Genomic DNA, 57,671 nt, shown 5'->3' with positions numbered 1-57,671 from the left:
CAGCGGTCCGCCCCCAGGTTTATGGCTGCTTCCCCCAATTTCTCATTGATATTTGCCATCAGCGCAATGACAAAATAGATGATGAACGGAATCTCCTTCCACAGATATGCCAGTATGACCCCAACTCCCCTTGTATCATAAATAAGCATGGGAAACTGCTGCTGTTCCTGCAATAATCCAAGGGCATAACCAAGTCTGGCCACCACCCCGTTCTGCGAAAAAATATTGACCATAAAAATGGCCACCACCACATGGGGAACAATGATGGGAAGCTGTATTACCCGCATCATTGGACCCTTTGTCTTTTTGTGCATTACACACACAGCGCTTAAGCCCACGCCTGCCGCTGTGGCAATTCCTGCGGACAAAAATGCCACCCTGAGGCTGTACAGCACGGATTTAAGCATCTCCGGCCTGGATAATACTTCCCTGTAATATTTTAGTGTTGGTTCCCTTAGTCCAAAAGCTGGAATCACCCCCAGACTCTGGGTGATTCCAGTTGCCAATCCAATGATAAAAAGCAGGGACAGGATGATTTGGGGAACCAGAAGCAAATACGGTGTCACCATTTTTTTCATTCCATTTCCTCCCAATGTTTTCCTTCCAATCACGCACACGCCCCACCCACCACCCTCCCCAAAAAACCGTCAGCTTCCTTACCGCCAGTATCCTCCCCGTCAGTTTCCTTCCCATTATTTACCCACTACATCCTCCGCCCAAATTTCCTCGATGATGGGAACCAGCTGTGCAGGCATCTCAGGAAGGCGTTTTGAGAGGAGTTCATCCTGGGGGATTGTTCCCTTACCCAGGTCCACCTGGTCAAAGGCTTCCTTTTGTTCATCGGAAAGCTTTTCATTGTCCAGTACCGGGATAACCCTCAGCTTCTCATAGCGGTCCGCCTGGATTTCCGGTGACAGCATCTCATTGATTGCCACCATGGCACCGGCCTTATTGCCGGAATTGGCTGCAATTGCCATAAAATTGGTATTGCCGATGGTGCCCTTGTCAAACTGGAAGGTTTCCGTGGTCTGCGTGTATTTGCCGTCCTCAATATTCAGGACCACGTCATAGGCGCCGTACGTCATATTCATCACCAGCTCCCCGTCCGCAAACATATTGTCCACAGTAGTGGATGAATCCGGGAAGGTGGTTCCCTGGTTCCAAAGGTATGGATTCAGTTCCCTTAGGTACTCCATGGCCGGAGCCACTGCCGCTCTTACAGTCTCCTTGTCAGCCTCCATGTCCATAAACGGTTCATAGCCGCAGATTTCATAGATGATGTTTCTTACAAATGCGCTGCCTGTAAAATCAGGAAGCGCCGGATAGGTCACCCTGCCCGGATATTTCTGCACGAATTCCTTCAGGGCCTGGGCGCTCTCAGGCACATCCGGAGTCACCGCCAGGTCTGCCACCATGACCATCTGGGCCTTTCCGTAAGGCGCCTCATACCCCTCAATTGGATAAGCAAAGTCCATGGTCACATCTTCGCTGTCTCCATCCACATAATCATTAAAATTAGGAAGCTTGTCTGTAAAGGGTCCGTACAGCATGTTGTTTTCCTTTGCCGACTGGAAATTCTCCCCGTTAATCCAAATCATGTCAATGCTGCCGTCCCTCCCGCCTGCCTGTATCTCGCCTGTAAGCTGGCTTAAAACCTGGTCAATATCCATAGGAACGCGTTCCATTGTAATGTCATATTTTTCCTTCATGACAGGCGCAAATACATCGTCCAGCCATTGGTTCAGCTTATCATCCCCGCCCCAGCCGTAGAACGTGACCGTGGTTCCCTTTGCAGCCTCCTTCATCTCATCAAAGGACATGTTTTCAATGACCTGGCTGCCGGCATTCTCTTCATGACTGCTGCCGGCATCCTTTGTCCGGCCGGTGCCCGAACACCCTCCCAGAGTCAGCATCATTACGGCTGCCAATATCGCTGCTGTGATTCTTCTCTTCATATTCTCCTCCCTGCCATGAACACTTAGCGTCTGTTTTTCAGACGCCTGCGTGCGATGCATGTCACTGGCACCTGAAATCCATACTGTTTATAAAAAACAATAACCCTGTCTGGTGATGTTACGATTCCCCCTGCCGTAATTTTATGCAGTACGGCAGGGGGAAATCACATCACCGGAAGGGTTAACCTATTCTGTCACAAATGCAGCCTGGATATCCTTATCCTTTGCGCCATTTTCAATGATGAACAGATTGTCAACATCGAATCCCGCATCCTTCATGACAGAAATGCCGGTTTTTGCACACTTGTTGCCGCTGTAGCAAAGCAGGTATACAGGTTTGGACGGGTCCATCTCCTCTTTTGCCATCTTATACATGGCAGTCTGGGCATCCGGGTCCTCAATCTCCTTTAATGGGCACTGCAGGGAACCCTTTAAATGGCCTTCTGCATATGTATCATTGTCACGCACATCCAGAATCTGGACATTGTCTCCCCCAACTTCCTTTAATGCATCTGCTGCTGCAACAGTCTTCCAGTCAATGTTCTCGTCTGCGCGGTTGGTCGTAAAGGCGCCTTTCTCAGACCCCAGGGCTTTTGCTCCGCCCTCCACAGTATAAATCAGGGAGCCGTCAATGCCGGCCTCCTTAAGCACTCCGGTTGTCTTCTCAGCACCTTTCTTGCCGCTGTTGCAGATAATGTAAATTTTCTGTCCGTCGCTCAAGTTCTCCTTTGCATATGCGCTCATGGCATCTGCCAGCGAATCATCCTCCAGCGGGAAAATAGGGCACCAGATAGAATCAGCCACTCTTCCCTTTACATAATTATCCCACTCCCTTACATCCAGCACATGGGCGCTCTTATCCTTTGCTGCCGCCACTGCATCTGCAGGGGATACGTACTGATAGCTGCCATCTGACTGTGCAGCCGCTGTTGTCTCAGCACCTGCTGCCTCTGCTGCCGTGGTATCCGCTGCATCAGCCGCCGAAGTCTCTGCCGCTGCCTGGGCTGTTGTTTCATTTGCTGCTTTCTGACCGCATCCGGCCGCCGCTGTCACGGACAGCGCCATCATAATTCCCAATGCTACGATTTTCTTTTTCATTTCTTCCTCCTTGAATTATCTTGTTTTTCTATATATATTTTCCTTATCATGACAATCAAGGCAGATAAGGCAAATAATATCATTAATCCTGTGACAAAAAACCTGGCGCCCCCGGTCAGCATTCCGCCCACATAGGAGTACACGATGGTTGCCGGGAGCTGCCCAATACCCGTGGCTATGAAAAATGACAGAAATGGCATGGATGTCAGTCCTGCCGCATAGCTTACAATATCAAAGGACACCGCAGCAGCATAGCTTCCATAGGAAGCAACAAATTCCCTGACCACGGTAAAGTCCCCGGTTGCAAACATAGTCACAATTCTGTTAATCATGCCTTTCACGGATGGTATGCATATGTAGCTCAGGATTGAAGCAGCTATGCATGCAGCCACCACGATTTTCCCTATCCATTTACTTTGTTTTTTTCCATTCAAATTCCTTTCTTTTAAGGTAAATCCAATATCCGGCAGGCGCGCTCCAGGCCGTTATGACCGCAGCAGCCTGTCCATTTCTTCCAAAAATCCCATGTCCAGATACTGCCCCAGCTTTTGGAACGTGGACTGGTTAAACAGCAGCTTATCCGGCTGCTGGTACTGCACCCAGGCCATGGCGCACCAGGTAATGCCCCTCAGACAGGTGATGGGAATATAGGCAAAGGTACGCTCCCTCAGCCCCTTTGTGTCAAACCTGCCGTCCACCTTTTGGATGTACTGGTTTATGAAGTCTTCCATCTCCCTCCGGTCCAGAATCACGTCTGTCTTCCAGAATGTGGTGGTAGGCGCAAGAAAATGCCCCAAATCCTGCGCAGGCTCCCCGTAAACAGGCTTCTCCCAGTCCACCAGATAGTTGCCCTTTCCCTCTCCGTTGATTAGGAAATTGGTGGAATTAAGCTCTGTGTTGATGCAGCATTCATAGCCTTTGCAGCCCGCAGCCTCCTCACGGCGCTTCCACCCCAGGTCCAGCATTTCTCTTATCTTCATTTTGGTTCCATGGTTTCCCAAATCTGAATCCATGTAGGTACGGACCATCTCCTCGCATTCTGTCAGAATGGCCTCCAAAGGGTCCGCCGGATGAATCAGATGGCTGTCATCCCCCACCCTGACACTGTGGATATCAGCCAGGCACTCCGCTCCAAAGGGCAGTTCCGTCCTGTAATCCATTCCATGTCCCGGCAGGAATTCCATCACCATGATGCCATGAGGAATTTTTTTCAGGCTTCCATCTGCATAGAAGGGAGCCGGCGTCCTGCCCGACTGCAGCAGCAGCTTTAAGGTATCATATTCATACTGTATCTGATGGTCCAAATGCATCTGGCTGCCGCAGTTTACACGGAGCACCAGCTTTTTGCCGGTGACAGGGTGGGTGAACAGATAATTTCTGTTGTACTCGCCCTGGGCCAGGAGACTGTATTCCTCCGTCACCTCATCCGGCAGCCCCAGAGCGCTGCGGTACTGCTTACAGGTTACATATTCCCTTAACCCTGCTATCCGTTCCATTCATATCACCTCACATCCCGGTACATCCGGTCAATCTCTTCAATGGGCGCCTGGTCCCGGTACATCTTTCGCAGCCGGTTCATTTTCCACATCAGCTTGAGCTTGGGCAGGGTTCCTTTTGGAAACCGCCTGTCCGATGTGTAAATGCGGCGTCCTGTCATCCCCAGCTTTACCCTCCGTTCCTTAAGCGTCAGCGAAAACTGGTAGTCCTCCATCACAGGAATCTCCGGAAACATGCCTGCATCAAAGAACAGGCTTCGGTCCACAAAGATACCCTGGTCGCCAAACATGACCCTGCGGTCCTTAATCCGGTGGTTTGAAATCACACGGCAGGTAAACATGAAAAAGTTCCGCGAATGAAAGGCTATGCCGAAGCATCCTGCGCTGTGGTCCCTCATCACCCTGCGTATCTCAGCCAGCGGACGGGGAGGCAGCTCACTGTCGCAGTGGAGAAAAAACAGGATATCGCCGCGGCTTTTCACAGCTCCCGTATTCATCTGCTTTGCCCGCCCCTTTTCCGAATGTATGACTCTGACCCATGGGCGAAGCAATTCCAATGTTCTGTCTTTGCTTCCGCCGTCCACAAACAGGATTTCGCATTTTCCTCTCAACGGTTCCAGCTGGTCCTGCATACGGCCAATGGTCTTCTCCTCATTGTAGACAGGAATAATGATGGAAATGCGGCTGGTTTTTGCCAGAAACCGGCCTGTGGATGTCTTTTTCAGCCTCTTGTCCCCCCGCATTCTCCGGCGGTATGCCTGAAGGTCCTGGCAGGTATCCATGTCCTGCAGGGTTTCCGTAAATCCAACCGTGCATCCCGCGGTCTTAAGCCGCAACACGGTATCGCGGAGCACGGAGCCATGTCCATATCCCTCCATGTCAAACACCGCCCGCCGGGGTCTCTTCATGCCCACCAGATAATATCCCCCGTCCCTGGTAGGTCCCAGAACCACATCGTGATATTTCAGCAGGTCAAATGCACGTTCCAGATATGCTGCCTTTACCTCAGGCACATCGGTTCCCATGAGTATGCATGAGTCATATCCCCGGCCCAGCACCTCACGGACAGCCTGATACATCCGCTCTCCCAGACCGTTTCCCCTTTGGGGAATATAATGTTCATCCCTGCCGAAAACCGGATATAAAAGCTCCCTGCCATCATCCGGCGTGAAGCAGATAAAAAGCTCCCCTTTTACGTTCCCGCATTCCCTCTTTATATCCTCTAAAAAGCAGGTATGAAGACGGGCGCATTCCTCCGGGCCAAGAACAGGCATCATCCTGGTCTTTGTCTGTCCGGGAGCCGGAACCCTGGTAAAAATAATGATTGCACGATTCATTTATAAGATTCTCTCCCATATCTCTATTTATATCCTTGTCCAAACCATTACCAAAATTTTGTCATCATCCGGTTGACCATTGACTTCCTGATATCCGGCCCCTCGTCACATTCCAGAATCTCAGGCAGCAGATGCATGACCCCCTGGCAGCCGCTGCGTGTGAGGTTCCCTGCGCAGGAGGCGCAGTAAGTAAAAATATGTTCATGTCCCTGGGCGGCCATCCGGCCGGCCATATCTCCGGCCAGGTCCGGCTCCCTGACCCCGGCACAGCCTCCCAGGCCGCAGCACTGCACATCCCGCACTGTTTCCGGCGCATTCTTCAGAAATGGAGACAGCCATTCCACCCACTGTCTTCTCTCCCTGTCAGGACACGGAAGGAACAGGACCCCATTTTCTTCCACCTGCCGTCCGATTCCCAGCCGGGATAATTTCTCATAAATGCTGATGACCCGTACCTCCAGCTTATCCTTGAGGAAATCATAACAGTTGGGGCAAAGCATCACGGCCTCCAAAGCCCCTGCCCTGCGGAGATTTTCATTTATCCTCCGGACAATCTTATCCTCGTCCCTTTGAAGGCCAAGCTCTGCCACCGGTTTGCCGCAGCAGTCAAACAGGACTCCCATGCCCTCCTTTTCCTCCAGCAGGCTGATTAATTTCCTGGTGGTCTTTGGATAGAAGGAGGGAAAATTACAGCCTGGAAACAGGATGCTTCTGCCTGCAAGACGGCGTTTGTTCCGGTAAATATAATTCCGTTTTTCCGCAAGGAGCATGGAATATCCCTTTTCCGGACATTTCCCCTGGTTTTCCTCCACCCGTTCCCTCCGCATTTCCAGGATAACAGACCTGCCGTCAATTCCAACCGGACAAACCTGGGTACAGGTCCCGCACAGAAAGCAGTGATAGGCCAGTTTCTTAAGTTCTGACGTATCTCCGATATCAAGGCCGTACTTACTTAAGAAGGAGCAGTTTTTCCGGCAGATGCGGCAGTGTATGCATTTATCGCTGTCCTTCATCCTGAACATTCCGTCCATTCTCACCTATCCTTTCCTCAGTCTCCTGCAGTACATACCTTTTCTTAAAAAACATGCCCAGTCCAATGACAACAGCCGCCAGCACTGCTGTAATGGTAAAATAGAGAACCCGGTTCTATCCTCTGTTCCTTACACTGGGTTTCATCCAATTCCATGCCCGCTGTGCCTGCACACCATCATTCCAATCCATGTCTTCACAATCTGAATCAGGGACACGGCCCCCAGTATGGCACTGATAAAGTAGTAAGACCGAACCTCCTGCGCAGAATTCATCCATGTGAATCCACCATAAGCAGATGTCAGAGCTGTCATACCTGCATTCATAAGCCACGCTGTTTTTGGCAGGTTCCTTCTCTGTCTCAGGAAATAGAGAAGCAGCGCAGCGGCCAGGACCGCCATCAGAAGTGCAGCCCCATTTGCCAGCAGTTCCATGGGATATCTGGCTTCCCAGCCCCGGTTTTTATACACCACGTACCGTGCCATCCCCATTTTTCTGCGGGTAAAATACTGTACGGCCCATGCCCCGGCCAGGCACAGGATTTCCAGGATTGTAACAGAGATATATGCAGCCTTCTTCATAACCGTTTTTCCTTTTACATTGAATAAGCGTTGGACTTAATCAAGACGCAACGCTTATCTACATCATTCTTTATTTCTTTGCCTTGTCCGTGGACAGCTGTCCCACCGTGGTAAACCGGCAGCCGCTTTCTGACGGGTCCCCCACCTGTACCGGGAGGGAATCATCCATCTGCCACTGGTACCAGCCGCCGTCATACATGGTCATATTGGTCATTCCATTTTCATAGCAAATCAGGAAGGGGATGGCAGCTCTCCAGCCCGTGCCGCAGTAAAAGGACAGCTCATTGTCAAGGGAAGCCCCGGATTCCTCCAGATATCCCTTTAATACATCCAGGCCTGCGGCAGTCCCGTCCTCATTATTATAAGAGCCGTCATCCGTATCATGTCCCCAGACAGCGCCCTCAGGTTCGCCTGCCCTGTCAATGTACCCATATCCGCTGGTCCTGCCCAGGAATTCGTCCCTGCTGCGTATGCTGACCAGCTTAAAGTTATCGTCCCCTGCCAGCTTTTCCTTTACCTGGTCAATGGACAGGATGTATTCCGGATGGGCCGGAATTTCCGCGCCGAACTCCCTGTTGGAGGACTGAGGGGTGTTGATGGTTTTCTCAGTTCCGTAACCGCTCTCAAGCCAGGCCTCGTAGCCGCCGTCCAGACATTTTACATTCTCAACTCCGGCCCATAAAAGGGTGAACGCCACCCGGTCATCCGCTGAATTCGTCCCCTTGTCGCTGTAGCAGATAACGGTTGTATCTTTCGTGATTCCGTATTCGGCCATCAGGTCCTTTATTTCTTCCGGAGTCCGGATATTCCAGTACTCATCTGATTCAATATCATCTGTATTCATATGATATGCGCCCTTGATGTGGCCCTCCTTATAAGCGCCGGCATCCTGCAGGGTTCCCCAGGCACATTCCAGAATCATGTAATCCTCTGACTCCTCCTGGTTCCCGTCCAAAACACTCTGTACCCAGTCAGGCGACACATAGACCTTTTTCTTTTCAACCGGGTCCGCCTTTACAGCAGATGGCCCTTCTGTCACTTCACCTGATTCCGCCTTTGCTGCGGCTGTGCCCTTTGACGCATCCCCTGCTGAATCCGCACTTGCATCCGATGTCATGAGGGCTGCCGCGCCGCTGTCTGACCCGGCGGCTGTCTTTGAAGCATCTGTATTGGAAGAACACCCTGCTGCCAGTAATGCGGCAGCGCATAAAACAATTCCTAAATATCTGCTCTTCATAATTTTTTCCACTCCCGGTTTTATATTATCCCAGTATAAATAATGTAATGTTACCTTGATTATTATAAAAACACCTGCCTGTTTTGTCCAATCGGTGAAATATATGTGCCTTGCGTTATGTATAGTTTTTTTCTATAACGAAATCCCCTGGTCCGTGCTCTGGCCAGGGGATTTCGTTATCAAACTATGTATGACAGAATTATCATCATCTGAACGTCTGCCCGGAATCCGGCCCGGACCGGTCATCCCTCTGCATCCGCCTGAAAATACGCGCCAGCATGATGACCGATGCAATGGAAAGCACCAGCTCCGCCGCCATCTGGGCATAAGAAAGACCGTACAGAGGGAATAAACGGTTCAGCAGGTACAGGGCAGGGATTTCCAGCACAATTTTACGCAGTATGGCAAAGCTCAGCGCTGCTTTTCCCATGCCCACTGCCTGGAATACTCCCACTGCCAGGAAGTCCATACACAGAAAGGGAAGCCCCAGGCAGAACCCGCGCAGGAACCTTGTGCCATATGCGACAATGGCTTCATTGTCCATAAACGCCCTTGTCAGCATACCTGCTCCTGCATAATATCCAAGAGAAACCACCACCAGGAAAGGCAGCAGGGTCCTGATGGTGAAATATATGGTTTCCTTCATCCTCCTGTGATTTCCGCTGGCATAGTTGTAGCTGATGAGGGGCATGATTCCCTGGGAAAAGCCCATGGCCACCTGCAGGGGAACCATATTGATTTTCTGGGTAATACCCATGGCTGCAACTGCCTGGGCGCCGTAGGCAGATGTAAAATTGTTCAGTATGGTCATGCCTGTCACATTCAGAAGATTCTGGATTGCCGCCGGTACGCCCACGCCGCACACTCCCAGCACAATGTACCTCTGAAAGGAAAACTTCATCGGATGAATGCATACAAACGTGGTTTTCCTTCTGACCCGCAGCAGCACAAAAAAGTAAACACAGGCAGCACAGTTGGACAGGAACGTGGCAAGGCCGGCTCCTGCCGCCCCCATGTCAAGGCCCCATGGCAGGATAAAGATGGGGTCCAGAATAATATTAAGCAGACAGCCGCTCATGGTTCCGATGCTGGCGTGAAGGGATGAACCCTCGGAGCGCACCAAATACGCCATGACCACATTGAGGATGGCAGGGGCTGCTCCGAAGAGCACGGTCCATTTCAGGTATCCGGCCGTTGCATCCATTGTATTGGCATCCGCCCCCAGGAGAATCAGCAGGGGGTGCAGGCCAATCGTGCACAGAACAGAAAAAAGAACGCCGAAAAACAGCGCGCAATAAAATCCGAACGCGCTGCTGCGCCGGACCGCCTCATAGTCACGGCGTCCCAGTGCCCGGCTCATCATGCTGGAGCTTCCCACACCGAACAGATTATTCACAGCATTAAAGGCCAGAAGCACAGGCGCTGCCAGTGTCACCGCCGCATTCTGCACCGGATTGTTCATCATTCCTACAAAATATGTATCTGCCAGGTTGTAAATCACCATAACCAGCGAGCTCAGGATTGTGGGCACTGCCAGCTGCATAACAGCCCTTGGCACCGGCGTCTTTTCAAATAATATGGTTTTTCCGTCATCCATCATATGTACATTGCCTCCTTATCCTGCACAGGTAAACACTGTGCAGGCTTCTTTTGATTCTACCACGGCATGTATTACAATACAAGACATTCACCCTGCCCGGTTCCGCCATCTATCTCTTATCCGCCTTTAAATCAGTCTGGGCAGGATTGTCAATCAGACTGCCGTCTTCGGAAAACCGTGAGCCATGGCATGGACAGTCCCAGCTGTGTTCCTCCCTGTTCCAGGACAGCCTGCAGCCCATATGCGGACATCTGGGAGTCCCGAAGGCAGCAAGGCCGCGGACAGCGTGGTACCCTTCCTTAAAAAAGGAACCCGCAGATGCCCTGAAAGTCCGTCTCTGGGGAGAAAAAACCTGTTCCCACGGGCTCTCTATACCCATGACCAGATTCCTCAAAATCAGTGCCGAGACCATGGAGCCGGTCATTCCCCATTTCTGGAAACCGGATGCGATATACCAGTAGGGCCGCAGACGGGAATATCTTCCGATATAGGGAACAGCATCCAGCGTCATACAGTCCTGTGCCGCCCACTCTGAAACAATCCTCAAATCCGGCCACAGGGTTTTGGCCTGACCTCTCAGGTATTCAAAGGAAGAGCCGTCACACCCTTCTCCTGTGCGGTGTCCCCCGCCTCCCATCAGAATATAGGGGCCTGCCTTTCGAAAGGACAGCCCATCCTCATCAATGCCATAATACATACAGTCCAGATTAACCTCTTTCCCGCCAACAGCCTCCAGCGCCAGCACATAGCTGCGTTCCTGATGCATCCGGGCAAAATAAAATCCGGGCACATTCTGAAATGGATAATGGCAGGCAAAAATAATCTTCTCTGCCTCCATGATTCCCCGGTCCGTAACCAGACGATGCCCCTCCACCTTTTGCACCGCAGTGTGTTCATAGACAGGGATTCCCTCCCTGACAGCCTCAAGAAATTCCAGCGGATGAAACTGCGCCTGATTTTCAAATAAAAGCGCCTCTGCCACCGGAAAAGGAAGGCTGGTGTCAGATGTCAGGACAGCCGGAAGTCCAAGGCTTACAGCTGCCCTGTACTCCTTTTCCAGAAGTATCTTTCCTCTTTCTTCCTTTGTATAGAGACAGGCCGGAAGCCGGACAAAGCTGCATTCAATGTTCCTGGCCCGAATCATCCTCTCATACTCCTCAATAGCGCTTTGGCTGGCCCTCGCATACAGCAAAGCCCTGTCATGCCCCATTGTCCTGATTAATTTGTCATAAATAAGGCCGTGCTGGGATGTGATTTTTGCCGTGGTATTCTTTGTCTGACCATGGCCTGCCACCCTGGCCTCCAGAACCGCCACTTCTGCGCCCTGGTCCGCAAGCATGCGGGCGCAGAGCATTCCCGCCATTCCCGCGCCTATCACAGCCACCTCTGCCCTGGATGGAAGGTCTGTCCTGCTTTTGCGGTCCCTGTCCGCAGGACCCGGCTGCGCCGGATGCTCCGTATTCTCATGTATGTTTTTTAACCAGATAGATTCCATTTCATCACCTCCCATCAATGTGTACTGCTGGTTATTATTCCCCGGATAAGAAAAAATATCAAAGGTATTATGCTTGAAACATCTGTTCACAATAAAATAAGCGCAGGACCCGGCTCTCTCATCCCGGCTCTCACCGGTCCGCGCAAAAAGGCGGGCCCGGCCATTTGCGCCGGTACCCGCCCTCTTTCTTTATCTGTTGCAGGGATGCCAATTCCGTCTCCCGTCTTCAAATCCCACTCTGTATCCTTCGTTAAAGCCGGCGCGGAAAGCCCACCGTCTTTCACCTGCACACGGGTCCCATGCAGGCCACCAGTTATTATCCCAGTTGTTGTCCCAGTTATTCTGGTTGGAGCCCCACCATCTACAGCATCTGCAACACCTACAGCATCTACAGCAGCATCTATTACAACACATATCAAATCCTCCTTTAATAAATATGATTATGGTATATAGTATGGGACAGCTGGACAATGTGTGACTCATTTCCATGTGTTGTCCCCCTAAACTTAAAGTGGAAACATTTACAAACCGATTCCAATGGACTATACTTACCTTGGAACATCATGGGGAATGTTTTATGAAACGGGGGGGAAGGGGTCGTGTACGAAATCAAGGAAAAGTATTCTGTGGGGGAAGCTGCCAGATTGAGTAATGTAAGCACAAAAACACTGCGCTATTACGATGAGATTCAGCTTATCATACCTGATATTGACGAAAACAATAATTACCGTTATTATACAAAAGACCAGATTCAGGATATCATTACCACAAAAAAGTTAAAGAATGCCGGACTAAAATTAAACGAAATCCGGGATTACCTCCAGAAAAACCAGAGGCAGGATAAGGTTAAATTACTCAACTTCAAGATTGAGGAGTGCTCCAGGGAGCTAACGCGCCTCAAAAAAAGCATATTGCGTCTCAGCGACTTCCGTGACTGTCTGTCAGACCAGTTCTATGATAATCTGTCCTCCTATGCCGGACAGGTCCAGCGCGAAATCTATTCTCCAGGACTCATTGCCTTTTCCAATCATTACAGCAGCGCTTATGTGAGCAATCTCTTTCTGGAATACGAAATTGAACTGGTAAACTATATGGAAACACACCACCTGGAAATAGGCGGGAAGCTGACTGCATTCTTTTATGACCATTTCAGCCACCAGTTTTTTGATATTCCCACCCACTTCCAGATTTTCTATCCAATAAAAGAAACCCAGGTCAGGGACAGTCAAATCAAGGTTATGCCTGAGTACCACTGTCTCACCACCATCCACCTTGGCAGCTATAAGGAGATTATGGAGGCCTACCACCGGACCCTGGCCTATGCAAAGGAAAACGGAATTGTATTGACCGGCCAGTCCTTTGAAAGCTATTGCATCGCTCCCAACCTGATTAGAAATGCAGATGAGTTTGTCACAAAAATCCACATGGTCATCTGTCAGAATCCGTAGCGCCTGTTTTTTTCTATTTTCTGTAACCTTCCCCTTAAGAGGAAGGTTTTTCTTTTATCAGTTGATTTTCTCCCAAAATTTATCTTGACAATCCCTTATAGAGCATACCTTATAATGACATTAGTTGATTTTTAGCCATATTGTCAGAATACTATACCCAAAGAAAGGAGAATACTTAAATCATTTCATTAAGTACATAGATAGAATGAAAAAAATAGGATTCATTATAAATCCTGTGGCTGGTATCGGAGGTAAAGTCGGTTTAAAGGGGTCAGACGGAGTCCGGACCCTGCATAAGGCCCTGGAGCTGGGAGCTGTCCCGGAGGCAGGCGCAAAGGCCCTGGGTACCATGAAGCTTTTAGAACCAATGGCGCAGCAATTCAAAATCTATACCTGTCCCGGTGAAATGGGCGGGGACATATGCAAAAAAGCCGGATTGAATTATCAAATCGTCCAAGGGACAATATCCTCCCGGCTGTCCCCTGATTCTTCCCGGGGCACTACCCCGGAAGACACCATAAAAGCAGCCGGAATGCTATGTAAGGAAGGAGTAGACCTGATTCTCTTTGCCGGCGGAGACGGCACTGCCCGCAATATTCTGGACGCAGTGGGAACCTCGGTCCCGGTACTGGGCATACCGGCCGGATGTAAAATACATTCCGCTGTCTACGCCCGCACACCCAAGGCAGCCGGGGAACTGATGGTCCGGTATATGGAAGGCCGGGTTATGGAGTACAGGGAAGCAGAGGTCATGGATATTGACGAGGATTTGTTCCGGCAGGGTATCTGTGACGCCAGACTGTACGGATACCTGAAGGTGCCCAATGAAAAGAAATTTGTTCAGAACCTGAAAAGCGGCAGGGGATACTCAGAGGACGCCTCTATCCAGTCCATGTGCATGTATGTCAGCCAGCAGATTGAGCAGGAACCGGAATATCTCTACATTGTGGGAACCGGTTCTACCACGGCCCGGCTGATGAAATATATGGAAAAGCCAAACACCCTTTTAGGAGTGGACCTTCTCTACCAGGGTCAGGTCATACAGTCAGACTGCACGGAACAGGACATCCTGGCTGCCCTTAAGCAATATCCCAAGGCCAAAATCATTGTCACTGTAATTGGAGGACAGGGATATATATTCGGAAGGGGCAACCAGCAGATTTCCGCCGAAGTCATACGCAGGGTGGGGACTAAAAACATCATGGTCATTGCCTCCAGGGACAAAATCTTTTCCCTGGGCGGAAACCCGCTTCTGATTGACACCGGGGATGAGGAAATAAACCAGCAGCTCACCGGCTATATCCCGGTTACCACCGGGTACAAGGATGTAATCATGGCAAAAGTAATTTATTAATTAACCTATAAAATCATAAATCAGGAGGTAAGAAATGGACCGAAAAAAAACAGTATACCCCTACATCCCCAACTCTGCACCGGATGTACAGGCTGAGATGATGGCTGAGGTGGGAATCAGCGATGTAATGGAGCTTTACGAAGAAATCCCGGAAGCCATCCGCTACCAGGGTTCCCTGAATCTGCCGGAGGCCATTCCGGATGAGCAGGGAATCAAGCGTCATGTGGAGCGCATCCTGTCCAAAAACAGGAACTGCAATGAGTTTTCAAACTTCATGGGAGCCGGCTGTGCGCAGCACTACGTACCGGCTGTATGCGACGAAATCGCATCCAGGGGAGAACTGCTGACCACATACGGAGCCGAGACATGGGCTGACCATGGAAAATACCAGATATTTTTCGAATACCAGAGCCTGATGGCAGAGCTGTTAGACATGTCCTTCCTGACAGTTCCGTGCCACTGCGGCGGCCAGGCATCCGCTACCGGCCTTCGCATGGCCTGCCGTATCACCGGAAGGAGCAAGGTCCTTCTTCCCCAGACCATGAACCGCCAGAACCTGGCCCTGGTGCAAAATTACCTGAAAATGATAGACCCCAGCCAGGAAATCAAGATTGAGCTTGTGGGCTACCACAGCGACACCGGAATGCTGGACCTGGAAGACCTAAAGTCCAAACTGGACCAGGATACGGCTGCTGTGTATATTGAAAACCCGACCTTCCTGGGAATCATTGAAACCCAGGGCGAGGAAATCGGCAAACTGGCAAAGGCCGCAGGCGCTGAATTCGTTGTGTATGTGGACCCCATCTCCCTGGGCGTGCTGGAAGCCCCTGCCAATTACGGCGCCACCATCTCCGTAGGCGACCTTCACGGGCTGGGCCTTCATCTGAACTTCGGCGGCGGCCAGGCAGGATTTATTGCCAGCCATGACGATATGCGCTATATCACGGAATTCAAAGAGCTGGTGGATGGCATGGTGGAAACCACGGTGCCGGGTGAACAGGGCTATTCCGTTGTACTCATTGAGCGTACCCACTATGCCATGAGAGAAAACGGAAAGGAATTTACAGGAACCCAGAACAATCTGTGGACAGCGCCTGTGGCTGTCTACCTGTCCCTCATGGGTCCCAGGGGCATGGAGGAAATCGGCAGCACCATTATGACCAATGCAAAATATGCAGCAAAAAAACTGGCTGGGATTCCCGGTGTGTCACTCCGGTTCCCATCTGTCTTTTTCAAAGAGTTTGTGGTGAACTTTGACAAAACCGGCAGGACAGTGGAAGAAATCAACAAGCTGCTGCTCTCCCATCAGATTTTTGGCGGCGTGGACCTGTCCCGGGATTATCCTGAGCTTGGTCAGAGCGCTCTGTACTGTGTGACCGAGACCGCAGACAAAGAATCCATAGACCAGCTGGCTGCTGCATTACAGGCTATTTTAAATTAAGGGAGGACACTAGAATATGAAACGAGATTACAGCAAACATTTACGCAGGTTCCATGAAGCAAAATGGGATGAAGAGCTGATTTTTGATTTGTCCGTTCCCGGCCAAAGGGGCGTCAATGTGACAAAGCCAAGTCCCCAGGTAATAGAGGAAGTAGGCGATGGGGCTGATGACATTCCTCCCTGTATGAGAAGAAAAACCCCGCCGTTCCTTCCCGAAGTACATCAGGCCAGGGTCAACCGGCACTATCTGCGCCTGACCCAGGAAATCCTGGGCAACGACATCACCCCTGACCTGGGTGAAGGCACATGTACCATTAAGTACAGCCCCAAGGTACAGGAGCATATTGCGAATACACATCCAAACATCATAGACGTACACCCGTTGCAGGATGCGTCCACCATCCAGGGTATTCTGGAGATATACAAAAAAACAGAAGAAATGATTTGTGAGATTTCCGGCATGGACGCTGCCTGCTGCCACATGGGGGGCGGCGCTGCTGCCTGCTTTGCAGGCGCCAGTGTGATTCGGGCCTACCATGAAGCAAAGGGCAACACCCAGAAGGATGAAATCATCACCACCATATTTTCCCACCCCTGTGATGCAGGCGCTCCTGCCACTGCGGGTTACAAGGTTATCACCCTGATGAGCGACCCTGAGACAGGCATGCCATCCCTGGAAGCATTCCAGAGCGCGCTGTCTGAGCGCACAGCCGCCATCTTTATCACAAATCCGGAGGATACAGGCATCTTCAATCCCCAGATTAAGGAAATTGTGGATGCTGCCCATGCAGTTGGCGCTCTCTGCTACTATGACCAGGCCAATGTGAACGGCATCATGACCGTTACCCGTGCAAAGGAAATCGGGGCCGACTTAATCCACTACAACCTGCACAAAACCTTCTCCTCCCCTCACGGCGGCATGGGACCCGGAGTAGGAGCTCTCTGTGTCAGGGAACCGCTGAAAGCATTCCTGCCCGTGCCCCGCGTGGAGTATGACGGCAAACAGTATTATATGGATTGCAATTGTCCTGAAAGCATTGGAAAAGTCCGTATGTTTATGGGAAATGCCAATGTAATCCTCCGTGTCTACATGTGGATTCGCCAATTAGGAGCCGACGGACTGCGTGAGGCAGCTGTCTGCGCCGTCCTCAACAATCAGTATATGATGAAGAAGGTGGGACAGATTAAGGGCGTCAAGATATTCTATGCAGAGGGAAAACGCAGAATTGAACAGTGCCGTTACAGCTGGCAGCCCTTAAAGGAAGATACTGGATTTGGAACCGTGGATGTGACAAAACGTCTGGTGGACTTCGGCATGCAGCATTACTGGCAGTCCCACCATCCATGGATTGTGCCTGAGCCATTTACATTGGAGCCCACAGAGTCGTTTTCCAAGGATGACCTGGATGAATTCGCAGCCATCCTGAAAGAGATTTCCAGGGAATGCTACGAAGAACCGGAGACTGTGAAGAGCGCTCCCCATAACGCCCCTATCCACAATACCCTGCTGGATGAAGTAATGGATTTTGATAAAATAGCAGTTACATACAGACAGCTTCGCAAACGCATGGAAGCCGGCACAATCAGTAAGGATATTCTCGGCCAGTAGCAGGAAAAGCAAACAAGAGGAGGAATCAAGAATGGATCACAAAGATAACTATGACCGATTATTGCCCATGCCGGTAAAACTGGGATTTGGTATTGCAAACTTAGGCGACACAGTCATCACTGAGTTTGTAGGAGCATTTTTTATCTTCTTTCTTACAAATGTGGCAGGCGTACGGCCTGCCCTGGCCGGCACCATTGTCTTTCTGGGAGTTATGTGGGACGCCATCAGCGACCCCATCATAGGAACCATGTCAGACCGGTGTACACTGGAAGCCGGGCGCAGACGTCCATTCCTGCTGATATCCACCGTGCCATTGGTCCTGCTGACTACCATGATGTTTACAAAGGTAAACTTTTCAGCCAATTTAAAGTTTGTATATTTTGTTGTTGTGTCTGTATTTTACTGGACAGCTTACACCCTGTTCAATATTCCCTACCTGTCTCTGGGTTCCGAGCTGACAACCAACAACGACGAAAAGACCCGCGCCTCCTCCATCCGCCAGGTATTCGGCACCTGCGGCCTGTTCTTCGCCAATGCCCTGCCCATGATACTGGTCAGCCTGTTTAAAGGCCAGGGAATCAGCGAGGAGCGCGCCTGGACCTTTGCAGCCCTCACACTGGGCGCCATAGCAGGAACAGCCATTTTTATCACATGGCGGGCCACCAGGGGATGGGAAATCAAATATCCGCCCCAGAGCAAGGATGAGCCTATTTTCAAAAGTCTGGGCAAGGTGCTTACATATAAGCCTTACATTTTAGTCATTGTGGCCTCCTTCCTCTTCTATTTTGCATTTAACACCTGCAATGCCAGCGTTATTTACAATACCATCGTGGTCGTGGGCGCCACTGAGGCCGACACCGCCGTTGTATATCTGGCAGGCACCATTGTGGGAGTCATCCTCTCCGTACTCATCGGAAAGCTGGCTGTTGTGTTTGATAAAAAGTGGGTTTTTATCACTTTCATGGCCATTGCAGGATTTGCCCTGGTAATATTCAAGTTCGTTGGTTTCCACAGCATTACGGACCAGGTAATCCAGTTCTGTATGGCGCACTTTGCCATCATAGGCTTCCTGGTACTGAGCTATAACCTGCTCTACGACGTATGCGAGGTCTATGAATTTAAAACAGGCGAGATGCTGACCGGCGTCATGATTTCCTACTTTTCATTCTTTATCAAGCTTGGAAAGGCAACCGCACTCCAGGCAGTTGGAATCCTTCTGGACCTGGGCGGCTACGACGCATCACTTTCCATACAGCCGGACAGCGCCAAGGCAGCTGTTACCAATATGGCTTCCATCATTCCCGGCGGCCTGATGCTGCTGTGCGCACTGGTAGTGTGCTTCTATCCCATCAGCCGAAACCGCTTCCGCGCCATGCAGAACGCCAGAAAGCTCAGGGATGAGGGGAAAGCTTATTCAACCAGCGAGTTTGACAGCATTTTGTAGTACCGGACTTTGCAGAAACAACAGATTATTTCAGAAAAAATACAGTCAAAGGGGGCGGAAACATTCCGCCCCTTCCGTGTCTCATTTTTGGATTAAATCCTGCTCCTCTTCCAGCAGTCCGGCTGTTTCCCCGGCTGCCCTCTTCACCGCCTCTGCCACAGCCCTGGCCACACGCTCGTCAAAGGCCGACGGAATGATATACTCTTCCCCCAGTTCCTCTTCCCTGACTAAATCCGCAATGCCATACGCTGCTGCCAGCTTCATATCATAAGTGATATCCCTGGCCCGGCAGTCCAGGGCGCCCCGGAACAGTCCCGGAAATACCAGCACATTGTTAATCTGGTTTGGACAATCGCTTCGCCCGGTAGCCATGATGCGCGCGCCGGCTTCCTTTGCTTCCTCATACATGATTTCAGGCACAGGGTTTGCCATGGCAAAAACAATGGCGTCCTCCTGCATGGACCTGACCATCTCCTTTGATACCACCCCGGCTGCCGAAACGCCGATGAAAACATCTGCACCGGCAATTACCTCTTTAAGCGTCCCTTTTACCTTGCTGCTGTTGGTCTGCAGGGAAAGCTTTTCTTTATGCGCATCCATCTTCTCACGTCCGGGATACAGAGCGCCGTTCTCATCACAGACAATTAAATGTTTCACCCCGGCATGAAGCAGCATTTTCGTGATGGCCGTGCCGGCGCTTCCCGGCCCGTTTACAATGACTTTAATCCTGTCCATGTATTTTCCTGTCAGCTTCAGGGCATTAATCAGGGCAGCCGTGGCCACAATGGCGGTGCCGTGCTGGTCATCGTGAAAAACAGGGATATTTAACTCCCGCTCCAGCCTCTGTTCAATTTCAAAACAGCGGGGTGCGCTTATATCCTCAAGGTTGATGCCTCCGAATGCAGGGGCAATCCGTTTGACTGTTTCTATGATTTCTTCCGTGTCCTTGGTATCCAGACAGATGGGAACCGCATCCACGCCACCAAATTTCTTAAACAGGATAGCTTTCCCCTCCATGACCGGCATAGCGGCCTCCGGACCGATATCTCCCAGTCCCAGCACCGCGGTTCCGTCCGTCACCACAGCCACCAGATTGCCTTTTGCCGTATAAGTGTATGCCTCCCTCTTGTCCTCCTTGATTTTCAAACAAGGGGCAGCTACACCCGGTGTATATGCAGTACTCAGCTCATCCCTTGTTGTCAAAGGAATCTTGCTTGTTATCTCCAGTTTTCCATGATTGGCCCGGTGCATTTCCAAAGCAGCCTTTGCATAATCCATATCTCCATTCCTCCCCGGCTATTTCTCATCAAGGCTATTTTTCATCAGAAGCTCTTTTCCCGATATTCCAGGCTCCGTCATACGGACCGGGTCCAGGATATGGTCCAGCTCGGTTTCATCCAGTAAGCCCTCCTGAAGTATGATGCTCCTCACAGGCGTACCTGTCTGAAGAGCCTTCTTTGAAATGTCCGCAGCCTTCTCATATCCCACATGAGGAGAAAGGGCAGTAATGATTCCAATGCTGTTTTCCACCAGGGAACGGCACCGGTCCTCATTGGCCGTGATGCCGGATACACAGTTGTCCACAAAGGTTCTGACTGCATAGGCCAGGGTGTCAATGGACTGGAACATGCAGTAGAAAATAATGGGTTCAAAGGCATTCAGTTCCAGCTGGCCGGCCTCCGCCGCCATGGTGATGGTCAGGTCATTTCCAATGATGTTAAATGCAACCTGGTTCACCACTTCCGGAATCACGGGATTGACCTTGCCCGGCATGATGGAAGAACCATTCTGCTTTACAGGCAGGTTGATTTCATTGAAGCCCGCCTTGGGGCCGGAGGACATCAGCCTGAGGTCATTGGCAATCTTGGACAGGGTTACTGCACAGGCCTTGATTGCACCTGACACTGCCACAAAGGGGTCCAGGTTCTGGGTGGCGTCAATCAGGTCAAATGCCTGCACAAACTCCATATTTGACACCTCCGCCAGATTGGGGACAATTCTTCGCAGGTAGGCTTCATCGGCATTGATACCCGTTCCAATAGCAGTTCCGCCCATATTTAAGGTACACATCTCCTCCATGGCCTTATCCATACGGCGGATATCGCGCATGACAGCCACGGAGTAGGCCTTGAATTCCTGCCCCAGACGGATGGGCACCGCGTCCTGCATCTGGGTGCGCCCCATCTTGATTACATGGTCAAATTCCTCCGCCTTATGGTTAAACTCCCTGTGAAGGCGCATAAGCTCTGACTTCAGGTTCTTTAACAGACGCAGGGAGGTCATCTTCCCGGCAGTGGGAATTACGTCGTTGGTGGACTGTCCGCAGTTCACATGGTCATTGGGGCTGACAATGCAGTAATCACCCTTCTGTCCTCCCAGTATCTCAATGGCACGGTTGGCAATCACCTCGTTGGCATTCATGTTTAAGGACGTGCCCGCTCCTCCCTGAATGGGGTCAACAATAAAATCCTCATGGAACCTGCCCTCCAGTATCTCATCGCAGGCCTGCACAATGGCCTCCGCTATTTTCTTATCCAGCAGTCCGATTTCACAGTTGGTGATTGCAGCTGCCTTTTTTATGTAAGCAAGACTGTTGATGATTTCCGGATGCATATTCAGTCCGGTAATCTGGAAATTTTCAGCCGCCCGCATGGACTGTACCCCATAGTACACATCCTCCGGCACATCCTTTGCCCCCACTGAATCCATTTCCACCCTGTAATCTTTTCTTCCGTCCATTTTTAATGAAACCTCCCCTATTCAAATGATATAATATCAAGTTGATGTTATTATAAGGCCGCGGTATAATATAATCCAATACATATGGTTCTATATTAATTATAGCTTCAGTAATATACTTTTTGGAAAAATAAGGGGGATGCCATGTTTCAGGGAATGGAATATATCTACACGGTCTATCAGGAGAAAAGCTTTTCCAAAGCTGCCAGGAAACTGTTTATATCACAGCCCTCCTTAAGCGCCACCGTAAAAAGGATTGAAGAACACATAGGCTATCCCATCTTTGACCGGAGCACAAAGCCCCTGACTCTCACGGAATTCGGCAAACGGTATATCAGCTCTGTGGAGCAAATCATTTCCGTGGAGCATGAGTTCAGCAGTTTCATGAATGACTGGGGCGGATTAAAAACAGGGAAGCTGGTCCTGGGAGGCAGCAGCCTTTTTTCATCCTGGGTCCTTCCCCCGCTGATTGGCAGCTTTACCCGGCAGTTTCCCATGGTAAAGGTGGAACTGATTGAAGAAAATACATCCGAGTTAAAATCCCTGCTGCAAAATGGCGGCATTGACCTTATGATTGACAACTGCCAGTTGGATAAGACTGCCTTTGACAGCCGTATTTACCGGAAGGAATACCTGCTTCTGGCTGTACCGAAGGCCCTTGAAGTAAACAGGGAAACGGCCCAATACCAGATTCCGGCGGAAATGATTCATGACGGTTCCTTCCTGGACAGGGACATTGCGCCTGTTCCCCTGGAACCGTTCGGAAAGGAACCCTATATCATGCTCAAACCGGATAATGATACACGAAAACGGGCCATGAAAATCCTGGCCGGCCGTAATATTACCCCGGATATCCGGTTTGAACTGGACCAGCAGCTTACTTCCTATAACATCACCTGTTCCGGAATGGGCATTTCCTTTATCAGCGACACGCTGATTAAGCAGGTACCCATCCACCCCGGCGTGGTGTACTACAAGCTGGATGACGTCCTCTGCCAGCGGAATCTGTATTTTTACTGGAAAAACGGACGGTATTTCAGCCGGGCCATGGAGGAATTTCTTCTTATAGCAGAAGGGGATGCAAAACCCTTGTAACCGGTTCTGCATCCCTCTCTGGTATCTTAACCTTACCTCTCACTCCCCCTGCCCACAGACCCAAACAATCTCATCTTCTCCATCACAGACTGTTTCACCGCCTCTATCTCCGGCAGAATGATATCCGTAAGCCCCGCTCCTTCCCTGCAGCCAAGGGCCGCTGCCCTGGCGCCGGCCTGGTTGATATCCGTGAAAATATTGACCTTGCTGATTCCCCGCCCCACCGCTGTCCTGAAATCCGAATCCGACAGACCGGAGCCCCCGTGAAGGACCAGAGGCGTTGGAATGGTTTCCGCAATCTCAGCAATCCGGTTAAAATCCAGCCTGGGCGGAAGCCTGTAGGCGCCATGAGCCGTTCCCACGGCAATGGCCAGCGCATCTGCTCCGGTTCTCTCAATGAAATCCCGTGCCTGGGCCGAATCCGTATAAAATAAGGATGGGTCCTCTCCTCCGTTATCTCCCACATGACCCAGCTCCGCCTCAATGGACGCCCCGCAGGCATGGGCTGTTTCCGCCATTTTTTTTACACGTCCGATATTAGCCTCGTATTCCATGGTGGAACAGTCATACATAATGGAGCTGAATCCCAGGTTCAGGGCTTGTCTGCATGTCTCCTCCTTCAGGCCGTGGTCCAGATGCACCACCACAGGGACCGGCGACCGCTCCGCCATGGGAATCAGAAGATTTGCCAGGTCCTCAAGGGGCCCATAGGGCAGCAGTACCTCGGCTGTTCCGATGATAACAGGGGAGTCCAGTTCCTCGGCAGCCTCCATCACACCTCTGGCCAGTTCCAGATTGACCGTGTTAAACAGTCCCACCGCGTACTTTCCCCTCCTGGCGGGAATCAATACGTCATTTAAGTTTACCAGCATTGTTCTTACCTGTCCTTCTTACTTTGTCTTTAATGCATCGTCAAAGGCAATATCTGACGGCGAAAAATTAATCTTCTTCGTAAATGCACATGCCTCTGTTCCCCCGAAAATACGGTCCATGCCGCTGTCCTCCCATTCAATGGAGAGAGGCCCGTCATATCCCTTTACATTCAGTATCCGGATGATTTTGTCAAAATCCACGTCGCCATGGCCCGGCGATACAAAGTTCCAGCCCCGTCTTGGGTCGCCAAAGGTGATGTGAGAGCCCAGGATTCCATTTCTTCCGTTCAGGTTTACGGCCGCATCCTTGATATGTACGTGATACACCCTGTCGGCAAAATCATACAGGAACATGGCCGGGTCCATTCCCTGCCAAATCAGGTGGCTGGGGTCAAAATTAATGCCCAGAGTCTCACGGTATTCAAACACCTCCAGCAGTTTCCGGGTGCTGTAATAGTCAAATGCGATTTCTGTTGGATGGACCTCCAGGGCAAACTTTACGCCGCACTGGTCAAACACGTCGAAAATAGGGGTCCACAGCTCCTTAATCTGCTGAAACCCTGCCTCCACCATTTCCTCTGTGGTCTGAGGGAAGGAATACCACATCTTCCAGATGGGGGAACCCATAAAACCGGTCACCACCCCGACTCCCATGGCCTTTGCAGCCATGGCAGCGTACTTTAACTGCTGTATGCCCCATGCCCTGATTTCATCCGGCTTCCCTGCCAGTTCCGCCGGTGCGAACCCGTCCAGACGCGGGTCCCACACATCGCCCACGCACTGGCCCGGCAGATGGGCGCCAATGGCCCAGCATCCAAGTCCGTATTTTTCCAGGGTGGCTTTCAGGTCCCTTACATATTCCGGGTCCTCCGCTGCCTTCTGTAAATCAATCTGGCCCCAGGAGGCAATCTCCAGCCCCTCATATCCCATGTCTTTTGCTGTCCGGCACATTTCCTCCAAACCCAAATCAGCCCATTGTCCTGTAAAAATCGTTACCGGTCTTGCCATAATCATATCCTCCTTATTTACGCTCTAACTCCACCCATGTGTTTCCATTCTTATTGCTTTCCAGGCAGGCTTCCACAAACGCCAGCCCTTCAGCGCCCTGGCTCACCGCAGGATAATCCGCCATTTCCGGCCTGAAGGTTCCTTCCTGTTTGGCGCGGATGCATTCTGCAAAGCTGCGGTAGAGATTGCCCATGGCCTCAAACCAGCCTTCGGGATGTCCGGCCGGAAGCCTTCCATATCTGCCTGCCCTTTCCCCTATGGCTCCATATCCCCGGTGCACTTCCCGGATGGTGCCGTCTGCATCTATGACCGTAATCTTCTCAGGTGTTTCCTGGAACCACTGGATGGTGCCCTTGCTGCCGTAAATACGGATTCGCAGGCTGTTGTCATGCCCCACCGCCACCTGTGACGTCCAGTATATGCCGGTGGCTCCATTGTCATATTCCACCAGAATACTGTCGTTGTCATCCAGCACACGGCCGGGTACAATGACATCCATTTTAGCCAGGAGACGCTTAATCTTAAGGCCGGTCATGGCTGCCACTGCATTCTCCACATGGGTGCCCAAATCTCCCAGGCAGTTCACCCCGCCCGACTGCTGCGGGTCGCAGCGCCACTCTCCCTGCTTTCCTCCGAAATCACCCTCAAATGCAAGCCAGCCCTGGGGATATTCCGCCATGACCGTGCGCACCTTACCGATGGCGCCGGAAGCCACCAGCTCCCTGGCGTATTTTGCGGTCACATGGCCCATATAGGTATAAGTCACCATAAACAAAAGGCCCTTTTCCTCTGCCAGGGTTTCCAGTTCCTTTGCCTGTCCGTATGTGGTTGTCACCGGTTTATCGCAGGCCACGTGGATTCCCGCCTCCAAAAAGGCCCGGCAGATTTCATAATGGGACTGGTTGGGCGTGACCACCACCACAAAGTCAATCCCGTCCTCCCGCTCTCCCTCGGCCCTGGCCATTGCCCGGTAATCCTCATAGCACCGTTCCGGGGAAACGCCGAGTTCTTCCGCCATCTGTAAGGATTTCTCCCGGTTTCTTGAAAATACCCCTGCCCCAATGACTGCCGTTCCATCCAGCCCGATTGCCCGGCGGTGGGCATCGCCGATAAATGCATCCGGACCCCCGCCTACCATACCGTATGTCAGTGTCTTTGCCATCTCTCTTCTCCTTTCATGGTTGGTTCTGCCATTTTTCAGCTCTGTCTCATCATGGTCTGTATGCCCCTTTTCTCCATCCCCGCCTGATTCTCTCCTTCATTTCCTCCAGGGACTTTAAGCCGCTGAGGGCGTCGTAAGCAGCCACGCAGCAAGCGCCTGCCGCAGCCGCCATCTCCACGGCCTCTTTAAGGTCCGCTTCCCTCAGGACTGAGGCCAGGAACGCCGCAATGCTGGTATCCCCTGCACCAGTACCGGATACCACTGTATCCGGTTCAAAGCCTGGCTCAAAGCCCTCCTTGTCCTTCCAGGATTCCATGGAAAGATTCAGCTTCCTGCACAGGTCTTCTATCCGGTTTCCGGAGGCCGTGCGGTAATAGATGCCCGGAGCGCCGCATTTAATCAATACAGCCCCGGCCCCCATATCCAGGACCATCTGCCCCAGGGGCTTCACATCCTTGACCTGGATTACCTCTGTGATATCCCTGCCCTCCGCCCGTTTGGTCCATTCCCGGTAGCGTTCCCGGTCCAGCATAAAGCACAGCTCCTCTGCGCTTGGCACAAAGAAATCCACATAGGGCAGCGCCTTTTCCAAAATCCCTTTCCAGTCCGCCCCGGCTGCTTCCGAGGACGGGTCAATGGCTGCCATGTCCAGGGATATGGCGGTTCCCCCCTCTTTTATCCGCCTGAACATCCGGGCCATTTCTTCTCCCTGGTTCTGGTACATGTGCCGCATCAGGGTCGGATATCCGAAATGGAACAGGTGCGCCTCTTTGATTGCCTCAAAGTCCAGGTCGCTGCCGGAAAATGTCACATTGGCGCCTGGGTCATGCAGGAAAATACGGTCAATTCCCGGCATGGCCAGCACAACGGAATACGAAGTCTTTTCCTGGTCCGACAGAATCATTCCCTCTGCGGCCCCATGTCCCTCCAAACACTTAAGGATAAGGGTTCCCAGCTCATCCTTTCCTATCTTTCCCATCAGGCGCACATCCACCCCCAGCCGTTTCATGGCCAGGCCGGTATTTGCCACTGCCCCGCCGGGATGGATATCCACCCCATCCATCTGCACCAGACTGCCGGGCGCCAGAATTTTTCCCGCCTCTCCTGCGCTCCCCTTTGGAAACAGGGGAGTGATATCAATACAAATATGTCCTGCTGCCACTGCTCTCTTGTCTGCCACTGCACGCTTTTCTGCCACTGCTCTCTTGTCTGCCACCATTCTTTCCCCTTTTGGCGCTTGTTGCCATTCTTCGTACCTGTCCTTCGCATATTCCTTATGCAAGGCCCATGAGAAGATTCATCACATACATTTCAAGTCCCTCAAAATCCCGGTTTTTCACACATTCCTTCTGGTATTCATAGTCAAACCGGTCCACCTTTTCTTCCAATGCCCTGAATATATTCAGGCTGTTCTCCAGATGCTTATAGCTGTCCTCATCCCTGGTGGTCCTCATGGCCTTTACATCCAGGCCCACGTATTCCCCGTTCTCACCGTAACCATTTTCCTTCAGTACCTTGACCTGGTTAAAGGCAGCCCGCAGGTTTTCCACGCCGAAAGCCTTGTCCTGGTCATACTTGATTCCGTTCTGGTCATTGAGATGCACGGTCATCAGTTTTCCCATTGCCATGGCAAATCCGATTTCATGGGCCGGGTCAAGGCCGGCCAGAATGGCATGGGCGCTCTCCAGGTTTCCGCCCACCCTTCCGGGGTCAATGGTGGCTGCCGACACAGCCAGTACATGGCCCATGGTCCCGCAGATGCTTCTGTCAATGGGCTCGTTTGGCTTTGGCTCAATGCATATCCGGATATCCGAATCATATTCCAGCATTTTGTTGATGGCCTGAATCAGCATCTTTGTGGCCCACACAGGGGATTTGGACTCCGCGCAAAGGGTTCCCTCCCTTGCCAGCCACAGCACCACCATATTGCAGCCCAGCTCCTTTGCAATGTCGATGGAGCGGTAAGCCCTCCACATGGCGTATTCCCTGTCCTCCTGTGAGGTGCTCATAAATCCGCCGTCCGCGGTGCGTCCGTCCATCCAGAGCCTGGGAGCCACAAACTCAGCCGCCAGCCCGTATTTGTCCAGCATTTTTTTAAGTTCCCTGGCCTTTTCCTTTATCTCTTCCTCTGTATAATCATTAATATCCGGCACTGCGTCGTCATCATGGAACTGGATGGCGGAAAAACCCAGCTCCGCGAATTTCCTGATTTTCTCTTCAAAATCAATTTCATTTCTGGTAGCCGGCCCGTAGGAATCCGCTCCTGAATGCACATTCCATGGCCCCACGGAAAACTTGAATTTTGTCATATCCTTACCCTCCTGATTCATTGGTTGTCTGTGTATCATACTCATACTATAGCAAGTTTCCAGCCTGGAATCCCAAACAAATTTACGGTTCAAACCATGACAAGTTTGCTTTTTACTTTACAAGTACAGCCGGAAGGACGTATACTGTGGGAAAGGGGGTAAGGATTCAATGAGCCAGGAATTTGAAATCATATCGCACAGCCAAATGAACTTTAAACTGTTTCTCGTCAACATGCTTTACCGCACACCCCATATCCACAAGGATTTTGAGCTCTGCCTTCTGCTGGAGGGCAGTCTGAGCCTTCAGGCCCAGAATGAGAACCGCAGCCTGAAACCAGGGGATTTCTTTATTGTGAACCCATTTCAGAGCCATGAACTGAAGGCCGATTCACCTGCCCTCTTAGTTTCATTGCAGGTACACCCGTCCTTTTTTTCCTCCTATTACCCCCAGATTGCCAATCTGGAATTCACCTCCCTGATTCTCCAAAAGGATGGAATGGATGTCCACAAAAAGCTGTACGACATGATGATAGAGCTTGCCTGCCTTTACCTGAAAAAAACCGACAAATTTGAATTAAAGTGTGTTGGGCTCTTGAACCTGCTCTTTGCCTGCCTTCTGGACACCCTGCCCCACAGGCTTTTGTCTGATAAGGAAAAAAGCGCCTCCCAGAGCAAGGCTTCCCGCATGCGCAAAATCACCCACTATATTGACGAACATTATTCGGAAAAGCTTCTCCTGTCCGACCTTGCCCTGAAGGAGGATTTAAGTCTTACCTACCTGTCCCACTTTTTTAAAGATTACCTGGGAATCCCCTTTCAGGAATACCTGGCCAAAATCCGGTGCGAAAAAGCCCGCCAGCTTTTACTGCTGACGGACTTCCCATTGCTGGACATATGTATGTCCTGCGGTTTTTCTGATTCCAAATATTTTAACAGCGGCTTCAGGCGGCAGTATGGCTGTTCCCCCAAGGAATACCGCCGGAATTTCCGCCACGACGAGCTGAAACAGCAGCAAAAATCCATGCTCACCACCCAGGAATTCCTGTCCCCTGCCTCCAGCATTGTGCTTTTAGAGCGCTGTGTTCTTATGGTAAACCAACTGGTGGTATGACATGCTCTACCGACAGCTCCTTCATAACCAGGCGGTATTTTCCCGGGGGCAGTTCCCCATACATTTCCAGATGATTGAGCATACTCTGCCCGCCGCCGTCCGGCACATAAAAGCCCACGCAGTTAAAGCCCCAGTTGCCTGGCATGGCCGGAATCTCATACCATGTGCCGTCAATCTGAACCTGTAACTCGTAAAATTCGCCGCAGCTCCATTCCCCGCCGCTCTCATTGGTAATAGTCACCGCCGCCATATCCTTATCCCAGGAATCCAGCGTCATGGAAATGCCATCCGGTGGGTTTAAAGGAGCAGCCGGAACCAGGAACCGGGTATTCCACTTATCTTTTTCCTGGGTGAATATCCGGGCGCACGGAAAATTTGTAAAAGAGGGCAGTTCCCCTGCGCTCTCCCATTCCTTCCTGTGCGCCAGACCTTCAAAATCAAAATCGAATTTATATACAGACCCGTCCTGGGCAATCCATCTCCCATTGGTCCACGCGGCAAAAATACTCATTCCATCCTGCCTGCCAATCTCAATTCCGTACACAGGCAGGGATACGTCCTTTGCGGTCCAGCCATCCACTGGTTCTGCCTTTACAGCGCTCAGAGCATCCAGTATCCCCTGTTCCTTTTTGCTGTCAAACATATAGGACAGCCGCACAGACTTCCCATCGTATATAAACAGGGTCATGGCGCTGGTTTCAGGCGATGCCTGTTCCAGTAGGCCATGGGCTTCTGCTGCCGCGGACCGGGCTTCTCCCCTTAGAATGGGTGCTGACTGCATATTGGGAGCAGCCTGGCTTGATTCGGTCTGTGCTTCCGTTCCGGCCTGGGAGACTGGTTTTGATGATTCATTCTTTCCCTGTTCAGACACCTTTGTGCAGACATTTGCATCATCCCCTGCCGTCCATGCGCAGGCACATACGGACACCACGGCGGAAACCAAAATAGCCGTCAATGCTGTTACTCTTCTATGTTTCATGAAATCCCCTCCTGAATCAATACCAGAACCGTCGGCATTTTTGAATATTATAGCAGACAAACCCATAAAAACATAGTATATAAATCACATGATAGAATCCGCAAACAAATCCTGTCCATTTGCCCTGTCCCATGCTATAATTTTCTCATACAGATAAACCCCGCACACAGAACGGAGAAAATAGTATGAGCGAGCCCCTGCATTTTAAGACACGCGGCGAGTTCCGCATCTGGCTGGAGAATCACTGCACGGACAGCGGCGGCGTCTGGCTGCAGTTTGAAAAGTCAAAGCAAGTGGTCCGAAAAGAACAAGACCCTGGCTGAAGGCCTGGAAAAACGCAGACTGATGACTGATTTCGGAAGAGAGAAAATCCGGGAGGCCAGACAAAACGGCCAGTGGGACAAGCCTTCCGGCCCCCCGGCTGTCACAGCGGAACAAATCCAGGCAGTGGCCGGTCTTTTAAAAGAACATGAACAGGCATATCTGAATTTTCAGGGAATGTCTCCCTCTGTGCAAAAAACCTATACAAGGGCTTATTATGATGCCAGGACGGACGCAGGGCGCGCCAGGCGCTTTGCCTGGATGGTGGAACGTCTGGAGAAAAACCTGAAACCCATGTAAGAACGCACCCTGCAATGCTTCAAACACCCTCTAAAGGCGCTGCAAAATGAACCTTTCATCCGCAGCGCCCCCAGGCATATATGAACTATTTCTTCATGCCCGCTTTTCTAAACACCTTTTTCCCTTTTTGAAGGATGATTCCATCCTCCAGCATACACCGGCTCACGGCAAAGTCAATGGTCTCCACCCGTTTCTGGCTGACCTGGATTCCTCCCTGTGCAATCAGCCTTCTGGCCTCGCTTTTGGATGCTGCCAGACCGCACAGCACAAGGAGGTCCATGATACCTATGCTGTCCTGTATAAGGTTTTCTTCCCCAACCTCTGTAAACGGCATATTATCATCATCCATGGACCCTGCAAACAGGGAAACGGAGGTTTCCTTTGCCTTGCGGGCCTCCTCCTCCCCGTGCACCAGCGCAGTCAGGTCATAGGCCAGGATTTCTTTTGCCCTGTTTAACTGGGCTCCCTGCCAGCTGTCCATGGCATCAATCTCTTCCACCGGGATGAAGGTAAGCATACGGATGCATTTCATCACGTCCGCATCTGCAATATTTCTCCAGTACTGGTAGAACTCAAAGGGCGATGTCTTCTGCGGGTCCAGCCACACGGCTCCCCTTGCAGTCTTACCCATCTTATTTCCTTCCGAGTTCATGAGAAGGGTAATGGTCATGGCATAAGCGTCTTTCCCCAGTTTCCTTCGAATCAGCTCTGTTCCGCCCAGCATATTGGACCACTGGTCGTCCCCGCCAAACTGCATGTTGCAGCCAAGCTCCTTGTACAGATGGTAAAAATCATAGGACTGCATAATCATGTAGTTGAATTCCAGGAAGGACAGCCCTTTTTCCATCCTCTGCTTATAACACTCCGCGCGGAGCATATTATTCACGGAAAAGCAGGCGCCCACATCCCTGAGAAGCTCAATATAGTTCAGATTCAGAAGCCAGTCCGCATTGTTCACGACAATGGCTCCGTTTTCCCCGTCAAAATCAATAAAGCGTTCCATCTGCCGCTTAAAGCATTGGCAGTTATGGCGAATCACATCCGGTCCCATCATGGAGCGCATGTCCGTGCGGCCCGACGGGTCCCCGATGTATCCTGTTCCTCCTCCCAGCAGGACCACGGGACGGTTTCCCGCCATCTGCAGTCTCTTCATCAGGCACAGGGCCATGAAATGCCCCACGTGAAGGGAATCCGCCGTTGGGTCAAAGCCGATATAAAACTTTGCCTTTCCCCCGTTCACCAGCTCCCTAATCTCTGCTTCATCCGTTACCTGGGCAATCAGTCCCCTTGCTTCCAATTCTTCGTAAATTCCCATGTCTTCCTCCTTTTCAGACAAAAAAAGCCCCTGCAGCAGCTTGCTGCAGAGGGCAGGTTATGCGGTACCACCTCTGTACTTGAACATCCTTCACAGAACATTCCTCATCGAGTGTCAGTCAACACTCTCACGCTGTATCGGGCGTTCCCGTCAAACCCTACCTGAGTGCGGCAAACAACAATATTCAGACACACTCTGACCATTTCAGGCTGCTGCTCCGGAGCGTATTCATACAGTGTTTCCTGCGTCCTTCCACCAACCGGACGCTCTCTGTGAGAAAAGCCTCTGTACTACTGGTCTCCTTCATGGCATTCTTTATTACATGTGCAGTATAGCAGGAGACATGCCAAAAGGGAAGTCACAGATTTACACATGTGTGACAGGCTGCATCTGGTACTTTTTAATTGCCTCGGGCAGCGTCTCACAAATCAGGCGCGCCATTTTCTCAGCCGGAAGTTCAATATTTCCAAGCATCCACTGAATCACCATGTCGCTTCCGCCCCTCACAGCCATTTCAATGGAAAACCACATGATTTCAGACCGGATATCCGCGCCCCTCTGCTTCAGGAATGTCTCATAAATCCTTCTGGTAATCTGGATATCATGGTTCTTCAGGCCATTGATATCCCGGCTCTCATATGCATGCTTCAGGACATTCCTCTTTTGCCAGTAAATCCGCAGGCACTGGACCAATGCCTCCTCCAGTCCGGCTCCCATCACAATGCTGCCGAAGCTTTCTTCATAAAATTCATCGTAATACCAGTTCACCAGCTCGTACTTGTCACAGAAATGGCGATAAAAGGTCCGCCTTGATATGCCTGCTTTCTCCACGATTTCGCTTACCGGAATATCATCCAGACTCTTTCTGCCCAACAGATATTCGATTGCTTCCGACAATTTTTTCCTGCTGTCTGCTTTCTCATCCACCTTATATCTTACCTCTCTTGTACTGACTGCTGATATTATATCCTTATCTTCCTTCCATGGCAATATCCCTTGAAGCATCCCGGCAGAATAATCCCCCAAATGACTCGCTTAACAGCAGCTCTCTCTGATTCTCAATCCGGTACCTCCCTCTCTCCGGACCGGCAAGCACGCAGCGGACCATCATCCCCTGTTCCGGAGCCACCAGGGTCAGCCTCTCCTTCCCTCCTGTCCCTTCCAGGGTAATGGATTCAAAATCCCAGGCAACCGCCCTGACCCTTCCCATTTCCAGGGTTTCCAGCTCCACATCCAGGCTTATGCCCGGCAGTTTCTGCCCGGATACCGTATTTCCCCTGAATCGTTTCCGGATGTTCAGCCATATATCCCTGTATAATCCCGCTGATTTGTGAATCTGTTCCGCAAGCCCATGGTGGCGGTCATAGAGCATCTGGTAATACTGCTTCTTGTTTTCCCCTTCCAACGACATGATTTGCAGGCCGTAGAGCCAGCCATTCCCCACTCTGCGGACATGAACTGCCCTGCACTTTATCCACGCCTCATATTTCCGTGATTTCAGGTGAACCACTGCTTGTTCCTTTTCATACGGCACATAGACAGGCTCTTTTGTAATGACGGAAAGCCCTGTTTCTGAAATGTTTTCAGTCACCCCATGACTCTCTCTCCCCAGATATGTAATCTCTGCCGGCATCTGAACATCGAAACGGTCATTGGTCCGCAGATTTTTCCGCCCTGTCATGAAAAATACGGCCATTACAAGGTCCAGGCCATTGGCAGCCAGCCAAAAGGCCAGAATGACGCTTCCGAAAAAGCCATTCAGGAATACATGCCTCAGGCACAAAAACAGGGCTGCCAAATCAAACAATAAAAATAACATATGGGGTATGGCCAGTTTCCAGCTGGAATTTCTTCCCCGGACCCGCCTTTTATCCGTCACATGAAATGTTCTCTGCTTAAAGTATAAAGTCTCCAGAACAATGGGAACAATGAGATAGGGAAACATGGTGGTATCTATGATGTTGCTCCAGCGCCGGGACCTTATCCTGCCGGAGACAACCTTTAGCGCCTGATTATAGAGCAGATATGCAGGAAGCCAGATAAAGAGGAAACCCTCCAGGCTGCAGACCACCACGGGAACACCTGACAGAACTGCCAGAATGGGAGCTGAAATATATACAAACCGCCGTAAAAAGGTCCACCAGTACATGAGGCAGGACAGGTAGCTGCATTTTGTATTAAATTTAAATCCTGGGTTCCATAAGATATGCACCCTTCTGAGGGAATGGATGCAGCCCCGTCCCCAGCGGATTCGCTGTCTGACCAGGCTTCCCACATCCGTTGCAGCAAGTCCGTGGGCCAGGATTTTGTCTATGGCGTAACAGGTATATCCCTTTGACTGTATCCGCAGGCCTGTCTCAAAATCCTCTGTAACCGTTCCTGTTGCAAAGCCTCCTGCCTCGTTGAGGGCCTGCCTTGAAAGCAGCGTATTGGAACCGGCATATATGGGGGCATTGGCTTTATTCCGCCCTACATTGACTTCCTTAAAAAAGAAATCCTGCTCATTGGGAATCCTCTTTTCACTGAAAAAGTTAAACTGGAATAAGTCCGGGTTATAAAAACTCTGGGGCGTCTGGATAAAGCCTATCCGGAAGGACCCGTCCATTTCACCGGCTGTCCGTTTTGCCCAGGTTCCGTCCTCAAGCTTCTTCATCACAGGCAGAAACGTGTAGGGAACCACCTCAGTCAGGAAGTTTTGCATGGGAATCATGTCCGCATCCAGGGTCACAACCCATGGGGAATCCGTCATGGACATGGCATTGTTCAGGTTCCCTGCCTTGGCATGCCGGTTTTCCTTCATGGCACAGTAACCTACTCCCATCTCTGCTGCCAGTCTTGCCACCTCCGGACGGCCGCTGTCGTCACACAGATAAATATGTACCTTTGTCTTATCCGGGTAATCCATATGGATACAGCCGTTCACTGTTTTAAACAGCAGCTCCGCATCCTCGTTATGGGTGGCAATCAGCACATCCACCTCCGGATACCATTCCCTGGGAACCTCCGGTTTTTCGGGAATCACCTTTCGCTGGAGCCGTATGAAATGCTCTGTTCCCTCCAGCATGGCAGAACATTCCGCTGCAGCCAGTATAACGCCTAAAACCGCTGCCAGCCAGCCGTATGTCCTGTAATCCGGCAGCGTGAAGAAGACTCTCCAGCTTATGTAAATAATGGTGGTGAGAACGGCTGCCCAGCCCCAGAATATACGTACGCCGGAATGGGAATCTGTCTTGTGTATCCTCCGATTTCTGTTCATGTTTCCTCTTGTTCTTTCGCTGTATGCATCATTTCAATCTTCATTCAATTATACAGCTTATCAGGGGGGTGGCAATATGTAAATTGATTCCAGCGGTTGGACGCGGTCCGGGCAGCCCACCATTTTTCAATGCTGCAGCGCTATTTTCCTGTGCAACAGCGCTATTTTTCAAAGTAGCGGTAGAGTACTTTTGTAAAGGCCATATCATCAACATCAAAGCCTCTTTTTAAAGCCGCCATGACTGAAGCATCCGCTGTATCCCTCATGCATATCCCCTGTATTTCTTACTTATTCAGGTATATCCATGCTTTCCGGTAACGGACATTGATATGTCTTTCCCCTGATTCTTTTTTTGAATTCCGCATTTGCCCGTTCCAGTATTTCAGGCTCCGTCAGCAAATCCTGGGCGGCTTTTGCCAGTATTTTAGCTCCGTACAGCATACCCTTCAGGCCAATGCTGTGGGCGGAACAGGCTGTAATCTGCCAGCTGTGGCCGGGTGCGCCTATGTTGCTGCAGGCCGTTGTGAAAAATGCCGTGGGTACTATATGGGCCACATCCCCAACATCCGATGAGCTGCAGTCCCCTGTTGCAAGCATGGGAAGCACCCCCTCATGGATTTCCATGTTATCCGGCAAATCATGTTGGTCCAAGATAGCTGATTTATTCTTCTCATAGAATCGGTTCAGGGCTGATGCGTACTCTATTTCCTCCTGTGTCCAGGGTTCCTGCGGAATATCCTCCATGGCCTTGTGTACCAAATCCTCCAGCACCTTATTGTTTAAGGTCTCATAACATCCCCCTAAAAACTCTGTCTCAAGCTCTGTACCAGTCATCAGGGCAGCGCCTTTTGCCACATCCACAAGTCTTCTGTAGACATCCTCCGCATCCTCCCTCATGGCAGCCCTCACAAAATACCACACACATGCCTTGTCAGGGACAATATTAGGCACAGTGCCGCTTTCGGTAATCGTATAATGGATTCTGGCGTCAGGCTTTATATGTTCCCTGAGATAATTGGCTCCGATGTCCATAAGCTCAACTGCGTCCAGGGCGGAGCGTCCGTTGTAAGGGTCTGCGGAAGCATGGGCGGTTTTTCCCTTAAAATGGAACTTTGCCATATTGGCCGCCGTCATATTTCCATAGGTTGTCATATTGCATTCCATAGGATGGAAGGCCAGGGCTGCATCCAGTTCATCAAACAGGCCGGCCCTTGCCATAAAAGGCTTTCCCGTAAGGACCTCCTCCGCCGGACAGCCGTAAAATATAATGGTACCGGGAATATGCTCCTGCTCCATCCATGCTTTCAGCGCAATGACAGCGCCTGCATTTGCCCCGCATATGAGATTGTGCCCGCAGCCATGGCCGTATTCCTGGCCGGGGACTGGTTCCGGCTCACTGCTTTTGGTCTGGCTCAGGCCGGGGAGCGCATCGTATTCACCCAGAAAGCCGATAACAGGATGTCCCTTGCCGCAGCGGGCTTTTATGGCGGTCTTAATGCCGCCCGCCCCCAATTCCACCTGAAATCCATGCCTTTCAAGCAATCCTGCCGTCCAGGCGCTTGCCTTAAATTCCCTGTAAGGCCCCTCCGGATTTCCCCATATATCCAGGCTTAACCTTATGATTTCCTCCTTGTGTGTTTCAATCTGCGAGCAGATAAAATCAGCGTTCATATTGTCACCTCATATCACAGGAAAATGTTTCCGGCCAGTATGCCGAGCGCGTTGCCGATAATATATCCGTACACACCAATCAGCACAGCCGGTATCATAAGCCGCTGCCACCCTTTGCTGCCCACATAGGCGCAGGCCGTGGCCGGTCCGCCATAGCTTGAGTTTATGGAAATCAGCGCTTCCTCCAGATTCATCTTAAAGATTTTGGTGATACCCAGGGTGATGGTCATGATAAAGAAAATAATGATGATTTCCGCCACAACAATCATAGGGGCAATCTGGATAATCTCAATGATGCTGGCCCCTGTGCCCATTACGGTCATGAACAGCAGAAGCATGAAGGAACCGATTTCCTGCCCAAACCGCATGGACTCCGCAAACTTTGGAAATGCGGTGACAACCACAAGGGTGAGCACGGAGGTAACCAGGTAAATATTGCTGAACAGCATGTCAAATACAGTGGGAAGTCCCAGGGAATCCATGAAGCTGCAGACCAGGGTTGATACTCCCAATACCCCGAAGGAGAACGCCAGCAGTTTTGCCAGTCCCAGCACCGTGTATCCAGCTCCCTCTTTGGCTGCCTCAGTCTCAGCCGTCCTGCCGGAATCCGCACCCTGGATTTCAAGCTCGTCCATATAGGGATGCCTGAAATTCTTCTTGAAAAACTTCAGATTAGGTACCATTCCAATAACCACCAGGAAGGTTACCGCCACCAGATTGCTTCCAACCGCGGCAGCTCCCACCACATTTTGGCTTACATGAAAGGTTTTGGCCATTGCAGCCTGGTTTACCGTACCTCCGGTACACACGCCCACCTCCATGGCTACATATCCGGCAATGTCCTTTGCAAAATAGGAATTATTCCTGAACAAAAATCCCACTGCAATGCCGCCGACCACTGCGCCCAGACAGGCGACATTCATCAGAATAAAGGCATGCCCGCTTTCCCTGATGATTCGTTTTATATTTGCCTCAAGAAGCACCATGGGAATGGCAAGAGGCATGATATAATCAAACACAACGTCATATGCGCCGGACGCAGTGGGCAGCACATGACAGGTAACCAGGGCCACGGCCGTGAAAATACTGACGCCCATGCCGGACAAAATACCGGCCCACCGCCACCTTCTCTCAGCGTACATACCAAATGCCGTGACTCCGATAATAATTGCAAAGATTAACAGTGTATCATTAATTAAGACTCCATCCATACGATTCCTCTGCTTTCATAACAATTAAAGGTCTGCCGGTTCTTTATCTCTCTTTTGATTTTAAAATATATCCCATAAATTCAATCATCATCCTGGCGGCAAAAATGCCCGTATACCCGGACAGGTCATACTGAGGAGCCACCTCTACCAGGTCAAAGCCCACTACCTCTCCTTTTTTGGTAATTCCGTACAGCAGGTCATTGATTTCATAATAGTCCAGTCCGCCCGCAGACGGCGTGCCTGTGCCTGTTACCAGGGAAGGGTCCGTACCATCGATGTCATATGTAATATAGTACCGGTCCGCTTCCGGTATCTGGCTGAGAGCGTACTGGATTCCCTTCTTTTTTACATCCCGGGCCGGGATAATCACGCTGCCGTATGCCCGGGCATCCTCAAAATCGGACTTCATGCTGCTTCCAAGGCCCCGGATTCCCACCTGGGCCATTCCGTTTACATGTTTCATCTCAGAAATCCTGCGCATGGGGCTTCCCTGCCCCAGTCTCTGTCCCGCCCGTTCATCGCACCAATCCAGATGTGCATCAATCTGAACCACACAGACCGGACCAAGGCTGTCCAATGCCCTGACCACCGGAATTGTGATGGAGTGGTCTCCTCCCATCACCACGGGCATGGCTCCCCTTGCCACAATCTTCCGGACAGAGCCTTCAATATTGCGGAAACTTTGTTCCAAATCACCGTGGACAATATCAGCGTCGCCGCAGTCCACAATCCTCCAGCGGCTGTCCAGGAACATTTCGTCCCTGTCAGGGTCATATACGCCGTCATCATTGGTAAATGCCGTTAATTTTGAACCTGCCCTGATGCATTCAGGCCCCTGGTTGGTACCTGAACGGTACTGGATTCCCATATCATAGGGCACCCCCAGAACTGCCACATCCGCATCCAGCTGGTCCAAATCAGCACAAACCTCCTTTTTCATAAAAGAACAGATGCCTGTCATGGGCAGATTCAAACGATTGTCATTCATATCAATACCTCCATAAGAAACATAATTGTATCACTTTGCATCAGGGCCCCTCAGCTTTGTCCTCTATATTAGCCGTATGCCCAGAACCAGTCAACGGTAAAAACGATTCAATTATGAATCATTATCCTGAATTGATTTTCCGGATTCTATGGTATACTGGGAATGGAATACCACAAAGGAACCACTTTGGACGGAATCCGGGAAACATGCCAAAAATCTCAGCAAAACAACAAAAGGTGACGCGTATGGATACAAAATATATTGACATTGTTCCAATCTTTCAATTTAACCAGAGTATACGGGATTTGCTCCACTACCTGCTGCAAAACGATGTGAACGCCAGCCACATCATTTTGTGCGATGCCAGGAAAAAGCCCTGCGGAATCATCCATACAGGCAAGCTTTATAAGGAGATTGCCTTTGGCCTGCAGTTTGACCATGTGCTGGAATCCATAAGTGACAGCGATTATGTGACCCTCCCTCAAAACTGCAGCTTCATAAACCCGGAATTGATTGCAGGCAGGACCATCATTGTGACCTCTGACGACGGCTGCTGCATCGGCATTGCCAATAAAACAGCCCTGCTTGTGAACCACATCCAATCCGACGAGACATACAGAAAAAAAGTCAGCAAATCATTTTTTGCCGACCTTAATTTTGGTTTTATTCTTTCTGATATCCATGGCAATGTCATGAGTCTGAATACGGCTGCGAAAAGAATCCTCTGTAAAACAGGCATCGCCAGCATGGGCACCATTGATGACATGATTCCCAAATTCAATTACTCCAACCTCAAGCAGACCTACCATGCTTCCTATGATGACATCAGCCTGGAAATTCAAGCTTACCCCTATTTTGAGGAGGGGGAGCCTGTTAAAATTGCCTTGTTCCTTTTTAACATGTCGGACCTGTACGCAAGCAAGAAATCACTGGCCGAGGTAAAAGCCAAATACAGGGAGCTGCTGGAAATAGCCAATCATTCCTACGACGAGATTTACGTCACGGACAGCACAGGGCTGTGCGTATTCGTAAACAAAGCCTGCGAGCGCATCTACGGGCTGAAACGAGAGGACATGCTGGGACGGACATCCGCCCAGATGAAGGCCAACGGCTTCATCTCCTCGGACCTCAGCGAAAAGGTCATTCAGATGAAGCACCGGCTCCGGGATATCCAGACAACAAAAATCGGCCAGAAAATCCTGGTCATTGCAAGCCCCATATTTGACAAAAACGGCGATGTGCGCAGGGTTGTTATCAACTCCAGGGAGATAGCCGACATGATGGATGTCAGAATCTCGGCCGACAATTTAAGCCGGCAGAATTGCACCAACATCACCCACAAGCTGACGGACCTGACCTTAAAGTCCAATAAGATTGTTGCCGAGTCCGAGAGCATGTGCAAGGTCATCCGGCAGGTGACACGGATATCGCAGACCGATGCCCATGTCCTGCTGTTCGGAGAGACCGGCGTTGGCAAGGATGTGATAGCAACGCTTATCCATGAGATAAGCAGCAGACGCAATCACAATCTGGTCCGGCTTAATTGCGGCGCTGTTTCCGGCGATTTGATAGAAGCAGAGCTCTTTGGCTGCGAAAAGGGCCCGGCAGACAGCAGAGAGTCCGGCCGGACAGGCCTGTTTGCCCTGGCGGATAAGAGCACCCTGTTCTTAGACGAAATCGACGAGTTCCCATACCATCTCCAGGGAAAGCTGCTTCACGCCATTGATGACAAGAATTACACTCCCATGGGCAGCAGCCGGTCCGTCAGCAGTGATTTCAGGCTCATCGCAGCCACCAGCAGAAATCTTCCCGAGCTGGTCAGGGAAGGCAGGTTCCGGGAGGACCTGTATTACCGGCTGAACGTAATGTCGGTCACCATCCCCCCATTGAGGGAACGCCGGGACGATATCCCTTTCCTGGTCCAAAATGTGCTGTGCAGCATAAACAAATCAGCGGGAACACAGACAGCCATCAGCCCTGAGGCCATTGAACGCCTTAAACGCCATACCTGGAACGGAAACATACGGGAACTGAAAAACATCCTGGAAAAGCTCTGCATTCTCTCAGACGGAATCCGGATTACAGAAAAGGATTTGCTGCTGCTGCCGGAATTCGCACCTGGAAATGCTTTTCCTGCTGACGATTACAGTTCCCTGATAGGACAGCAGGAACTGCCTGCCATCCTGGACCTGTTTGAAAAGAGGCTGCTTTGCAGTTCCATGCAGCAGTGCGATTCCACTTACAGCCTTGGAAAATTACTGGGAATAAGCCAGGCAACGGCTGTGCGGAAATTGCAGAAATACGGACTGAAATTTTAATAATAGTTCCGGCAGCAGGCAAATTTCATGTTGACACAGGCATTGTGTTATGAGATACTTTTATATATAGTATCGAATACTACATATGGAGGTGTTGTATGAAAACTGCGATTTTAATTGATTCTGGCTGCGACGTATCCCATGAGATAGTCCAGAGATTCCACATGAAGGTGATGCCCCTTCATATCATTTATCCGGAAAGGGATTATATTGACGGGGTGGACATCCTGCCCGAGACCATTTATCAGCGTTTTCCGGGAGAAATTCCCGCCACTTCAACACCCAGTCCCCAGGATGTGAAAGATATGGTTGAAGAAATCAAGGCAGGGGGTTATACCCATGTGCTGGCATTCTGTATTTCCAGCGGCTTAAGCGGTACATATAATACGGTCGGCAGTGTTCTGGGGGATGAAAAGGACCTGACTTCCTTTGTGCTGGACACCAGAAGCATATCCTTCGGGGCCGGTATCCTGGCTGTATGGGCCGGGATGCAGTTGGAAGAGGGAAAAAGCTTTGAAGAACTGAAAGAAATACTTCCGGAAAAAGTCAAGGATTCCAAGGTGTTTTATTACATGGATACGCTGACCTATCTGCGCAAAGGCGGACGGATTGGTCTGGTTACCTCTGTGGTAGGCAGCATTCTGAACATTAAGCCCATCATCTCCTGCAATGACGACGGGGTATATTACACTGCGGCGAAGATACGCGGCGCAAAGCAGGGACTCTCCAGACTGCTGGCCGAGGCCAGTTCCTTTGCTGGCGGCCGTCCCTGCCTGACCGCTTTGCTGAACGGCCAGGGGCAGGAAGCGGCCCATGAACTGAAGCCCCGGCTGATTGCCGGCATACCGGAAGGACGCCTGATTATGGAAAAAGCCATCACAGCTTCCCTGGCTGTGCACACCGGCCCCGGTCTGGTGGGAATCGGCGTGCTCCGTCTGTAGCAGCCATGTACCTGCGGGAAATGCCTGCCCGGAAACAGCTGTCCCCCAAACAGTTACAGTGCCTGCGCTGTCCTTGCCAGTTCTTCCCGAATGGCAATATGCTGGGGGCAGACCTGTTCACACTTGCCGCACTTGATACATTCTGCGGCTTTCTTTTTTCCATGCCCTCCCACCAGCCAGTCCTCCTGGTGGGCGGCTGCCGCCTTATCCTTATAAAGGGTCAGATAATTCATGGCTGTAAATGAACCGGATATGCCAATGTTATTGGGACATACCTTTGCGCAGTAATTGCAGGCAGTGCATGGAATCAGAGGTATCCGGTTAATCTCCCTCTGTGCAGCATCCAGTGTTTTCTGCTCCTGCGGGGTCAGGCCCTTAAAATCCTTCATGCTGGAAAGATTATCCTCCATCTGCTCCAGGCTGCTCATGCCGGAGAGCACGGTAATAACGCCTTCCAGACCGGCTGCAAAACGGATGGCCCAGGACGCAGCCGACCGCTCCGGCTCCGCCTCCTTCAAAATGTTCAGGACAGACTCCGGCGGGTTGGCCAGCATACCGCCTTTTACAGGCTCCATGATTACCACCGGTTTTCCGTGTTTTCTGGCCACCTCATAGCATCGTCCGGACTGCACGGCCGGATAATCCCAGTCAGGTAAATATGCCATCTCTGTACTTCCTCCTATCATCCAAGGCCATCCACCCATGCTTTAAGGTCGGCGGCCTTCACACTGCCGAACCGTCTGCCCGGTTTCCAGCGGGTATCCCGGGAACAGCAGCCCTTTAATATCCGCTCCGTGTCACCCATGCCGCTGCCGCCGGAAGTTGCAAAGGGAACCACTGTCTTTCCTGAGAAGTCATAGCTTTCCAGGAATGTGTTGATAATGGCAGGAGCTACGTACCACCAGATGGGAAAGCCCACAAAGACCGTGTCATACTGCTCCATATCCTCCACCTGATTGCCGATGGCCGGCCGGCAGGACGGGTCCTTCATCTCCACGCTGCTGCGGCTCTTCTTATTTGTCCAGTCCAGGTCAGCGGATGAATAGGGCTCTGCGGGCAGTATTTCGTGCAAATCACCACCCGTTACCTGGGCCAATGTCTCTGCCAGCCTGGCTGTGACGCCGCTGGCGGAAAAATACGCTACTAATGTTTTACTCATCGTGTTGTCCTCCTGATTCATATTCGTTTGTCATCCGGTTCCTGATTTCATTTCTGAGATAATCCATTCGCTCCAGCTGGCGTTCCCGCAGATGAATCTCATCCAGGGTTTTGCTCCGCAGCACATTGAGCATCTGCATTCTCTGCTGTTTGGTAGAATCCCCGGCAATCAGCAGCTTCATATAGGTTTCCACATCCTCCGGCGAAAATCCCATGTCGTGCAGCGCCATAATCATCCCCAGGCGCTCCAGGTCACTGTCGCCGTACTCCCAGTCGTACTGCCAGTCCTCCATGGCAATCCTTACAGCGCCGCACAGCCCCCATTGTGCATATTCCTGCAATATTTTTACCGGAATATGATACTGGCGGCTGACTTCTTCGCCTGTCATATCGTCCCCCCTTTCCACGTCCCGCACACCGGGTCCGGCCGTTTAAAAAATAGGCACAGCAGCATTTAAGCTCCTGTACCTATATTATATCCTCACATATTTTCATTGTAAAATGCTTATAATGAGTACCCGGCCATTCGTTTTCCGTATTTCTCTTTTATGGGCCCAACCGGCCCAACTCCGCCCAACTTCCCGCGTTTCCATCCCGGGGCCTTTCTCAGATGAACTTATCCGCCAGGGTCTGATATAGCAAATCCGGGTCTATGGGCTTTGCCAGATGTCCGTCCATCCCGGACTCAGCCGCCCGCACCACGTCCTCATGGAAAGCATCGGCTGTCATGGCTATAATAGGGATGGAAGCCGCCTTTGGATGACCGGACTGCCGGATAGCCTGGGTAGCCTGGTATCCGTCCATCACAGGCATCTGGACATCCATCAGAATCAGGTCATAGGAATCGCCCTTTGTCAGGAATTTTTCCACTGCTTCCCTTCCGTCCCTTGCATAGTCCGCTGTAACCTCCGTCATATTCAGGAATTCCATTGCAATTTCCCGGTTAATATCATTGTCTTCCACCAAAAGCACGTGATGTCCGGCCAGTTCGGGCCGGTGAAAACTCTCATGGGAGCCCGTCCGCCGCACCGCTTTTTCAATTCCGGTGGCAGACAGCAGCGCATTATAAAGAGTGGATGCAAAAATAGGTTTTGCCAGGAACGCATTGGCGCCCGCTGCCCTCGCTGTTTTCTCAATAGCCCCCCAGTCATAGGCGGTAACAATGATAATAAGCGTATCCGGCCCCACAATCTCCCTCATACGCCGGGTGGCTTCTATGCCATCCATATCCGGCATCCTCCAGTCCACCAGGCAGACATCGTAGCCCTCGCCTTCCCGGTACATGGCACGCACTTTCTCCACACATTCCCATCCGGTCTGCACCCAGTCCGACTGAATCCCCAGATTTTGCAGAAGAAGGGAGGCGTGGATGCAGCTGTCCCTGTCATCATCGGCCACCAGTACCTTCAATGCCTGTATGGCATGGGGCTTCTGTTCCTGGGTATCTGCATCCTCAGCCTGCAATTCAAAATCAAGTTCAATGGTAAATGTGCTTCCCTGCCCCAGTTTACTTTTCACAGAAATGGTTCCGCCCATCAATGTGACCAGATTCTTGGTAATGGGCATCCCCAGCCCGGTACCGCCATATGACTGGCCGTCAGGCACATGCTCCTGTTCAAATGGTTCAAATAAATGGCTTAAAAATGTCTCGCTCATACCACGACCGGTGTCACTGACTGTAAAGCTTATGCGGGTCTTTCCTGCCTTCCTCCACATCTGCCGTATTTCCAGCCGGATGGTGCCTCCCTCCGGCGTAAATTTAAGAGAGTTGGACAACAGATTAATCAGTACCTGATTCAGCCTCAGTCCATCTCCTATGAGAACCGTATTGGTCAGGTTTATCAGAGGCACCTTAAATGCCAGCCCCTTTTCCGCTGCCTGGGGATATATGATGGATGTTATGGACTCCACCGTGGTTTCCAGGTTAAAGGCCTCATGGGCAATCTTCATTTTACCGGCGTCAATTTTAGACATATCCAGCACATCATTGATAAGCGTCATCAAATGCTTGGAGGAATATCCAATCTTCTCCAGGCAGTCCCCCACCCGCTTGCGGTCCTCAATGTATGCAGCCGCAATGGTGGTCATGCCGATAATGGCATTCATGGGCGTGCGTATTTCGTGGGACATACGCGAAAGGAAGTCGGATTTGGCCCTGTTAGCCTGTTCCGCCACGGACAATGCATCCTTCAGGGCCTCGGTCTGGGCGGTCAGTTTCCTCTGCATCTCCCTTAGTTCCGTCACATCCGTCACATCAATGAAAATCACCAGATATACCGGCCTCCCCTCCTGCCAGTCAACACAGGTGGCGTTGACCTGGAGCCATAAGGTCTGTCCGTTCCGTCCGTTGACATGCATGGTAAAATGCAGCGGCCCGCCGGCCAGTATCCTGGATTTCTGCCCATTGATGATTTCCAGGTTATCCCGGATATTGGCCTTATAAAGAGGAGTTCCTCCCTGTTCATCTGCATTTCCAAAATACTCCAGAAAACGGTCGTTGGCAGACAGCAGGGTCAGCTCCATCTCACTCTTAACATACTCAATCCGATACTTTGCCACAAACCCAGGCAGACTCTCATATGTAACCGACTGCTCTTTCCGCATCTTCATAAGGTCGTCCACATTGGTAAGCGTGGAGTAGGCCACCTGATAACCGTCTATATATTCCTCTGCAAACTGGGTCGAAAACTGTACCCAGACATAGTCTCCGTTTTTCCTGCGGATGCGTGAAAGCAGCCTGTATCCGTCCCTGCCCTCCTCCAATGCCTTCAGAACAGTTTCTGAAAGTTTTTTCCACTCATCCGGGTCTGACTGATAATACAGGTCCGGCCGGTTGTGATAGACTGCCTCGTATTCATCCTTGGGCCATCCAATCAGCTGATAATAAAACTCATTGGCCCAAATCAGGGTAAAATGCTCATCCAGCAGATGCTTGCTCACACTGACCCCCAATAAACGCATCAGCGTATTATACTCATATTCAGCCGGCGTAATACCTGCGGTATTGTCCCCATGGATTTTGTCATGCCTTTGGTCCGTCATATGTTCACTTCCTCCTAACTGCAATTATACGGAAAATAAATGGGCCAATACCTGAAAGTCAATTGCAGTCACGACTAATAGGTTGTGCCGCCTTACGCCTATCCTTGTTCATATAGTTCTGTTTGATTCATAATTATAATCCAAATTTGAAAAAAACACAATCGCTTATGGCAAAACAGTTGGGAAAATGTTAAAATGACAAAGATAAACTATATATACAGAGGAGCATGAAATTTGCAAAGTGAACAGCAGTATTCAAATCTTGTCTACGAATATTTTCTTACCCGGATTCAATTCCGTTATTATAAATGCGGGGACTGTCTCCCCTCCATTGACACCCTGTGCCGCGAACTCTGCGTGTCTGCCCAGACAGTAAAGATGGCCCTGAAGCGCCTGCGTTCGGAAGGATATATCGACATGCACAACGGCCGTTCCACAAAGGTTATATTCCAACAGGACCAGGAAACCTCAAACCAGTGCATCCTGCGCTATTTTTCCTGCAGGATTCACAGCTTCCAGGACCTGTTTCAATCAGTGGGCCTGATTATGCATCCCCTGCTCACGGAGAGCTTTTACCGGGCCGATGAAAGGGACCTGGCCTGCCTTGCCCGCCTGGCAGAGGGGTCATGTACGGATGATGTACTCCATTTTTTCTGTTTTGTCCTTCAAAAAATCGACAATCCCCTGGTCATGAACCTTTACTGGGAGGCGTCCATATACTGGGGCCTGCTATTCTTAAAGCACGATGACGGAAAGGATTTAAACGATGTGGCCCTGCTGCATGATGAGATAGAGCACTGTGTCCTCCTTGCTGAAAATAAGGAATGGAACCAGCTGGCCCGGCAGCTCCAAATATTCCGTCAGGATTCCATCGGCAGGGCTGTGGACCTCCTGACCCAGCGGATTCCACCAGCAGAGAACGTGGAACACATCCCTTTTGTGTGGCGGATATACCGCGAACGGCCTCAGGTATGCTACAGCCTGGCAGCCTGGCTTCTTCATGAAATCTATATGGGCTGCTACCGGGTGGCAGAATTCCTGCCTTCTTATGAGAATATGGCTGCAGCCTACGGCGTCTCGGTCAGCACCATACGCCGCACCGTCAAGGTTCTCAACCAGCTGGGGGCAGTCCGTTCCATCAACGGAAAGGGGACCATGGTCTTTGGAATCGGCGCGCACTGTGATTCCCCTGACTTTACAAGCCCTGTGGTCCGCCGCAATCTGGCCTTCTTCTTCCAGTCCTTTGAGCTGCTGGTTTATTCCTGTGAAACCGTAATGCAGCACTGCCTGTCCTCTGCCTCACGGGAGGAAAAAAGCAGACTTACCAGCCAGCTGGAACAGGACCTGGCCCATGGCCGTCAGGAACTATCCCTTTGGCGCTGCCTGCTCTTCGTCACAAAATGCAGCCCGTTAAAGGGGATACGTGAAATTTACGGCCGTATCTACAGTCTGTTCCTGTGGGGTTATCCGCTGAAAGCATCCCACGATGGCAATCCGGCTTTAGATGAGGCAATCCTCCGCTTCACTGACACAATGATTCAGGGTCTGAAGGGAGATGATATTGCCGGCTGCTGCCAGGCCATAAAAATCCTGGTTACACAGCAGTTTCCGGCAGCGGAACAATATCTTTTAAACCAGGGACTCCAGCCTGAGGATTTGAGGCTGAATCCCTCTATCCGGCTATTGATTTCTGATGAGGACACATAGTATTGCAGCTCACTCCACCGGAACCTTCCACACTTCCACGTCCGCCTTGCCCGTCTGGCCGTCTTCCGGGTCAACACGAATCATGGCAGGGTTCCTGCACCTTTGCTATGTAATCATTATTTACCTGCGGCCCAGCTGCCAAAAAGCAACCGCGCTTGCAGCCGCCACATTCAGGGAATCCACTCCATGGGCCATGGGAATGCGGACCGTGTAATCGCAGTCGGCAATGGTCCCTGCCGCCAGCCCGTCCCCTTCCGTGCCCAGGATAATGGCCAGCTTTTCCTCCGACATCAATCCCGCATCATCAATGGTGACCGAATCATCCTTTAAAGCCATTGCCGCAGTTTTAAATCCCAGCTCATGCAAACGCCCGATTCCCTCCTGAGGCCAGCATAACCCGCTGTCCAGAAAGGTCCAGGGTATCTGGAATACAGTCCCCATGCTCACCCGGATGGCGCGGCGGTACAGCGGATTGCTGCAGGCTGATGTCAGCAGGACTCCATCCATGTTCAGGGCAGCGGCCGAACGGAAGATGGCGCCCACATTGGTGGGATTCATGACATTTTCCAGCACTGCAATCCGCCGCGCGCCTGCACAGATTTCTTCTGTCCTGCGCAGCGGCGGACGGTACATTGCGCACAGCATGCCCCGCGTAAGATGAAATCCGGTGAGCTGTGTCAGCACGTCAAATTCCGCCGTATACACCGGAATATCACCGCATCGGCTGATGATTTCCCTGGCCTGGCTCTCCACATGTTTTCTTTCCATCAGCATGGATATAGGGACACACCCCGCGTTCAGGGCGCGCTCTATAACCTTGGGACTTTCCGCTATGAAAATGCCCTTGTCCGGTTGGTGGCGGTTTAACAGCTGCCCCTCTGTAAGCCGGGCGTAAACATCCAGCTCCGGGGCGGCAAAATCCGTTATCTCAATTATATTTGGCATTGGTATCTCCTGACTACCGTTTTCCCTATATTCTATTATCTGTTGGAGCAAATGTCAAACAGCTCATACATCAGGCGCATAAGCTCCACTCCGCTCCGGAATCTTACATCCCCAAACCCTGTCCGGAATATCCCCTGCATCCCTGCATCCCGACGTCCGGCTACCCGGACCGATACCATGGGACATACCGGGTATTCCCTTAATTCCTCACGGGCAAAATCATAATCCTTTTTTATTCTGCCCTGCAAATCCACGAACGGGACAGTCCTGTTCCCCGGGCACTGTTTCCCGGTCAGACTACGCGGGGCCCTTCCCCTCATGGGGACGCCCACTGCATCCATAATATCCTCCATAATAAAAATCATCTGGTCAAGTCCCTGAAAAAACAATAATTCCTCCACATGGAATGACTTTACATATCCCCTGGCAGCCCTGCCGTCAAATGACTGGATGCCAACCAGAAACGTATATGTATATTCAGGGTAAGGACCGCCGTCGCGGGGAATATCATCCTCCATGATAATATATTTTTCAATTCTTGCCACTGTCTCCTCCCATCAAATCGTATCTGTTTTATTTGCCCAGTGCTGCAGGAGTGTTCTGATTGCCTCGTCCTCAGTCAATACCTTCTGTCCTGTCAGATAGACGCACGCCTCCTTCCATTCATCCCGGGTAAAATCATCCCTGCTTCGCAGTATGAATTCCCTCAGCCACCTTTCATCCACGCGCATGAATCTTAAATCCGACAGATATTCACATTTTGCCTTCAAGGCCAGATACTCTAACAGGGAACAGCTCACCATCTCTATTTCTCCTTTTTCAAACAGCACCAGTCCTGCGGTGCATAAAACTCCGGCGGTTTCATTTGTACTACCTCAGAATAATCATTCTGCGGTATTTTCCGGACATCAAGGCGTATCAGGCAGGATACGATAAGGAATTACACGGATAAAATACAGAAAAATCCAGTACTTGGACACACCAAGAAACCGGCAAGAAGTTTTTTTCCTTCCCGGTCTGTTTGCTTTGAGGAAAAATAATATATGTATATTGACGCGGTCTGTCTTTTATTATAAAATACAAGGAGATTGCATTTCTGATTTACAGAAATGTCTGTATGACACCACAGAATGATTATTCTGTGGTCCTTTTTTGTCTATGGCAATTCTCATGCGGTTCATTACCTTTTCGTATTGTTTCAGGCTGGAGGCCACGTAAATCCGTGTAGTCTCAATGGAAGCATGTCCCAGGATATCCGCCAGATGCGCCAGATTTTTTTCAATGGCATAAAAGCTTTTTGCAAACAGATGACGGAAATTATGGGGAAATACCTTTGACTTTTCCACCCTGGCCTCCTGGCATATTTTCTTCATGGAATGGCATATATTACTTCTGTCCAGACATCTCCCGCCCTTTGTCCTGAAGATACACCCGCTTTTTATATCTGCGTCCCTTGTGTACTCCTTAAGCTGCCTGACCAGATTCCTTGGAAATATGATTACCCTGTATTTTCCCTTCATATATATTTCCGCCTTGCCCTGATGTATGGCCTCCACCGTCACATAGGGCAGTTCGCTGATTCGGATTCCGGTCCCGTACAAAACCAGCATAAGAAAATAAAGCTGCTGCTTCCCCATGCGGAAGGCTGTTTCCAGCAGCCGTCTGTAGTCCTGCTCTGTCAGCTCCCGCTTTTCATCAATGTAGATTCTCTTTTGCACCTTTAGGAATTTAACTTTATGCCCCTCCAATCCCATGCACTTAAGGTATGCATTCACGGCTGAAAGTTTCCCGTTCACGGTACACGCCCTGCATTGGCTGCTGAGATGTCCCCGGTATTGCATCAGCAAATCCTTGCTCAGACCTGCCTGTCCCATAAAATCAAGCATCTCCCCCACATCGTGGAGATATTTGCTTATGGTTGATTCTGATTTTTCCTCAGAGCGCAAATAAGTTTCGAATTTAGCCAGCTGCATTTCCTTTTCCATTGAGTCCTCCGTTTCCAGTCCGGTTAACAAGTTACCATTGATGTCATATTGAATACAAAATATCCTTTTTAGTTTTCTTATTGTAAAGCATATTTATGTATCAAAAAACCGGGGGGTTATTGATTACGGAGGGCTGGTGCACTTACAGACATTTCCGCAGTGAGTCAGCAGCTATCCCGTTCCAGGTAAAAGGGTGGCAGAATCTTCCCGACTCTGCCACCCGATGCCTATTCCTTTATTTTCTTCTACATTAACAATGGTTCAAACAATCAGCACAGGTTTTTCAGTTCCTTCGCACATGCAATATAATAATGCCGTCCATTTGCGCTGGTCTCATATTCCGCAATCTTCTCCAGCGCAGCTGCCTTTAACTGCAGAGCTTCCCTGTCTGCTTCATCTGTAATCAGCAAATCGCACAGTTCCAGGCACCACTGATATTCATGTTCCTGAAGAGCTGTCCGGGCCGCTTCACAGACCTTTGTCCTTCCGCCCATTAAATCAAGCATCTTGCGGGAATGCTGTTTTGGCGCCAGAGGGTGAAGGTTGGTGGGGTTCCCGTCAAACCAGCCTAAATATGCTGAATAAATTTCCCTCACAGTCCATTCCGTACAGCCATAATGTTCCGCCAGATACGGAAGGTCTGCATATTTGTCCGGCAGCCGTATTTCAGAGGCCAGTTCTTCCGCGCTCCTGCCCATGTTCATACCCTCCAATGTTTTGGTGAGAATATAGTCAATCGCGTCTCTGAAATTTCCCAGCACTTGACGGATTGTATCATTTCCGGATATGGCTGCCGTGTGTCCTGGCAGGAGATATTGGGCAGGATAGGACATAATTACATCAAGGCTGTTAATCCACGCAGCCAGGTCGCGGTACTGGCCGCCCCTGATTGCGTATAGGTTGGGGAAGCAGCCATAATAGTTGTCACCGCAGCACAGCACTGCCTTTTGGGGGAACCATACCATGATTTGGTCCTCTGCTTCGCCCGGAAGGCGGACTATCTCCATCTCCACCCCGTCAATTTCCCTTACCACCTTATCCTGCCCGTAAACCGTGGTTGGCGGAACAAAAGCATGATGCTCCCCATAGATAATACCCTCCCGCGGTCCAATTCCCTGTGAAAGGGCCTCTTTGTCCGTAAGGGTGTATCCAAACTGCCTGGCTCCCCGGAGATTCTGGATATCTTTCAAGAGCCCTGTTTTTTCCAGCGCAGCGTTTTTAGGGGTAAATGCTATTATCTCCGGTGCGCCTTCCAGAAACGCCCCCGCGCCGCCCCTGTGGTCCGGGTGGCCGTGGGTATAGAGAATCGTCTTTACCTCTTTGCCCGTTTTCTCATGAATAATCTCCAGCAGCCGCTTCCCCCGTTCCATTGAATCCAGCGTATCGATTAAAATGATGCCTGTGGTCCCCTCTATAAAGATTGCATTACTGTGGCCTATTCCCAATACATACCATACGCCTTCCGTCACCCTGGATATAGTTTCCCTGTAATTCCTCTCTGTAAAGTCCTGCAGCATTTGATTTCCATTTTGTATGAGCATATTCTTATTCCTCCATTGTCCTGACGCATTCATTGTGTTCCTTCCATTCTACCACAATTTTCTGGAGGTGGGTACAGGTGTCTGGCTGGCTTTAATGTACAACGTATTTCAATTACACATTTTACAATTTCAGCAGCAATTCTGCATTCTTATATGCATTCTTTTCTTTGTCTTCCTGACTGAGCGGTGCGTCTTCCAGAAAACCTGCCGCCTTTCTTCTTTCTGTTCCGGACAATTCATGTTTTTACAAAGCCGGTTCTCTTTTGGCCTCGTCTTCGTTATCCAACGGCATACCCAGCCAAACGTTCTTTAAAGCATATCATAAAATATATTACCACACCACCGCAGCCTCCGATGCTTTCTTTTTATTATAAATCATCGTTTGATTAAGTGTATCTATTTCTACAATCCAAATTTCATAGCTGTTTAGATAACTTCCATCATCAATCACACATGAAAAAACTATAAATTTATCATCTGGCGAAAAGCATATGGAATATATGCGTGATTCATATATATCCGGTAATTCTATATTTAAAATCGTATTTGTTTCCATATCATACAGATACAGTTTTCCATTGCATCTTAACATTACCTTCGTTTCGCTGTTGGATAATTTAAAATAGATTTGTTTTTCATGTTTTAATAACACCTCAGAAGTATCTGCTACCAAATTTTTTTTAGCCAGGGCATAATCCCCATCCTCCTGTTTGGAAACATACAATATACTCTTTCCATCAGAAAACCAATCATATGTATCCAGGTTATAATCAGGCTGTTGGCATTGTCCAATTAATAAATGTCTTTCCTGATTCTTTTTATATACATATATTTTACCTTCTTTGATATAACTAATAACATTTTCATTGACATACTTTGGGCTGTCAATATTTTCTCCCAGTTCAACAAAGGATACATCTCCTGTCACCAAATCAACATCTGCAGCCCCTTTCCCGCCTGAGCTTGCAAACATAATACGAGTTCTGTCTTTGCCGAAATATATACCTCCGCCGCTCTTGTTATATGGCACTGTACAAATGTATTCCTTTTTTCGTTCTTGAAGCTGCATATCATACAGAACATAATCAAATGCAAACCTATCCTTATTGTCGTTCTTGTCATAATCAAACAATATGACGGGAGGCTGATTGATTAGTTTGGCACTCCATTCATCACTAACATTTAATATTCCTTCATTGCTATTTTCTTGTGTGCATGCAGTAAGAATAAGTGCAATAATCATGATTGATATAATTGTTTTTATGTAACGCATTTTTTATCATTCCTTTATCCGCATATAACATACCTTGCTATTATATCGGCTCGTTGGTCCGATGTGAAATGGTTCTGGTTTTCTGAAAATCATGAAAAATCGCAGGGCCGAAAAGTGTGCTGGTTAAAGGTTGGGTGGCTTTACGCCACCTCAGCCGTGGGACATCGCCCGGCAAAGCCGGGCGAATGGCAAACTGTTTTACCGTATTACACAATAAATACATGAATCAATGTACCCATTATTCTCAATTTGTAGAAGTAAATCATCTTCCATTTCTTTTAAAGTGCATGTTTTTATTGCAAAATTATCATCATAGCCTTCAACCACTAAAATGTTCAGTTGTGCAAGGCAACATATCTCACTTAGAGCTTTTAAACAATCAAATAAGCGTTCTATATTTCTTCTGCAACATGTTATAAAATGCTCCTTTGAATTATCCGGAAACAACTCATTATGAGAATATTTGTCGAATGGAAACAACAAGTCACTACTGTTATAGGGTTGATTCAAAGAGGTAAGTGCAAACGTAATATTTCCTTGAACCCCCTGTTCCTTACACATTCTATGTATTTCATCATATATTGTTATTTCCTCATTAAATAGAAAGCATACCCCCTTCTTGTTTCCATAAGATTTTACCGTCTGAATCATTTCACTGTTTTTTATAAAGTCAAATTTTCCAAATAAAAAATAACTCATTGTCCCTCCTCTACTGCGTTGGATTGTTATTGTACCCTGGTTTAAGCGGATTTACTATTTCACCATCTCGATAACCATTTTCATTGTAGTGATAGTCATGTTCATGCGGTTGCAAATTCTGTTGTGTGTTTTTATCAAAATGAGTGTGGTCAAAATCCTGCCTGTTAAACTGATTACCATTTTCGTCATAGAACACTCTACTTTTTACTGTCCCATCAGGATTTAACTGCTCATAAATCGAACCCCCTCATAGCCATTTTCAATTGCCAAAACACCAGCCGCAGCTCCAGCTATTGCCCCTTCTAAAATTGCTTCACTAACGAGCTCTCCTACAACCTCTACCTCTATCAGGTATCCATCGGGGGTAACTGCCGTGGTTACATATGTTCCGCTTCCTGCAAACATGCTGCCCATCATATTGTCCACACGCCTCGCCATATATAAACACGCCTGGCGATATATCCGGTTCATGGTACATCTCCGAGTTCGGTCGGAAAAGGGCAACACGGGCAGTTACGGCGCGTCACAGGGGCAAGACTCATGGACCAAATGTGAAAGAACCGCAATTTTTCAAAAATCAAGAAAAATCGTAGGGTCGAAATGTGTGCAGGTTAAAGGTCGGGTGGCTTGATGCCACCCGACCACAGGACATCGCCCGGCAAAGCCGGGCAATAGCTACCCTGGTTTTTAAACTTCGATTTGATAGACGCATGATTCTATTGAAAAAGAAGTTAACACTTGTTGCTGGATATCAAGCATCATCTCATCTAAAGTTATGTTTTTTCTAGTAAAATCACAATCATATCCTTCTGTAATGAACACTTCAAATAATTTAGGCCGCAGTCTTTGAACCATTTCTTTTAAGCACCAATACAAAATTTCCAAATTTTCTTGACAACATTGAGAAAAATACTCTCTTGTTTTATCTGCAAACAACTGTTCATTGGTATATTTGTCATATGGAAACAGTAGCTCATCACTATTACACGGTTGATTCCGGGATGTCAATGCAAATAAAACTTTTCCTTTCCCTCCTTGCTCTTTTGCCATTTTTGATATTTCAGAGTAAAAATCTATCTCATTGTCAAACCAAATAAAAACTTCTTTTTTTTGTGCCATTTTTTTAAGTTCATCAGCTATTTGGGGTACAACTACATCCGATTTAAAACAACCAAATATAAAATGACTCATAACTCCTCCTTAGTTTGTCGGTTTATTATCGTACCCTGGTTTTAAGGGACCGTCTGATTTTCCATTAGGCAATCCATCCTCATTATACTGAAAATTATGTTCATGTGGTTGCAAATCCTGTTCCTTTTCCTTGCGTTTTTCTTACCGGTTCCTCACTTTCGGTATTCATTTCACAGGTCGAAAAATAATCTGCTGGGTGGCTTGGCGGCACCCAAGTTTTGAAATAAATCAGATTCTGCCACCCAAGGCGCCTGAAACACCACAAATCAAAGGATTATGGGGTGGCTCAGAAGCAATCCCGGCTAATAAAAATTTTTGCGGCAAAATAACATACATAGCAGGGAGGTTTCTAATTAATGATTTTTCTTGCCCCTGTGACGCGCCGTTACCGCCCGTGTTGCCATTTTCTGGCCGAACTCGGAAGATATACCATGAACCAGGAATATCGGCTCGTAGGCCCGATGTGAAACAGCCTCACTTTTCCGGGAAATCATGAAAAATCGCAGGGTCGAAAAGTGTGCGGGTTAAAGGCCGGGTGGCTTGACGCCACCCGACCGGAGGACATCGCCCGGCAAAGCCGGGCGAACCCGCCTAACACAGTACTTCTGGGTTTAATAAAATTTCTACCTTTCCATCTGCTAAACTTGACTCCGCTTTTATATTTGAAGAATCAGCTTTAAATATCTCTAGCTCTGAAACATATCCACGAGTAATATGCAAAAAGAATTGTACTGGTATATAATCTTTTTTATATACTCTCATCTCAACAGGAACTCCAGTCCTTATTCTTACTGGTTGTACTCCCTCTTCAATATCAAATTTCAGAGCCAAATAATAGTCCGTGTATTCTCGAATAACCTTTGCATAATTAATTTGATTAATCACCTCATCTCTATACAAAAAATTTTTAGATAGGATTAATTCCATCCACTTTTTTTCACAATCTGTCAATTCTCTATTTTCTAATGCCATTAGACCTCCTACTGAACGGGATAATAAGTACCAACATTTATTAACCCATCCTTTACTCCATATGATGTATATTCAATTGTGACACCATTAACATCTAACTGCCCTTTGTAGAATTGTCCTGTTTCAGGATTTTTTGTAACAACATCTTTTGCAATAGCCTGATTCACCTCATTAGCAGATAAACCAGTTCCTTCAAGATGCCTTCCACCATACCCGAAACTAACCTCTTTATCACCAACTTTGACGTTATCTGTTACGCCGCCACCACCTTCTGGAGTTTTTATAGTCATCAGTCCCAGAATCCCCCTCATAGCCATTTCCAATTGCCAAAACACCAGCCGCAGCTCCAGCTATTGCCCCTTCTAAAATTGCTTCACTAACGAGCTCTCCTACAACCTCTACCTCTATCAGGTATCCATCGGGGGTAACTGCCGTGGC

Annotated in this window: 52 protein-coding genes, 1 pseudogene and 1 other annotated feature (1 of these 54 cut by a window edge); of the genes and pseudogenes, 12 read left to right on the top strand and 41 right to left on the bottom strand. The window is 49.8% G+C overall.

Going from position 1 to position 57,671, the window contains the following annotated elements:
- The 11 genes and pseudogenes from FGS84_RS00920 to FGS84_RS00865 form a co-directional block, all read right to left on the bottom strand.
- Positions 1 to 578: the 5' portion of an ABC transporter permease subunit gene (locus tag FGS84_RS00920; RefSeq protein ID WP_138305870.1), read on the bottom strand. The gene continues 289 nt to the left of window position 1, outside the view; the window shows 578 of its 867 coding nt (coding positions 1–578); the start codon lies at positions 576 to 578; its stop codon lies off the left edge, out of view.
- A gap of 114 nt (positions 579 to 692) precedes the next feature.
- Positions 693 to 1,955 (bottom strand): ABC transporter substrate-binding protein, encoded by a 1,263-nt coding sequence (locus FGS84_RS00915; RefSeq protein ID WP_138305869.1) that lies wholly within the window; start codon positions 1,953 to 1,955, stop codon positions 693 to 695.
- Positions 1,956 to 2,141: 186 nt separating this feature from the next.
- Entirely contained in the window at positions 2,142 to 3,053 is a 912-nt protein-coding gene (locus tag FGS84_RS00910) for a rhodanese-like domain-containing protein (RefSeq protein ID WP_138305868.1), read from the bottom strand.
- Positions 3,050 to 3,295, bottom strand: a pseudogene (locus FGS84_RS31920) (VTT domain-containing protein); the annotation flags it as partial. The gene FGS84_RS00910 and the pseudogene FGS84_RS31920, both read right to left, overlap by 4 nt.
- Before the next feature lie 243 nt (positions 3,296 to 3,538).
- On the bottom strand, positions 3,539 to 4,549 hold the full coding sequence (locus FGS84_RS00900; protein ID WP_138305866.1) for an aminoglycoside phosphotransferase family protein: 1,011 nt from the start codon (positions 4,547 to 4,549) through the stop codon (positions 3,539 to 3,541).
- A gap of 5 nt (positions 4,550 to 4,554) precedes the next feature.
- Complete coding sequence (locus FGS84_RS00895) at positions 4,555 to 5,886, bottom strand: TIGR04283 family arsenosugar biosynthesis glycosyltransferase (protein ID WP_138305865.1); 1,332 nt, start codon at positions 5,884 to 5,886, stop codon at positions 4,555 to 4,557.
- 47 nt (positions 5,887 to 5,933) lie between these two features.
- Positions 5,934 to 6,917, bottom strand: a complete 984-nt coding sequence (locus tag FGS84_RS00890; RefSeq protein ID WP_138305864.1) for a (Fe-S)-binding protein — start codon at positions 6,915 to 6,917, stop codon at positions 5,934 to 5,936.
- A 141-nt stretch (positions 6,918 to 7,058) separates the two neighbouring features.
- Positions 7,059 to 7,496: a hypothetical protein gene (locus tag FGS84_RS00880; RefSeq protein ID WP_138305863.1), complete on the bottom strand. Its 438-nt coding sequence runs from the start codon at positions 7,494 to 7,496 to the stop codon at positions 7,059 to 7,061.
- A gap of 70 nt (positions 7,497 to 7,566) precedes the next feature.
- Positions 7,567 to 8,733, bottom strand: coding sequence for a rhodanese-like domain-containing protein (locus FGS84_RS00875; protein WP_138305862.1), 1,167 nt, complete (start codon positions 8,731 to 8,733; stop codon positions 7,567 to 7,569).
- A gap of 205 nt (positions 8,734 to 8,938) precedes the next feature.
- On the bottom strand, positions 8,939 to 10,333 hold the full coding sequence (locus FGS84_RS00870; RefSeq protein ID WP_138305861.1) for an MATE family efflux transporter: 1,395 nt from the start codon (positions 10,331 to 10,333) through the stop codon (positions 8,939 to 8,941).
- Positions 10,334 to 10,442: 109 nt separating this feature from the next.
- Positions 10,443 to 11,828 carry an FAD-dependent oxidoreductase gene (locus FGS84_RS00865; RefSeq protein WP_138305860.1) on the bottom strand — a complete coding sequence of 462 codons (1,386 nt, stop codon included), beginning with the start codon at positions 11,826 to 11,828 and terminating at the stop codon, positions 10,443 to 10,445.
- A gap of 599 nt (positions 11,829 to 12,427) precedes the next feature.
- On the opposite strand from FGS84_RS00865, the gene FGS84_RS00855 reads away from it, so the two are divergent.
- The 5 genes from FGS84_RS00855 to FGS84_RS00835 all read left to right on the top strand — a co-directional run bounded on the left by FGS84_RS00855 (position 12,428) and on the right by FGS84_RS00835 (position 19,124).
- A complete protein-coding gene (locus tag FGS84_RS00855; RefSeq protein ID WP_138305859.1) occupies positions 12,428 to 13,276 on the top strand; it encodes a MerR family transcriptional regulator in 849 nt (282 codons plus the stop codon).
- A gap of 205 nt (positions 13,277 to 13,481) precedes the next feature.
- Positions 13,482 to 14,630 (top strand): ATP-NAD kinase family protein, encoded by a 1,149-nt coding sequence (locus FGS84_RS00850; RefSeq protein ID WP_207739813.1) that lies wholly within the window; start codon positions 13,482 to 13,484, stop codon positions 14,628 to 14,630.
- A 34-nt stretch (positions 14,631 to 14,664) separates the two neighbouring features.
- The gene (gcvPA, locus tag FGS84_RS00845; protein ID WP_138305858.1) at positions 14,665 to 16,071 is read left to right on the top strand and encodes an aminomethyl-transferring glycine dehydrogenase subunit GcvPA; all 1,407 of its coding nucleotides are present in this window, start codon (positions 14,665 to 14,667) and stop codon (positions 16,069 to 16,071) included.
- A 16-nt stretch (positions 16,072 to 16,087) separates the two neighbouring features.
- Positions 16,088 to 17,680, top strand: coding sequence for an aminomethyl-transferring glycine dehydrogenase subunit GcvPB (gcvPB, locus tag FGS84_RS00840; protein ID WP_138305857.1), 1,593 nt, complete (start codon positions 16,088 to 16,090; stop codon positions 17,678 to 17,680).
- A 31-nt stretch (positions 17,681 to 17,711) separates the two neighbouring features.
- On the top strand, positions 17,712 to 19,124 hold the full coding sequence (locus FGS84_RS00835) for an MFS transporter (RefSeq protein ID WP_138305856.1): 1,413 nt from the start codon (positions 17,712 to 17,714) through the stop codon (positions 19,122 to 19,124).
- A gap of 81 nt (positions 19,125 to 19,205) precedes the next feature.
- Here FGS84_RS00835 and FGS84_RS00830 read toward each other — a convergent pair whose 3' ends face one another.
- Both FGS84_RS00830 and FGS84_RS00825 read right to left on the bottom strand, forming a co-directional pair.
- Positions 19,206 to 20,402, bottom strand: coding sequence for a malic enzyme-like NAD(P)-binding protein (locus tag FGS84_RS00830; RefSeq protein ID WP_138305855.1), 1,197 nt, complete (start codon positions 20,400 to 20,402; stop codon positions 19,206 to 19,208).
- A gap of 18 nt (positions 20,403 to 20,420) precedes the next feature.
- Positions 20,421 to 21,863 carry an aspartate ammonia-lyase gene (locus FGS84_RS00825; RefSeq protein WP_138305854.1) on the bottom strand — a complete coding sequence of 481 codons (1,443 nt, stop codon included), beginning with the start codon at positions 21,861 to 21,863 and terminating at the stop codon, positions 20,421 to 20,423.
- A 144-nt stretch (positions 21,864 to 22,007) separates the two neighbouring features.
- Here FGS84_RS00825 and FGS84_RS00820 point away from each other — a divergent pair, with 144 nt between their 5' ends.
- The gene (locus tag FGS84_RS00820) at positions 22,008 to 22,958 is read left to right on the top strand and encodes a LysR family transcriptional regulator (RefSeq protein WP_138305853.1); all 951 of its coding nucleotides are present in this window, start codon (positions 22,008 to 22,010) and stop codon (positions 22,956 to 22,958) included.
- Positions 22,959 to 22,990: 32 nt separating this feature from the next.
- Here the strand turns inward: FGS84_RS00820 and FGS84_RS00815 are convergent, their stop codons facing one another.
- The 5 genes from FGS84_RS00815 to FGS84_RS00795 all read right to left on the bottom strand — a co-directional run bounded on the left by FGS84_RS00815 (position 22,991) and on the right by FGS84_RS00795 (position 28,309).
- Positions 22,991 to 23,830: a class II fructose-bisphosphate aldolase gene (locus FGS84_RS00815; RefSeq protein WP_138305852.1), complete on the bottom strand. Its 840-nt coding sequence runs from the start codon at positions 23,828 to 23,830 to the stop codon at positions 22,991 to 22,993.
- An 18-nt stretch (positions 23,831 to 23,848) separates the two neighbouring features.
- Entirely contained in the window at positions 23,849 to 24,838 is a 990-nt protein-coding gene (locus FGS84_RS00810; protein WP_138305851.1) for a sugar phosphate isomerase/epimerase family protein, read from the bottom strand.
- Between the two features lie 13 nt (positions 24,839 to 24,851).
- Positions 24,852 to 26,000: a Gfo/Idh/MocA family oxidoreductase gene (locus FGS84_RS00805; protein ID WP_138305850.1), complete on the bottom strand. Its 1,149-nt coding sequence runs from the start codon at positions 25,998 to 26,000 to the stop codon at positions 24,852 to 24,854.
- A 49-nt stretch (positions 26,001 to 26,049) separates the two neighbouring features.
- Positions 26,050 to 27,198: a carbohydrate kinase family protein gene (locus FGS84_RS00800; protein WP_347563748.1), complete on the bottom strand. Its 1,149-nt coding sequence runs from the start codon at positions 27,196 to 27,198 to the stop codon at positions 26,050 to 26,052.
- A gap of 76 nt (positions 27,199 to 27,274) precedes the next feature.
- Positions 27,275 to 28,309, bottom strand: a complete 1,035-nt coding sequence (locus FGS84_RS00795) for a TIM barrel protein (protein ID WP_138305848.1) — start codon at positions 28,307 to 28,309, stop codon at positions 27,275 to 27,277.
- 169 nt (positions 28,310 to 28,478) lie between these two features.
- Here FGS84_RS00795 and FGS84_RS00790 point away from each other — a divergent pair, with 169 nt between their 5' ends.
- Positions 28,479 to 29,420 carry an AraC family transcriptional regulator gene (locus FGS84_RS00790; RefSeq protein WP_138305847.1) on the top strand — a complete coding sequence of 314 codons (942 nt, stop codon included), beginning with the start codon at positions 28,479 to 28,481 and terminating at the stop codon, positions 29,418 to 29,420.
- Here the strand turns inward: FGS84_RS00790 and FGS84_RS00785 are convergent.
- Positions 29,395 to 30,399: an immunoglobulin-like domain-containing protein gene (locus FGS84_RS00785; RefSeq protein WP_138305846.1), complete on the bottom strand. Its 1,005-nt coding sequence runs from the start codon at positions 30,397 to 30,399 to the stop codon at positions 29,395 to 29,397. The two genes, FGS84_RS00790 and FGS84_RS00785, sit on opposite strands and share 26 nt — an antisense overlap.
- A gap of 185 nt (positions 30,400 to 30,584) precedes the next feature.
- On the opposite strand from FGS84_RS00785, the gene FGS84_RS31915 reads away from it, so the two are divergent.
- Both FGS84_RS31915 and FGS84_RS31910 read left to right on the top strand, forming a co-directional pair.
- Complete coding sequence (locus FGS84_RS31915) at positions 30,585 to 30,722, top strand: hypothetical protein (protein ID WP_347563747.1); 138 nt, start codon at positions 30,585 to 30,587, stop codon at positions 30,720 to 30,722.
- Between the two features lie 22 nt (positions 30,723 to 30,744).
- Positions 30,745 to 31,020 carry a YdeI/OmpD-associated family protein gene (locus FGS84_RS31910; RefSeq protein WP_347563746.1) on the top strand — a complete coding sequence of 92 codons (276 nt, stop codon included), beginning with the start codon at positions 30,745 to 30,747 and terminating at the stop codon, positions 31,018 to 31,020.
- 85 nt (positions 31,021 to 31,105) lie between these two features.
- On the opposite strand, the gene tyrS is transcribed toward FGS84_RS31910, so the two are convergent.
- The 6 genes from tyrS to speB all read right to left on the bottom strand — a co-directional run bounded on the left by tyrS (position 31,106) and on the right by speB (position 39,461).
- Positions 31,106 to 32,335: a tyrosine--tRNA ligase gene (tyrS, locus tag FGS84_RS00775; protein ID WP_138305845.1), complete on the bottom strand. Its 1,230-nt coding sequence runs from the start codon at positions 32,333 to 32,335 to the stop codon at positions 31,106 to 31,108.
- 45 nt (positions 32,336 to 32,380) lie between these two features.
- Positions 32,381 to 32,651: a binding site (T-box leader), on the bottom strand.
- A 50-nt stretch (positions 32,652 to 32,701) separates the two neighbouring features.
- Positions 32,702 to 33,262 (bottom strand): TetR family transcriptional regulator, encoded by a 561-nt coding sequence (locus FGS84_RS00770; RefSeq protein WP_227146164.1) that lies wholly within the window; start codon positions 33,260 to 33,262, stop codon positions 32,702 to 32,704.
- Between the two features lie 43 nt (positions 33,263 to 33,305).
- Positions 33,306 to 35,591 carry a glycosyltransferase family 2 protein gene (locus FGS84_RS00765; RefSeq protein WP_138305843.1) on the bottom strand — a complete coding sequence of 762 codons (2,286 nt, stop codon included), beginning with the start codon at positions 35,589 to 35,591 and terminating at the stop codon, positions 33,306 to 33,308.
- A gap of 288 nt (positions 35,592 to 35,879) precedes the next feature.
- Positions 35,880 to 37,262, bottom strand: coding sequence for an amidohydrolase (locus tag FGS84_RS00760; protein WP_138305842.1), 1,383 nt, complete (start codon positions 37,260 to 37,262; stop codon positions 35,880 to 35,882).
- A 14-nt stretch (positions 37,263 to 37,276) separates the two neighbouring features.
- On the bottom strand, positions 37,277 to 38,473 hold the full coding sequence (locus FGS84_RS00755) for a DUF819 family protein (RefSeq protein ID WP_138305841.1): 1,197 nt from the start codon (positions 38,471 to 38,473) through the stop codon (positions 37,277 to 37,279).
- Between the two features lie 43 nt (positions 38,474 to 38,516).
- Positions 38,517 to 39,461, bottom strand: a complete 945-nt coding sequence (speB, locus tag FGS84_RS00750; protein ID WP_243129794.1) for an agmatinase — start codon at positions 39,459 to 39,461, stop codon at positions 38,517 to 38,519.
- Between the two features lie 245 nt (positions 39,462 to 39,706).
- On the opposite strand from speB, the gene FGS84_RS00745 reads away from it, so the two are divergent.
- The gene (locus FGS84_RS00745) at positions 39,707 to 41,779 is read left to right on the top strand and encodes a sigma 54-interacting transcriptional regulator (protein WP_171042513.1); all 2,073 of its coding nucleotides are present in this window, start codon (positions 39,707 to 39,709) and stop codon (positions 41,777 to 41,779) included.
- A gap of 98 nt (positions 41,780 to 41,877) precedes the next feature.
- The gene (locus tag FGS84_RS00740) at positions 41,878 to 42,720 is read left to right on the top strand and encodes a DegV family protein (protein ID WP_138305839.1); all 843 of its coding nucleotides are present in this window, start codon (positions 41,878 to 41,880) and stop codon (positions 42,718 to 42,720) included.
- Positions 42,721 to 42,773: 53 nt separating this feature from the next.
- Here the strand turns inward: FGS84_RS00740 and FGS84_RS00735 are convergent, their stop codons facing one another.
- The 4 genes from FGS84_RS00735 to FGS84_RS00720 form a co-directional block, all read right to left on the bottom strand.
- A complete protein-coding gene (locus tag FGS84_RS00735) occupies positions 42,774 to 43,385 on the bottom strand; it encodes an aldo/keto reductase (RefSeq protein ID WP_243129793.1) in 612 nt (203 codons plus the stop codon).
- 17 nt (positions 43,386 to 43,402) lie between these two features.
- Positions 43,403 to 43,879: a flavodoxin gene (locus FGS84_RS00730; RefSeq protein ID WP_138305837.1), complete on the bottom strand. Its 477-nt coding sequence runs from the start codon at positions 43,877 to 43,879 to the stop codon at positions 43,403 to 43,405.
- The gene (locus FGS84_RS00725; RefSeq protein ID WP_138305836.1) at positions 43,872 to 44,267 is read right to left on the bottom strand and encodes a MerR family transcriptional regulator; all 396 of its coding nucleotides are present in this window, start codon (positions 44,265 to 44,267) and stop codon (positions 43,872 to 43,874) included. The genes FGS84_RS00730 and FGS84_RS00725 overlap by 8 nt, the downstream gene beginning before the upstream one ends.
- A gap of 217 nt (positions 44,268 to 44,484) precedes the next feature.
- Positions 44,485 to 46,920 (bottom strand): response regulator, encoded by a 2,436-nt coding sequence (locus tag FGS84_RS00720; protein ID WP_138305835.1) that lies wholly within the window; start codon positions 46,918 to 46,920, stop codon positions 44,485 to 44,487.
- Between the two features lie 234 nt (positions 46,921 to 47,154).
- On the opposite strand from FGS84_RS00720, the gene FGS84_RS00715 reads away from it, so the two are divergent.
- Positions 47,155 to 48,627, top strand: coding sequence for a GntR family transcriptional regulator (locus FGS84_RS00715; protein ID WP_138305834.1), 1,473 nt, complete (start codon positions 47,155 to 47,157; stop codon positions 48,625 to 48,627).
- Between the two features lie 120 nt (positions 48,628 to 48,747).
- On the opposite strand, the gene FGS84_RS00710 is transcribed toward FGS84_RS00715, so the two are convergent.
- The 12 genes from FGS84_RS00710 to FGS84_RS31165 form a co-directional block, all read right to left on the bottom strand.
- Positions 48,748 to 49,572 (bottom strand): RNA methyltransferase, encoded by an 825-nt coding sequence (locus FGS84_RS00710; RefSeq protein ID WP_138305833.1) that lies wholly within the window; start codon positions 49,570 to 49,572, stop codon positions 48,748 to 48,750.
- A gap of 35 nt (positions 49,573 to 49,607) precedes the next feature.
- Complete coding sequence (locus FGS84_RS00705) at positions 49,608 to 50,117, bottom strand: hypothetical protein (RefSeq protein WP_138305832.1); 510 nt, start codon at positions 50,115 to 50,117, stop codon at positions 49,608 to 49,610.
- A 12-nt stretch (positions 50,118 to 50,129) separates the two neighbouring features.
- On the bottom strand, positions 50,130 to 50,375 hold the full coding sequence (locus FGS84_RS00700; RefSeq protein WP_138305831.1) for a hypothetical protein: 246 nt from the start codon (positions 50,373 to 50,375) through the stop codon (positions 50,130 to 50,132).
- A gap of 267 nt (positions 50,376 to 50,642) precedes the next feature.
- Complete coding sequence (locus FGS84_RS00695; protein WP_138305830.1) at positions 50,643 to 51,557, bottom strand: tyrosine-type recombinase/integrase; 915 nt, start codon at positions 51,555 to 51,557, stop codon at positions 50,643 to 50,645.
- Positions 51,558 to 51,826: 269 nt separating this feature from the next.
- The gene (locus FGS84_RS00690) at positions 51,827 to 53,098 is read right to left on the bottom strand and encodes an alkyl/aryl-sulfatase (protein WP_138305829.1); all 1,272 of its coding nucleotides are present in this window, start codon (positions 53,096 to 53,098) and stop codon (positions 51,827 to 51,829) included.
- A 331-nt stretch (positions 53,099 to 53,429) separates the two neighbouring features.
- Positions 53,430 to 54,341, bottom strand: a complete 912-nt coding sequence (locus FGS84_RS00685; protein ID WP_171042512.1) for a hypothetical protein — start codon at positions 54,339 to 54,341, stop codon at positions 53,430 to 53,432.
- Positions 54,342 to 54,569: 228 nt separating this feature from the next.
- A complete protein-coding gene (locus tag FGS84_RS00680) occupies positions 54,570 to 55,070 on the bottom strand; it encodes a hypothetical protein (RefSeq protein WP_138305827.1) in 501 nt (166 codons plus the stop codon).
- Positions 55,071 to 55,292: 222 nt separating this feature from the next.
- A complete protein-coding gene (locus tag FGS84_RS00675; RefSeq protein ID WP_138305826.1) occupies positions 55,293 to 55,541 on the bottom strand; it encodes a hypothetical protein in 249 nt (82 codons plus the stop codon).
- A 216-nt stretch (positions 55,542 to 55,757) separates the two neighbouring features.
- Positions 55,758 to 56,261 (bottom strand): hypothetical protein, encoded by a 504-nt coding sequence (locus FGS84_RS00670; RefSeq protein ID WP_138305825.1) that lies wholly within the window; start codon positions 56,259 to 56,261, stop codon positions 55,758 to 55,760.
- Between the two features lie 591 nt (positions 56,262 to 56,852).
- The gene (locus FGS84_RS00665; RefSeq protein ID WP_138305824.1) at positions 56,853 to 57,233 is read right to left on the bottom strand and encodes a hypothetical protein; all 381 of its coding nucleotides are present in this window, start codon (positions 57,231 to 57,233) and stop codon (positions 56,853 to 56,855) included.
- 8 nt (positions 57,234 to 57,241) lie between these two features.
- Complete coding sequence (locus FGS84_RS00660) at positions 57,242 to 57,523, bottom strand: hypothetical protein (protein WP_138305823.1); 282 nt, start codon at positions 57,521 to 57,523, stop codon at positions 57,242 to 57,244.
- Positions 57,480 to 57,671: hypothetical protein (locus tag FGS84_RS31165; RefSeq protein ID WP_207671107.1), on the bottom strand; the 192-nt coding region annotated here is incomplete at its 5' end. The genes FGS84_RS00660 and FGS84_RS31165, both read right to left, overlap by 44 nt.

Source organism: Clostridium sp. 1001271st1 H5 (assembly GCF_005845215.1).
Lineage (GTDB): Bacteria > Bacillota > Clostridia > Lachnospirales > Lachnospiraceae > Enterocloster.
The sequence above is the reverse complement of the archived record's forward strand: the minus strand, read 5'-3'. Positions and strand labels throughout refer to the sequence as shown.

Coding starts and splice junctions, on each gene's coding strand:
- FGS84_RS00740 (WP_138305839.1), top strand. CDS start 41,878: ATGAAAACTGCGATTTTAATTGATTCTGGCTGCGACGTATCCCATGAG.
- FGS84_RS00815 (WP_138305852.1), bottom strand. CDS start 23,830: ATGCTGGTAAACTTAAATGACGTATTGATTCCCGCCAGGAGGGGAAAG.
- FGS84_RS00735 (WP_243129793.1), bottom strand. CDS start 43,385: ATGGCATATTTACCTGACTGGGATTATCCGGCCGTGCAGTCCGGACGA.
- FGS84_RS00895 (WP_138305865.1), bottom strand. CDS start 5,886: ATGAATCGTGCAATCATTATTTTTACCAGGGTTCCGGCTCCCGGACAG.
- speB (WP_243129794.1), bottom strand. CDS start 39,461: ATGAATGACAATCGTTTGAATCTGCCCATGACAGGCATCTGTTCTTTT.
- FGS84_RS00875 (WP_138305862.1), bottom strand. CDS start 8,733: ATGAAGAGCAGATATTTAGGAATTGTTTTATGCGCTGCCGCATTACTG.
- FGS84_RS31915 (WP_347563747.1), top strand. CDS start 30,585: ATGAGCGAGCCCCTGCATTTTAAGACACGCGGCGAGTTCCGCATCTGG.
- FGS84_RS00850 (WP_207739813.1), top strand. CDS start 13,482: ATGAAAAAAATAGGATTCATTATAAATCCTGTGGCTGGTATCGGAGGT.
- FGS84_RS00660 (WP_138305823.1), bottom strand. CDS start 57,523: ATGACTATAAAAACTCCAGAAGGTGGTGGCGGCGTAACAGATAACGTC.
- FGS84_RS00805 (WP_138305850.1), bottom strand. CDS start 26,000: ATGGCAAAGACACTGACATACGGTATGGTAGGCGGGGGTCCGGATGCA.
- FGS84_RS00670 (WP_138305825.1), bottom strand. CDS start 56,261: ATGAGTCATTTTATATTTGGTTGTTTTAAATCGGATGTAGTTGTACCC.
- FGS84_RS00730 (WP_138305837.1), bottom strand. CDS start 43,879: ATGAGTAAAACATTAGTAGCGTATTTTTCCGCCAGCGGCGTCACAGCC.
- FGS84_RS00695 (WP_138305830.1), bottom strand. CDS start 51,557: ATGGAAAAGGAAATGCAGCTGGCTAAATTCGAAACTTATTTGCGCTCT.
- FGS84_RS00710 (WP_138305833.1), bottom strand. CDS start 49,572: ATGCCAAATATAATTGAGATAACGGATTTTGCCGCCCCGGAGCTGGAT.
- FGS84_RS00870 (WP_138305861.1), bottom strand. CDS start 10,333: ATGATGGATGACGGAAAAACCATATTATTTGAAAAGACGCCGGTGCCA.
- FGS84_RS00880 (WP_138305863.1), bottom strand. CDS start 7,496: ATGAAGAAGGCTGCATATATCTCTGTTACAATCCTGGAAATCCTGTGC.
- FGS84_RS00835 (WP_138305856.1), top strand. CDS start 17,712: ATGGATCACAAAGATAACTATGACCGATTATTGCCCATGCCGGTAAAA.
- FGS84_RS00820 (WP_138305853.1), top strand. CDS start 22,008: ATGTTTCAGGGAATGGAATATATCTACACGGTCTATCAGGAGAAAAGC.
- FGS84_RS00700 (WP_138305831.1), bottom strand. CDS start 50,375: ATGGTGAGCTGTTCCCTGTTAGAGTATCTGGCCTTGAAGGCAAAATGT.
- FGS84_RS00865 (WP_138305860.1), bottom strand. CDS start 11,828: ATGGAATCTATCTGGTTAAAAAACATACATGAGAATACGGAGCATCCG.
- FGS84_RS00685 (WP_171042512.1), bottom strand. CDS start 54,341: ATGATTATTGCACTTATTCTTACTGCATGCACACAAGAAAATAGCAAT.
- tyrS (WP_138305845.1), bottom strand. CDS start 32,335: ATGGGAATTTACGAAGAATTGGAAGCAAGGGGACTGATTGCCCAGGTA.
- FGS84_RS00760 (WP_138305842.1), bottom strand. CDS start 37,262: ATGAACGCTGATTTTATCTGCTCGCAGATTGAAACACACAAGGAGGAA.
- FGS84_RS00790 (WP_138305847.1), top strand. CDS start 28,479: ATGAGCCAGGAATTTGAAATCATATCGCACAGCCAAATGAACTTTAAA.
- gcvPB (WP_138305857.1), top strand. CDS start 16,088: ATGAAACGAGATTACAGCAAACATTTACGCAGGTTCCATGAAGCAAAA.
- FGS84_RS00900 (WP_138305866.1), bottom strand. CDS start 4,549: ATGGAACGGATAGCAGGGTTAAGGGAATATGTAACCTGTAAGCAGTAC.
- FGS84_RS00675 (WP_138305826.1), bottom strand. CDS start 55,541: ATGAACCGGATATATCGCCAGGCGTGTTTATATATGGCGAGGCGTGTG.
- FGS84_RS00720 (WP_138305835.1), bottom strand. CDS start 46,920: ATGACGGACCAAAGGCATGACAAAATCCATGGGGACAATACCGCAGGT.
- FGS84_RS00725 (WP_138305836.1), bottom strand. CDS start 44,267: ATGACAGGCGAAGAAGTCAGCCGCCAGTATCATATTCCGGTAAAAATA.
- FGS84_RS00810 (WP_138305851.1), bottom strand. CDS start 24,838: ATGGCAAGACCGGTAACGATTTTTACAGGACAATGGGCTGATTTGGGT.
- FGS84_RS00785 (WP_138305846.1), bottom strand. CDS start 30,399: ATGAAACATAGAAGAGTAACAGCATTGACGGCTATTTTGGTTTCCGCC.
- FGS84_RS00665 (WP_138305824.1), bottom strand. CDS start 57,233: ATGGCATTAGAAAATAGAGAATTGACAGATTGTGAAAAAAAGTGGATG.
- FGS84_RS00765 (WP_138305843.1), bottom strand. CDS start 35,591: ATGAACAGAAATCGGAGGATACACAAGACAGATTCCCATTCCGGCGTA.
- gcvPA (WP_138305858.1), top strand. CDS start 14,665: ATGGACCGAAAAAAAACAGTATACCCCTACATCCCCAACTCTGCACCG.
- FGS84_RS00690 (WP_138305829.1), bottom strand. CDS start 53,098: ATGCTCATACAAAATGGAAATCAAATGCTGCAGGACTTTACAGAGAGG.
- FGS84_RS31910 (WP_347563746.1), top strand. CDS start 30,745: ATGACTGATTTCGGAAGAGAGAAAATCCGGGAGGCCAGACAAAACGGC.
- FGS84_RS00680 (WP_138305827.1), bottom strand. CDS start 55,070: ATGAGTTATTTTTTATTTGGAAAATTTGACTTTATAAAAAACAGTGAA.
- FGS84_RS00825 (WP_138305854.1), bottom strand. CDS start 21,863: ATGGACGGAAGAAAAGATTACAGGGTGGAAATGGATTCAGTGGGGGCA.
- FGS84_RS00910 (WP_138305868.1), bottom strand. CDS start 3,053: ATGAAAAAGAAAATCGTAGCATTGGGAATTATGATGGCGCTGTCCGTG.
- FGS84_RS00890 (WP_138305864.1), bottom strand. CDS start 6,917: ATGGACGGAATGTTCAGGATGAAGGACAGCGATAAATGCATACACTGC.
- FGS84_RS00795 (WP_138305848.1), bottom strand. CDS start 28,309: ATGACAAAATTCAAGTTTTCCGTGGGGCCATGGAATGTGCATTCAGGA.
- FGS84_RS00830 (WP_138305855.1), bottom strand. CDS start 20,402: ATGGATTATGCAAAGGCTGCTTTGGAAATGCACCGGGCCAATCATGGA.
- FGS84_RS00755 (WP_138305841.1), bottom strand. CDS start 38,473: ATGGATGGAGTCTTAATTAATGATACACTGTTAATCTTTGCAATTATT.
- FGS84_RS00745 (WP_171042513.1), top strand. CDS start 39,707: ATGGATACAAAATATATTGACATTGTTCCAATCTTTCAATTTAACCAG.
- FGS84_RS00915 (WP_138305869.1), bottom strand. CDS start 1,955: ATGAAGAGAAGAATCACAGCAGCGATATTGGCAGCCGTAATGATGCTG.